This is a genomic window from Bacillus sp. P4_D3 (genome assembly GCF_056401855.1).
The window spans coordinates 1-57671 of the sequence record NZ_JBFUIN010000008.1; the positions used below are offsets into that span (position 1 = coordinate 1).

Genomic DNA, 57671 nt, shown 5'->3' on the forward strand with positions numbered 1-57671 from the left:
TACACGCTCTTCTTTATAAAGTGTTTCTAGCGCTCTCCATGTATCTTTATATTTTCCTTCTACAGGCCAGTGAACAAGGTATAAATCTAAATAATCTAGTTCTAATTTTTTTAAGCTCTCTTCATATGCAGCAAGTGTCGTTTCATATCCTTGATCTGCGTTCCATACTTTTGAAGTAATGAATAAATCTTCTCGAGAAATTCCTGCTTCTTTGATCCCAGCGCGAATTCCTTCTCCAACTGCTTTTTCATTCCCATAAATCGCAGCCGTATCAATACTGCGGTACCCTTCTTTAATCGCTACTTTTACAGCCTCTACAAGTTCCGGTCCATCTTCTACTTTAAATACACCTAAACCGAACCAAGGCATTTCTACACCGTTATGCAATGTTGTTTTACTTTGTAAATTTTTCATTATATTTTTCTCTCCTTTATTTTGCTTGATCTCTTTTTTCTAATGCCATACTCCACGCTGTTAAAATAACAGCACCTACTACCATAATGCCGCCTACCCAAGCTGTATGAATTAATCCTAACGAGTTCGTTACAATACCGCCTAAATAAGCCCCAAGAGCGATTCCTGCGTTAAATGCTGCAATATTCATTGCTGATGCGATATCAACGGCACTCGGCACGAAACGCTCAGCCAATATAACGACATACACTTGTAGCCCTGGAACATTCATAAACGCGAATAGCCCCATAAAAATAATTGTGATAAGCCCCGCTACTTGAAATGGCGCCGTAAATGTTAGTACGAATAATACAATTGCTTGAATAAAGAACATATAAAATAATGCACGAATTGGATTATGATTCGATAACTTCCCGCCAATCATATTTCCAATCGCAATTGCAACTCCGTACACTAACAAAATGATTGTAACGGTACTCGATTTAAATCCTGTTACTTCTTGTAATAGCGGTGATAAATACGTAAACGTTACAAACGTTCCACCATACCCTAATGCAGTAATGATGAAAACAAGTAATAATCTCCCATTCGTGATGAGTTTGAATTGATCGCGAAATGATACAGACGTACCTCTTTTTAAGTTAGACGGAATTAGCATGCTGTTTGCGACTAAGGCAACGATTCCAATGACCACAATCACCATAAATGACGCTCTCCAGCCAAATTGTTGACCAATAAATGTTCCAATTGGGACACCTGTAATAGTCGCAACGGTTAAACCAGTAAACATAAAAGCAATTGCGCTAGCACGTTTATTTTCTGGGACGAGTGCAGCTGCAATTGTCGAACCAATCGACATAAAAACACCATGTGCAAATGCAGAAACGACCCTCGCGATAAGTAAAACAGTAAAACTCGTTGCTACCGCCGCAATTCCATTACCAATAATGAAAACAATCATAATCCACATTAATAACGTCTTTCGCGACATACTAGCTGTTAACGACGTTAAAACTGGAGCGCCAAATGCTACCCCTAACGCGTATAAAGAAACGGTTAAGCCCGCTGTTGTAACAGAAACATGTAAATCCTCCGAAATAGATGGTAATAAACCGACGCTAATAAACTCGGTTGTACCAATTCCAAACGCACTAATTGCTAGCGCTAATAAAGCAAACATACTTCTTCGATTCGTCTGAACAGCCGAAGATGATACTGTATATGAATTCAATTGAACTCCTCCTTAATACGAGAAATCCAATCATAATAGTGTGATAAAAAGGCCTTTTTATCTTCTACAAAAATAACTTTACTGCTCATAAAGGCTATTATGAATGGCTTCACTCTTTTTTTGAAGAACGCACTTTAAAGTACGATAGGTACCAAAAAGTAACATAGGCACTTTTTAGTACCGTACTACTCATTTCCCTCTTACGTATGCTATTATGAAACATATTCAACATAATAAAAAGTACGTACTTTAAAGTGCTATAGGCACTAAAAAGTAACATTTAAGTTTCACTTTATTTAGCTTCTTTTGTTGAAGAACTGAAATCTACATTCATCAAAGGAGATTTTCATATGAAAAAATATAATATTCCTGTGGAGGCAACTTTAGAGGTTATCGGCGGAAAATGGAAAGTCGTTATTCTTTGCCACTTAACGAAAGGTACAAGGAGAACGAGTGAACTAAAACGTTTAATGCCTGGTATTACACAAAAGATGTTAACACAGCAACTACGTGAATTAGAAGAAGATGGAGTTATTCAAAGAAAGGTGTACAATCAAGTACCACCAAAAGTAGAATATTCCCTTACTGATTACGGGTGGTCTTTAGAATCGATTCTTGATTCTCTTTGTACTTGGGGCGAATGTCATCTTGAAAAAAGCGGTAACACATCGATGCTAATCGCAGAGAGTGAACAATAAGAAAAAAGGAAAAAACGAACGTAAATTTGTTTGTTTTTCCCTTTTTTTATTATTATATAGGTATACTTCTTATCGAAGTAAAATAATTTATGCGCTTTCATACCTTGTCATTACTAGGTTATGGGCTCAATATCAAATAATTAGGAATCATTTTTATGTTAACATACGTGTATATAGTATATAATATAGGATATATATTATATACACTTTCCGATAAGGGAACTTTCCATTATGCGGACAAGCCATGTATCGGACAGTTCATAAATAATAGGTAAGACGTTATGGTTTTAAATTTATGTTTTCAGCCTACTTGCTGTCATAAATTTAAAGGCATTTTATTGTGTTTTGTGAAACTTTGTATAAAGTTTCATAACCGTTTACTATCTTGCCTATCAAAAATAAGAGTATTGCTATCGTAAAGGAGAATTGGAGATGCCAGAAACTATGACTCAAACAAAGCCAGAACAAGAAACTGTACAAATTTCTGCTAGCCAAGGACAACTTGATGTACTTGATCAGTTGTTAAAACCTGAGGTACAAGAATCATTAACAACACTAGTAGAACAGCTTCCAAAATTAACTGAGCTTGTTAACATTTTAACTAAGTCTTATGACTTCGCTCAAACTGTTGCTACTGATGAAGTATTAAAAAACGACACTGTTAGTGCAATCCAAGAACTTGTAGAACCTGTAAAAGATACAGTGAAAAGCATGGCTGCAACTGCTATCGAAGCGAAAGATCGTGCTGACGAAAGCAACGAAGTTATCGGCCTGTTCGGTCTATTAAAATTACTAAAAGACCCACAAGCACAAAAAATGTTCCGCTTTGTGAACGCATACCTTCAAGTTAGTGCAGAACGTAATAATAAATAATTTAACTTATAACAACAATTAGTAAAGACGGGGGATAACATACTATGTCAAAACAAATTGTCATCTTAGGCGCTGGTTATGGCGGTCTTCTTGCCGCTTTAAACGTACGTAAATACTACAGCAAATCAGAAGCACAAGTTACAGTGATCAACCAATATCCAACACACCAAATCATCACTGAACTACACCGCCTTGCAGCTGGTAACGTTGCTGAGCAAGCAATTGCAATGCCACTTACAAAGCTTTTCAAAGGTAAAGACATCGATCTTAAAATTGCAACAGTTGAGTCATTCTCAGTTGATAGCAAAGAAATCAAACTAGCTGGTGGCACTACGCTATCTTACGATGCACTTGTAGTTGCTTTAGGAAGTAAAACTGCTTACTTCGGTATTCCAGGACTAGAAGAAAACAGCATGGTATTAAAATCTGCTGCTGATGCAAACAAAATCTACAAACACGTTGAAGACCGTATTCGTGAATACGCGAAAACGAAAAACGAAGCTGATGCTACAATCGTAATCGGTGGTGGCGGATTAACTGGCGTTGAGCTAGTTGGTGAGCTTGCTGACATTATGCCTAAACTTGCAAAAAGCCACGGCGTAAATCCAAAAGAAGTTAAACTTCTTCTTGTTGAAGCAGGTCCGAAAATCCTTCCAGTATTACCAGACCACTTAATCGAACGTGCAACTGCTAGCTTAGAAGCACGCGGTGTTACATTCTTAACAGGTCTTCCTGTAACAAACGTTGCTGGTAATGAAATCGACTTAAAAGACGGTCAAAAAATCGTTGCTAACACATTCGTTTGGACAGGCGGCGTACAAGGTAACCCATTAATTGGTGAATCAGGTCTTGAAGTAAACCGCGGTCGTGCAACAGTTGATGCGCACCTACAATCTACTTCTCACAAAGACGTATTCGTTGCTGGAGATAGCGCTGTTGTCTTCGCTGCAGACGGTCGTCCATACCCACCAACTGCACAAATCGCTTGGCAAATGGGTGAGTTAATTGGATACAACTTATACGCAGCACTAGAAGGCAAAGCATTCGAAGAGTTCGCACCTATCAACTCTGGAACACTTGCTAGTCTAGGACGTAAAGATGCTGTTGCTACAATCGGAGCAACCAATACTCCACTTAAAGGTTTACCAGCATCATTAATGAAAGAAGCAAGTAACGTTCGTTACTTATCACACATTAAAGGTCTATTCAGCTTAGCTTACTAATCTGAATATAAGCCCGAATCATGCCCTGCATGGTTCGGGCTATTTTTATCCGTAATTTTCTCTAACTTATTTATTCGGCAAAAGAATAATATAACCCTCTTTAATTATCAAAATATACTGACTTTTTTATGTCGAAATTGTGTATATGAAAAGAGCGGAAGTAGATATCTTCCCTACTTCCACTCTTTCACAAGAACTATTCTCCTAATTCCACTAAGCTGTAGTTCTTCTTCCCTTTGCGAATAATAATAAATCTTCCATCAAATGAATTTTCTACAGTAACATCAGTGCCTACATCCGTTACTTTTTCACCATTCATAGATATAGCCCCATTATTAATATCTTCACGCGCTTGACGTCTAGAAGGTTCAATTCCTAAATCAACTAACCACTCTACAATGTTTTTCGTCTCTTTTGAAGACTCAAATGTCGGCATCTCTTTAAATCCTTGTTCAATTTCATCAGCTGTTAACGATTTAATATCTCCGCTAAATAACGCAGCTGTAATTTTCACAGCCTGCAAAAATGCCTCTTCTCCATGAACGAATTTCGTCATTTCTTCTGCTAATACTTTTTGCGCTTCACGTTTATGAGGCTCTGTTTCTACCTTCGCTGCTAATTCATCAATTCTCTCTTTCGTTAAGAACGTAAAGTATTTCAAGTATTTAATTACATCACGGTCATCTGTATTCACCCAGAACTGGTAAAATTCAAACGCTGTTGTCTTTTCCGGATCAAGCCAAATAGCACCACCTGCTGATTTACCAAACTTCGTACCATCTGATTTTAATAATAATGGAATCGTTAATCCGAATACTTTCGCCTCATGACCTTCTAATTTACGAATTAAATCTAAACCGCTCGTAATATTTCCCCATTGATCACTACCACCGATTTGTAATTGAACATCTTCTTCTTTGTATAAATGATGGAAGTCCATTGCTTGCAAAATTTGGTACGTGAACTCTGTAAATGAAATTCCTGTATCTAAACGACTTGCGACAATATCTTTTGCTAACATGCTATTTATGCTAAAGTTTTTTCCGTAATCACGTAAAAACTCGATAATGTTTATTTTATGTGTCCAGTCATAGTTATTTACCATCTTCACTTCGCTATTCCCGCCGAAATCAAATAGCTTTTTCATTTGCGCTGTTAACGCATCTACATTATGCTGGACTACTTCTAACGTTTGCAATTGGCGCTCTGATTGACGACCACTCGGATCACCAATTGTTCCTGTTGCTCCGCCGATTAAAATAACAGGATGATGGCCAGCTAATTGGAATCTCTTCATCATCATAAAAGGAATCAAATGTCCGATATGCATACTATCGCCAGTCGGATCCACTCCGCAGTATAGTGAAATCTTTTTCTCTTCTACTAACTTACGTAAACCTTCTTCATCTGTCTGTTGATTCACAGCACCGCGCCATTCTAATTCAGCAATAATATTCATCTTTTGTCATCCCCTTTATTTTTTAAAAACAAAAAGTCCCTATGTCTACGATAGACATAGGGACGATTATTCACCGTGTTACCACCCAGTTTGCATAAATAGCATAGCTATTCATACCACTCTTAGCAATAATATCGATTGCTATTCCGCTTAGCATTACCTAAGATACTCCAGAGTGTAATTCACAAGTTTGTTTGTGCTAGGTTCCAGCAACCCCTAGCTCTCTTTGATAACAGTGACAAACTGCTACTGGGCTCTTTCAACGTATATTTTATTTGTTAAATTATTAGCCATTATATTGAATCGAAAACAAATTGTCAACAATATCCAAATATTATTTCGAAATAATTCATACTTTTATACGTTTTTTATTCAAAGGTTACTGTAGATCTTCTCCAATAATCCTTACTTCTCGCTCTAATTTCACACCGAATTTTTCTTCAACTGTCTTTTGTACGAAATGAATTAAATCAATATAATCTTGTGCAGTTCCGTTATCAACATTCACCATAAATCCAGCGTGTTTTAAAGAAACTTCCACTCCGCCAATTCGCTTACCTTGCAGTCCTGATTCTTGAATAAGTTTACCCGCAAAATTATTTGGTGGACGTTTAAATACACTACCACATGAAGGATACTCTAACGGTTGTTTTGATTCACGCTTAAACGTTAAATCATCCATTTTTTCTTTAATTTCTTCACGCACACCTTCTTCAAGTTCAAACTTCGCTTCAAGAATAATATAATGATTGTTCGCAAATACACTCTTACGATATCCAAATTCAAATGCATCTTTCGTTAAAGTRCATAGCTCTCCATCACCTGTCATTACAACTGCTTCTGTTAATACATAAGCTACTTCACCGCCATATGCACCAGCATTCATATATAACGCTCCACCAACTGAACCTGGAATACCACAAGCAAACTCAAGTCCTGTTAAATTGTGATCCAATGCAATTCGTGACACATCAATAATCGCTGCACCACACCCCGCAACAATCGTTGTCCCCGTTACAGTAACACCTGTAATATGAATTAAACTTACTGTAATCCCGCGAAGACCACCGTCTTTAATAATGACATTCGAACCGTTTCCTAAAAACGTAACTGGAATATTGTGTTGATTCGCATACTTGATAACTTCTTGAATTTCAACATAATTTGTAGGCGCAACGAACACATCTGCTTTTCCGCCAACTTTAATATGCGTATGATTCTTTAACATTTCATCTTGCTTCACATGACCTTCAGGCAATACTGTACTTAAATATTTATAAACCTCGTGCATATTCATTTTACGATTCCTCTATTTCTATAATCTTTTTATCCCGCTATCCACGGGCCCATAATATCCCCACATAACAATGCGCTACAAATAAAAAGCCCAAGTGGTGGATAAAGTGTACATAAAGCACACCTATAAACCTCTTAAATTATAAGAGGTTCCACTCATATTAAAATATATATCGCATAATAAAGCAACCCAAATAGGCTACTAAACTTGACATGTAACTATATAGACAACAAATTGTAAAATATATAACTTTTACAAAACACTATCCCTCATTATCTTACTATACCATACGAAAGAAAAATGGTATTATTTTGTAATCTTTACTTTACTCACATCCATAAAAAAAGAGCACATCCCACAGAATGTGCCCTTTCTATACTCATTAAATTATTTTTCGTTCTCTTCTTTTTCCTTATCAAACCATAATAGCTCATCGTCATCAACTTCACCATTATAATTGATTAGAATCTCTTCTCCCGCTTTTATATCTTTGTAAGCAAAGAAGTTAAACGTATGATTCTCAAAGACAATATCATACGTTGCATTCGGATTATATGCATGATTAAATAACATGCCATATCCTAAAAGGAATGCCGTATGATTTACCCCATACTCAAATGCGTAGTCAGCAAGTAACGTTTTCTCAATGTGTTCATGCTGTTCATTCGGATAAGAGATAACTGGTGCTGAGTGTATCAACTCACCCTTTTTAATATCACGAGTTGCAAATACACCTCTATTAAATTCTCCATCACTAAGTTCAGAAGTCTTAACTTCAATCATATGTGTCACCTATATATTTCTTTCTTCGAAGTATTTTTCTCCTTAAGCTTGGCAGAAAACGCGGAGAAAAGCAATTAAATTCCTACCAAGTATAAAAAGGGCACATTATTGTGCTCTTTTTAGGTGATATTCTATGAAGCCCCGCGCATCAATTATTTCAATTTAAATACCGCACTAACTGGGTTATGATCACTATTTTCAAACTTTAAGTCTGTCCCTTGTACATTTACAATTTCAACATTCGGTGAAACCATAAATCCATCAATAATAGTGACAAAGTTTTCATCTTCCACATATTTCTTCACATCATCCCTTACCGTCATAACAGATGGATCTACAGCCCATTGAAATCCTCCATCCGCAAAGTCCTTTGGTAACTCTACTAGCCATTCAGGACGCTCCTTTACAAACTTAGGATCGCTTAATTGGACATTAGAAAGTAACTGGTTCCAATCTCCGCCTAATATGACGTAATCACCATTTTGATACCACTTGTTCATATATTCTTTTAAATACTCTGCTTGTTGTTTTCTAATTTTCCCGCCCTTATCATAAGCAGATAAATGTACATTTACGAGCCTAACATACTTCCCATTATTAACAGGGATTTTATGTTCAACAATCGCTCGATCTAAATCGAATAAACGCTTCGGCCAAGGCTCCATTCCGGGTAGTTGGAACCGCGTTGCTGTTTGAACTGTATATTTAGAAAATGTACTTAATCCGCCCTCAGCATATCCCAGCGGTTTTGTGACTGGGACAGGAACCCACTTAGTATCGTAGTTCTTCCCAAATGAAGAAGCATAATCAGGTAATCCTTTTTTCAAAAGCTCATGTTCATTTACATCAAATGATCGGTGGGATTTTATATCAACTTCTTGCAATAACGTAAAATCGCTATTCTCATTTTGTAAAAATGAAAGCATATTTTTCAAGTTCACTTCAGTCTGTTCTTTACTACTCGAACCAGAACCCTTTCCTCCGTCCATAAAGAAGTCTTGATCCTTATCTAATCCAGCATACCCAATATTAAATGTTGTAACTTTAAATTCATTTCCTTGCTGCAGTACACGCTCTTTGTTATTTTCAACCTTTACGTCTAAAACATTCGCTGGCTGCTCTTTTGTAAGTGTCATATAAGCTAAAAATCCACCTAGAATACCAGCTACTATTAAAATAAATATTAATACTATTTTTAAAAATTTCTTCAAAACACATGACCCCTTTTTTGTAAAATAACATTTTATTTTTCTGTATTTTCAGTTAAATAAAGATAGATTAAAGACACAAGAAATATTTTACCATAAAGAAAACTTCATATCATTATATTTAGCTAACAAATAATCGTTGTACCCCTCACTGCAATTGTCTTGAAATTCAATCATAACATTTCAGAAGACAAGACTGTAAAGCAATTACAATCCACAACAGAGAAATTCCAAATTCAAAGAATATACCGATCCTACTTTTCGTTAACATATTTATTGGTAATCCAAAATAATATTTAGTACACTATAAATAGAACTTATAGGCGATGGAGTTCGCCGTAAATGCGAATTAGCTAATGACTCCTACCAGTATGACTACTGGTAGGAGTCTATTTTTTTTGAGTAAACTATTAGAGAGGTGAAGAAGTTGAAATATATTATTGTTGGCATAGCTGGTATATTCGGAGCTCTTTCCCGTTATTATTTAGGTTTTACTATCGATACGCTTTGGCATCATGTATTACCACTCGCTACATTAACGATTAACTTAATTGGTTGTTTCTTACTTGCTTTGCTAACCACCTATATCGCTCGGTTAAACATCTTACCCTCCGAAGTTATTACCGGGATTGGAACCGGATTTATCGGTTCATTTACGACGTTTTCAACATTCAGTGTAGAAACTGTACAGTTAATCAATCATTCACATTTTAGTATCGCATTTTTATATGTATCATGCAGTATGCTAGGTGGTCTAATTATGTCTGGGCTTGGCTATAAACTTGGAGATTTTTTACTACAAAAACACCTTGAGGAAGGTGAAATATCATGATTAACGCTTTATTAGTAGCAACAGGAGGATTCTTCGGTGCCATTACACGATTTGCAATTAGTAATTGGTTTAAAGAAAGAAACAAAACTTCATTTCCGATTGCTACATTCCTCATTAATATAACGGGAGCATTTTTACTCGGATATATAATTGGCAAAGGAATAACTACAAGTTGGCAATTATTATTAGGCACAGGGTTTATGGGCGCCTTCACTACATTTTCAACGTTTAAATTAGAATCCGTTCAGCTTTTCAACCGCAAAAAATTTGGCATACTATTTTTATATTTAAGCGCGACTTATATGATTGGTATCATCTTCGCATTCCTCGGGATGAAGTTAGGTGGCATATAAAAAAGCGACTCTTTTACCGGTCGCTTTCTTTCATAAAAAGTATGTCCCGCCATATGGAATTGAAAACAAACCAGCTGGATACACATCATAATGTATACTTTGCACAGGAAGCTGTGAATACGACATATACTGGCTCTGCATCATCTGCGCTACTTGTGCTTGTTGTTGCATTTGAATGGCCTGATGCACTGCCTGAATTGTCATCTGTGCCCCGGCCACTGTAATAGCTGGCCCTACTTGTCTTCCAAGGTGAAAATAATGGTTCATCATTATTCAGCTCACTTTTTATTTTTCTTCCATATCATATGTCTCTATTTCATAGTAAGTGTTTTATCGCTCTTGCTTTTTTCGAAACATCGAGAAAAGTGCTACAAATAAGATCGCAATAATCCCACTAAAGGCAAACAAATACGCTAATGGAATTAAGTAAAATGGTTCCACTAAAGTTCCATCTGGCTTCACTTCAGAACCAATTATATTAAACATAACACTCCTAGAAATATCGGCCTAGACGCCAATAAATATTTTTTCTTCATCATAATTCCTCCTTTTTATACTCTAAAATGTCACCTGGCTGACACTCTAAAGCTTCACATATCTTCTCTAAAGTTGAGAATTTAATTGCTTTTGCTTTTCCATTTTTTAATATCGAGACATTCGCCATTGTAATTCCTAATTTCTCGGATAACTCTGTCACACTCATTTTTCTTTTCGCTAACATTACATCGAGATTTACTACAATCGTCATAACAGAGCACCTCAAATCGTTAAGTCGTTATCATCTTTTATTTCACTTGCTTTTCTAATTAAATGAGAAAGTAAGGAAGTAAAAATAGATATAACGACTGAGAAGAATAAAATAAGTAATAGAATAACTAAAATGCTCGTATGATAACTTCCAGCTGTGAAAATATATAGTAATGCTCCGATATATAAAACACCTTCAGTCATAGATAAAATACTAATCCTCTTTAATTGATTCGCATTTTTTACAGTAAAGGCTTTGTGTGAGGCAATATCTGAACATATTTTCCATCCTAAAAATAAAGCGCTAAAAAATGGAATTCCTGTGATCCAAATGAACAGTACGAATGGCTTATATAGTCCCTTCAAATTTTCTGAAACTAACAATACCGCTCTTCCCGTTTCTGGCCCAATATATATGCAGAACAATAAACCAAAACATCCGCAAAGAATGATAATTAACTTTAACCATAATGACAATTCTTTTTGTTTCACAAAAATCCCCTCCTGAACTAACAGCATTTATCTATTGCTGTTTTTTCAACTTTGAAGTGATAAATCCAACTAGCAACACACCAATACCACTAAAGAACAATAGGTAGCTTACTGGTACTAGGAAAAAGAAAGGTTCTACAAGAAGCCCATTATCCGCCACTTTACTAGTTGTACCGTGCATTAATAAACAGGTAACTCCTAACGATATTAGTACGATAGCTAATAAAAATTTATTTTTCATAATATATTCTCCTTTAATTTCATAATTAATTTTTCCGCATTCCTTTTGCTATCCTCATAATAAGCCCCACCGCATTATAGGTCAATAATTATTTATCGTTTTACAATAAATAGTTGTTGTTTTAAATAACAAAAAAGACTATAGACAATCATTGTCTATAGTCTTTTTACTCTAAAATATTCTTTTTGGAACATACACATTCTTATCGCATTATGGTAGTTGCCATCAACGAAGAACTCATCTTGCAACTCACCTTCTACTATAAATCCGACCTTTTTATAAACGTGTACAGCTTTTTCATTCTCTTTATCGACAACTAAATATATTTTATGCATATTTAATACGGAAAAAGCGTAATCCATTGCTAAACGCGTTGCATCAGCTGCATAACCGTAACCTTGGTAACTCGGATCAATAATAATTTGGAATTCAGTTCTACGGTGAATATAATCGATTTCTACTAATTCGACCAATCCAACCATCTCATTATCTTTCTCAACGATAAATCGGCGCTCACTTTGATCATGTATATGTTTATCATATAAATCCTGCAGCTCCACAAATGCCTCATACGGTTCTTCAAACCAATACGACATAATATGTGCATTATTATTAAGTTCGTGTACAAACTTTAAATCTTCTCGTTCTAAAGGACGTAATTTCAATTCCTTACTCATTTCTATAACCTCCAAGTAAAATAACCTCTTCACTTAATTTCTCATTTTTTTTAGATTTCAAACGCCCTACTTACATTGTAAACTTTCAAGTAACTTGAAGGTCAAGATGTAAAAATAGTGCAAACAAAAGTCTGCACTACTACTCTTTCTTCAAATCCCTCATATTGGATATGTATAAAGCAATGACTAAAACAAGAATAGACCCTGCATATAACAACGTCTCCATCGGTTCATCGTGAGACACGATAATTAATCGAATTAAAGCCGTAATCCCGATATAAATAAAATACCGTAATGGAAAATGATAGTTCGATTTAAAATACTTAATAATTAATGCGATAAACTCGAAGTATAAGAAGTAGACAATGATGCTTTCAACTAATTTATACGGTGTGTATTTCTTCGCTGAAAATATGTATTGAATAAAAGTAATCGTCTCGTTAATTAAAAAGATAGATAAGACAATTGATAATATGATTAACGCTATATTCAATATCCACTGTAAAACGCTAGCTATATAATGATCGATATTAAATGATTTCATTTTCACTTTAGACTCCCTTTCGTGTAAGTACTTGTTCATTATAACAAACTTACAATTATAGGAGTGTTAAATCAAATATGATCGTCCTCTTTCACTAGCACTTCACCATTAGGATATCTTTGCTTAATATAGTCGCTTCCCCAATCGCAAAGTACTTTTAAAACTTCTTTTAATGATTGTCCCTGTTTCGTAAGAGAATACCCAACTTTCGGTGGTACTTGATTGTATACTTTTCTAGACACAAGCCCATCTTTTTCAAGCTCTTTCAATTGCTCAGTAAGCATTTTTTGCGTAATACCAGTGACCAATCGTTTTAACTCGCCCGTTAATGCGGGATAAAAATCAAACGACTTTATTATCTCTATACAAATAGGGATTAGCAAATAATGTTACTATAACCTCAAAAAAAGAAATCTTATTTTAACTTTCCTATCGATAGGTTAACACGATAATTCCCGTACTTTAATAGTCGCCCCAGAAAGTTATCCAATTCTTCATTAGAAGCAAAATGTGTTTTTAATAAATAACATCCCTCACCACTTATACGATGCACTTCAGAAATTCCTTCTTCTCCTTGAAAGAAATTCATAAACTCTTGATGATTAACTGTTGTTACAAACAAAGTAACAAATGCAGTCACTATTTGTCCTAATTTGATTCGGTTTATTGCAATTGTATATTGTTCAATAATCCCTAAATCCTCTAATCTCCGAATTCGATTTCCTACAGCCTGCCCCGTCATATGTATTTTCTGACCAAGTTCTTTCCATTGTATTCTTGAGTTTTCTCCTAATAATTTCAGTATCTCAAAATCTGTTTGATCAATGATATAAACCAATCCTTTCACCGTGAAAGTAGAAAGCCCGAAAGTGTTTCGCCAACTTATTCTGCTTATCGATACAATTCACTATACTTAGTTTATCCTCTTACATCACATTATTTATCAGTTATATTCACTTATAACATAGAGGACGTAACAAAAAAATACATCTAGATTTAAAGGAGGTTACAAATATGTTATTACAAGATATTCTATCGTTCAATGAACAATTTGTAGAAAATAAGGAATACGCTTCTCTTGAAGCGACAAAAATGCCTAAAAAAAGTATGGTTGTTGTTTCTTGCATGGATGCTCGCTTAATTGAGCTACTTCCAAAAGCTTTAGATATACACGATGGTGATGCAAAAGTTATCAGAAATGCAGGTGGTAAGATTGCTTCTCCTTTCGATAGTGTTATGCAAAGTGTTGTAGCATCAGTATATGATTTAAATGCAGATGAAATCTTCCTTATCGGACACCATAGATGTGGTGCGAGTCAAACTAATCCAAAAGGAACACTTCAAAAAATATTAGATCGTGGAGTAGCTTCACCAGAAATTTTATCAGCGATTGAATATGCTGGTGTTGACCTTGAAAAATGGTTATTTGGATTCGATGATGTCTGCGATTCAACTCAAGCTAATGTTGATTTAGTAAAAAATCATCCACTTATTCCAAAAGATGTTCCTGTACATGGTTTAGTTATTGATCCTCACACAGGTAAATTAGATTTAGTAGTTGATGGATATAAAGCATTAAATGGTATGAAAAATTAATTATTATTACTTAAATGGAAGGAAGTTATTAGATATGAATAGACAAGAAGCTACGCAAAAAATTATGGAAGCAAAAATTGCAAAAGGTTTAACATGGGAAGAAATTTCAAAGGTAAGTGAAAACTCTGAGACTTGGGTTGTAACAGCGTTATTAGGACAAGCTACAATGACACGTTCAGAAGCAGAAAAAATCGGTAAACTATTAGAATTAGATGAAGAAGTAGTTCAAGCATTAACAGTAGTTCCACTTAGAGGTCAAGTAATGCAAATGCCTCCTACTGACCCAATCTTATATCGATTATATGAAATGATGTTACAATACGCACCAACTCTTAGAGAATTAATCCTAGAAAAAGCTGGCGAAGGTGTAATGAGTGCAATTAACTTCAATCTAGGTGTGGACACACAAGAAGATCCAAAAGGTGGCGACCCTCGTATCGTGATTACACTTAACGGGAAATTCTTACCGTTCCGTACATGGTAATTAATTAAAAATCTATCTATATAATTAAAGTAATTTTATAGATTTACAAAATCCATCCTTTTTAATCTAGCTGTGTAGAAAGGATGGATTTTTACTATGAGATTCTTTTTATACAAGGGAGAATAATATGAATAAAAAATACGTCGATACGAGCTTTAGTATTCTACAGTGGTTTGTGTTTTTATTAGCAAATGCAATTGCATTGCCTATCATTATTGGTGGCATATTCCATTTGTCAATAGAAGATATCTCAACATTAATGCAACGAACTTTTTTAGTTGTAGGAGTAAGTTCATTTATACAAGCATGGTTTGGGCATCGCTATCCCATAGCGGATGGGCCAGCCGGTTCATGGGTAAGTATATTTGTCATATTGGGACAAGTCGCTATGCATCAGGGACAAAGTGCAAAGGATGTATTACAACTTTTAGAAGGCGGATTAATTATTGCAGGTATATTACTCTTCGTCCTTGGTATAACAGGGCTTGTTCATCGAATTCTACGTTTATTTACACCCTTGGTTACAGGAACTTTTCTTTTAATATTATCTCTTCAGCTTAGTGGTGTGTTACTAAAAGGAATGATGGGATTACAAGGAGCTGTAACTCATCCTGATTATACAACGGCTGCTATTGCGCTCTTTGTTTTTGCCCTTATTACTTTCTTATCAATTAAAGGGAAAGGGTGGATGAAAAGTTATGCTGTGTTACTTGGCATTTCATGTGGTTGGCTTTTGTATGCTGTATTAGGAAAATCATCTCATATGCCTTCACACACACCGTTAGTTAAGTTACCAGAGCTATTTTCTTGGGGCACACCTAGATTCGATATCGGAATGGCTCTAACTGCAACTTTATTTACATTTCTTTTAGTTGCAAATACGATTGCTGCTATTTCGGCTGTAAAACAAGTGGCTCCATTATCTAAAGAAAATGAAAAGCAAACACTGAACCGCAGCGTGTGGGCCGGAGGTATATCACATATTATCTCGTCGTTGTTCTCGACAATTGGAATTGTACCATTACCTGCATCAGCAGGATTTATTCAACTAACAGGACAAAGAAAAGTGAAGTCGTTCCTTATAGCAAGTCTCATATTAGCAGGAATTTCTTTTATTCCCTCAATTGTAAGCTTTATATCCTTACTTCCAGGCCCTATTGCTAATGCTGCACTTTTAGCAACATTTGTCCAAGTAATAGGCATTTCATTTCAATCCATTTTACGTGAAGAATTAAATCAACGCCGATTAACTATATTAGGAATTTCATTATTAATCAGTTTGGGAATAATGTTTCTTCCAGAAAGTGCGTTTAGCGGAATTCCTTCTTCCTTACAATATGTTTTAAGTAATGGATTACTTGTGGGTACCATGCTTGTCATTCTATTGGAACAGTTTTGGAAAGAGTAAAATTTGTGACTAAGTAAAAAAGCGCCCTGCTTACAGGGCGCCTTTTTATACCTAATGACTAATACTAGCAGTTGGGTATAATGTTGTTCCTCCAATTGAAACTTTTATTTCATTTGTTAATGGAACATTTTGTTCATTAATAATTGTTCTCCACCATTCCCATGCAAGACCAGTACATTCTCTTGCTACGATTTTTATATTTTTTGAATTTGGTGGAAGAGGGATAACTGTAGAGTAATGAGCCGTTTTGTCTTTGCCGCTACCATCCCATGTTTTATGTGTTAGTACTTCTTTACCATTTTGATCAAATGTGAATTCATCCCAAGATACATCAAATTGCGCAACGTAAGCACCGTAATGATCCAGTGTCATTTTAGCACTTGAATATTCTGTAGTTGTCGTCTCGATATAATCTGTATTGTTATGAACAGCAGCAGTTGCATTATCTTTTAAAAAAGTACTTGTATATGAAATTGGGTATGCTGGATTTTTAAGACTTAATTCAGCATTATCTTTAATGATATTTCGGATTTCATTGAAATCTTTAGTAACAACCTTGTTATGCTCTTTCGCATCTCCGCCTAATACTACAGCAGTAAAGGTACTTTCTTCAAAAATATCTTTGTACTGTCCATTCGTTTCGACGCTGTTATTCTTAAGTAAGGCTTTAAAAGCAGCTTGTACATCTTTGCTCTTAGATGTTGTTTCTAATTTTACATAAACAGTTCTACCATAAGCTACATTTGAGACCATAACAGGTGGAGCCGAATTACTTACACCTTTACGAGTTAACTCACCAAAAGTAACACTATTATCAAAAAGATCGGATGGATTGTTAGGTAGTTCAGCACTTACGGTATAAAATATTTGCTTATATGCCGCTACCATCACTTTTTTCTCTCCATTTGCAACCGCATTAAAATCAATGTTTAGACTGTTATCAAGATATTTGGCGTTAACGTTAAGGGCACTTGCGATTTGTGATTTACTATAAACCATAGATTCTGTATACTGCATTCTTGCGGGTAACGTATGTGTTTTAGAATACTTTTCATTCCAAGTAGATACTAAATCATCTACTGCTCCAGCCACATTACCATATGTCGGATTCTGGACAGTAATTGTATTTTCTTTTCTCATGCCAGGTAAGTCTATACTAATATTTAAAGGCTTTCTCTTAGCCACTAATAAACTAGGTTGATTGTCTGCAAAAGCTTTATTTGCAAGTTGTACCGCTCCTGGATACGTACGATTCGCCACAGAATCAATAATCGAAATATCGACTGGTGAAGTTGTAAGTGATTTTTTCTCGCGTTCCACTACTACAAATTTACCATTTGAATTGATACTTTCTTTCGGAACAAAACTCTCTACTTTATCACCATTTACAGCTAAAACCCCTTGATTATTATATTTAAGATTTGCTATACCAGTATCAATGCCACTAGCATTTTTGGTTACATCAGTTGTATTACCTGCTTGTGTTTCTGCGAAGGAAATAGATGAATAATTAATAGTGCATAGACTAACTAATAAACACGCAAGGAACTTTCTTCTTTTAGTGTTTTTCTTAATATTCAGAAAAATCATCCCGTTCTTTTTTTAGTAAGATATGATAATGATTGATAAATGATAGCTAACTAATAAACCTACATAAATGCTTTCAAAAGTTCTTGAATTAACGGGATTACGCCACCTACAAATTTCAAAACTGCCATTGCGATTTCCATATTATTTCCTCCTTTTTTATTGCTACGAAAATGTGATTTATCTTTATGCCCTCATTATAGTGACCCCTTACACTTTTATCAATACACTCTTATATGCAATATTACATACAAAAAAACAAGCTGAATTCTTATAAAAAGTTATAAAGAGATAAATTTTTCGTTTGGTAAATACTTGAAAATGCGAAGCGTTCCTTTGCATTTCATGAGTAATTTACAAGTTTATTGTTGGAAGCATCGCAGGACCGGAAGTAATGAAATACATGTAGGACTGCTACGAGCAGCCAGAAATATTAAGAGTTATCATGGGCAACCGCATTAAAAAAAGCTGCTGCCTATAAAATACAGACAGCAACTTCAACTAGAGTAGCAGGCATGATTTACACAAGCTACAGTATTTTTTGACATACTCATTTTTCACATTTTGTAACTAATAAACAGCGATTGGCCCATAAGGACCTTTGATAATTTCAATTTTCGTTTCAAAAATATCTGTTAAAATTGTTGGGTCCATAACCTCTTCTACTGTTCCAAAAGCAGCAATTTGTCCATCTTTCATAGCACAAATTTTATCAGAATATTTGGCTGCAAAATTTATGTCATGCATAACAGTCAAAATTGTTCTTCCAAATTCATTAGCCGCACGTCTCAAATGCTCCATCATTTGAACAGAACGAGCAACATCAAGGTTGTTCAGAGGCTCGTCCAAAAGTACATATTCAGTCTCTTGGCACAATACCATCGCTACATATGCCCTTTGTCTTTGACCACCAGAAAGCTCATCTAAATATCTATTCTCTAAATTAGTTAAATCTAGGAAATCGATATATTTAGAAATAATAACCTCATCTTCTTTAGTTAACCTTCCCTTTGAATAAGGAAAGCGCCCAAATCCAACTAGTTGTCTAACAGTAAGCCTAGTTACAAAATGATTTTCTTGTCGCAATATAGTCAAAACTTTTGCTAAGTCTTTTGATTTGGATTCAGAAACATCCATATTTGCTACCTGAATTTGACCTTCATCCATATCTAAGAGTCTTCCAATCATCAAAAGTGTCGTGGACTTTCCAGCGCCATTTGGTCCAATTAAAGAAGTAAAGCCTGCTTTTGGTATTTCAATATCCAAAGGTCCTATTTTCACCTTATCAGTATAGAACTTTTTAACGTTATCAATTTTTATCATAAAGCCCTCTTCCTTAAAACTATAGTTAAGAATATTATTCCACCAAATAATTCAATAATAACTGAAACTACACCTTGAGCATGGAATACATGATACATTAAAAAGTATGCACTCGTCATTATCAAAAATCCTATAGCAAAAGCCATTGGAAAAATATATCTATGATCATAAGTTGACGCCGCCTGATAACTCAAAGTTGCTACTAAAAAGCCGTAGAAAGTAAGTGGTCCAATTAGAGCTGTTGAGATGGACATTAAAATAGCTACTAATACAAGCGTATAAATTACACTAGGTTGATATTTAACCCCAAAAGAAGTAGCAACATCCTTTCCTAGTGACAAAACATTCAAATTCTTAGAATGTGCAAAAATTAATACTGCTACAATTATGATCATAGGAATTACAATAGGAAAATATGCAGGATCTGCATGATTAACAGAACCAAATAATCTCGCTTGTAAAATATCAAATTCTGAAGGCGCAAGTAGTTTCCTCATGAAAGTTGACACAGAATTTAGCCCGGTACCAATAATAATTCCAACTAAAAGCATAAGTTGTAAATTCCCGTATTTACCGGAAAGTAACCATCCATAAAGTATCAAACTCATAAAGACCATAACAACGACTTGAAATAAAAATGATCCAATTCCATTAAAATTTATCAATGCACTAGCACCAAAGAAGAATATTGTACTCGTTTGAATTGCTGAATAAAGTGATTCGAAACCTAAAAGCGAAGGAGTAATAATTTTATTATTCGTAATAGATTGGAAAGCAACTGTCGACAAGCTATGGCAAACTGCAGCAATAATCATTGCAACAATAGCTACTATCCTTCTCTTAACAACTGGGATAAAAGAAGGTGAATCTATCGGAACTGGATTGTTATAAACTAAAAGTCCATATGAAGAAAGAAGACCTAAAGCAATCAATGTTATCAGTAAAATCCAATAACGTCTTGCTTCCTTCTTAGAACGAAAAGCACTAGCTGATCTATTTTCATTATGAAGGCTAGAATCGATTTCGACATTTTCTTTATTTTTATATTCTAATGTGATCATCGTAGCCTCCTTGGTTTTCTTTGCCTCAATAAAATAGTAATAAACACGACTGCTCCCACTGTTGCAAGTATTAAAGAAACAGGTACTTCAAAAGGCTTTATAATTGTTCGAGAAATGATGTCACAGGCAGTTATTGTCCCCATTCCGATCACGCACACCCAAGGTAAATTACTCCTAAGATCATCACCTCTAAACATTGAAACAATATTTGGAACAATTAATCCCAAGAAAGGTAAGTGTCCAATAACAGCTGCAACAATTCCAACTGCAACAGAGATAAGACCAGTCCCAAAAAGAACAATTCTATTGTAATTAACTCCAAGGCTTGTTGCGACATCTTCTCCTAGTCCAGCTAAAGTCAATCTATTAGCATACATAAAAATAAGCAAAGTAATGATAACAATCAGCCATAAATATTCATATCTTCCAACCTGAACGTTAGCAAATGAACCTACAAACCAAGTTTCAATACTTTGCGTCATTTGAAAAAGGAGTCCCAAAAAAGTAGACACTGCAGAAATAACTGCTCCAAGCATCAATCCGATAATCGGGACAATTAAAGACGAACGAAGTTTAACTCTTCTTAAAAATAAAAAGAAAATCATAGTTCCTATAAAAGAAAAAATGATTGCACCAGTCATTCTTTGAACTAAAGTCGGGGCAGGAAATAATAAATATACAAAAAGCAGGCCTAAGCCTGACCATTCAATAGTCCCCGTTGTAGTAGGTTCAACAAAACGATTCTGTGTAATGAGTTGCATTACGAGTCCTGCCATCGCCATTGCAGCACCAGTAAGCATTAATGCAACTGTTCTCGGAACACGAGTTATGAAAAACATCTCCATTCCGTCCTCTTGTCCGCGTATATCATAAACTCCAGTAAACAGTGATATAATCCCTAAAATTATAACAACTATAATCGCTATTATAAAAGGTTTTGTCCATAATTTATTGTGATTATAAAACTGGGGTTGAGAAGTATTCTCAACCCTAGAAACTATATTTTTTGACACTGTTTCGTACTCCTTTACACTACTTAGCTAAAGTTTTTGCAATATTACCAAATAACTCTATGTAAGTCTGAATTGATTCATTTGTGTAAGTATCTTCTGGTGCATAAACAACCTGTTTTTTAGAAACAGCAGTTGTGTTTTGAAGAGCAGGTGATTTAGAAATAACATCTTTAGCAGGAGCTGAAGTAGCTGCATCAGATGTTGCAGCATCACGATCTAATACGAAAAGCCAATCAGGATTTGTTTGTGCAATAGCTTCAACAGAAACGTCATCACCTTTATGACCTGCAGTAGAATTTGAAACTTCTAGTGCTGGAACCCAACCGAAAATTTCATACATTGGTCCCCAAACACGACCAGAGTGAGGAGCAGCAAAACCAATATTCCCACCAGTAACAATAACACTCATAACTTTATCTTTTCCATTATAAGCAGATTTTGCAGTTTCAATAGATTTATCAAAATCAGCTACTAATTGTTTAGCTTCTTTATCTTTATCAAAGATTTTTCCTAAAGTAATTGTAGAACTTTTAAGTCCATCTACTAAATTTTTCCCAGGCGTAGTAGATTTCTCAGAAACATCAACATTAAGATCAATAACAGCTGCATTTGGCACTAATTTTTTGATTTCTTCGTAATGGCCAGCAAATCTTTGACCAACGATTACAAGTTCAGGGTTTGCAGCTGCTATAATTTCAAGATTTGGTTCGCGGTGATTTCCAATATTTTGAACTTTATTATCCTTTACATATGCTGAATCTGCAGGCATTACATCCTTTGGAGCTGCCGCTAATTTAATTCCCCAATCAGCTAAAGTTTCAAAAGTTCTATTATCTAAAGCAACTACATTCTTTGGATTTACAGGGACTTTAACAGTTCCATGAGCATCAGTGATTTCAACCGTCTTTGGCTTATCACTACTATTACCTTTATTAGCCTTTGAAGTTTCCTTACTTGAATCTGAGCAAGCTACTAACATTAAAGTGAAAACTGCTAGAATACTCACTAATTTTAAAAGCATAGATTTTTTCATAAATATACTCCTTATAATGTGATTTATTTCGAAAATGATGACGTCCATAGATTGAATTAGATAGTAACTTTTATTCACCTAAACCGCTATTGATAATCATTTTCATTTGAACATCCTGTTAATTAGTATAGTCATTAATTATGTGAAAATCTTGTGAATGATGTGAGTTAATAAAATTAAACATAAATTAGATACGGTCTCAACTAATGCGCACCAGAGTCATCCCCCACACGTACTAACCAATAGATTGGCACCTTATAAACCATGATTTCTACTGCAAAAAAAATGCCCATTAATAGCTAATTTTTTCATAATCCATTGCCTGATAGCAATCTTCTTTTTATAGTTTCCGTCTTTTAATATTTCACAGAAACTATTTGATTATCAGATTTCATAGAAAAAAACGAGTAAAACTGAATGAAATAGTTTACTCGTTTTTCTATTATGCTGGATATTGTTTATTATGACAAACTGTACTTTACCTATTATCTTATTTTTATCATTCAATCATTGAATAGCCCCTGCCATGTATCGTTTGAATATACCTGTCTTTCTTCTCGCACTTTAACTTTTTTCTTACATACCCAATATATAAGTCTACTACATTTGGATTTACTACTACGTTAAATCCCCAAACCTGATTCAAAAGCATTTCACGGCTCAATATTGTATTTTTATTCTTGATTAAAAATACAAGTAAATCATACTCGCGCTTAGTAAGCGAGAGATTTTTACCACCTTTTTTCACAATATTGCTAGATGCATCAACAAAGAGATCTTTAAACTGAAAAAAGTTTGTCTCATTTTGCTGGATACAGTCACTTCTCCTTAAAATAGCTTGAACCCTTGCTACTAATTCTTCTTTCACAAATGGTTTTCTTATATAATCATCTGCTCCTGCTTGTAACCCTGCTATGCAATCCTTACTAGAAATATTGCCGGTCACAATAATGATCGGTGTCGTTTTAACAAGTCGTATTTGTCTGCAAATTTCTGGTCCGGGTATACTTAATGAATCCCAATCCAATATGATAATATCCCAATCTTGTTCATATATTATATTTAAACCTTGGTTTTCATTGTGAAGTTTTAAAATGAAATAGCCTTCTTGCGTTAGACCGCTTACGATTTTCTTTGCAAAAGACCGTTCATTCTTAATTACCAACACCTGCTTCACCGATGGTTCACCTCTACTTCAATATAACTTAGTTAGATAAAAAATTATCCCAAAAAAATAATTTAAGATTTATAAATTTTAAATTCCTAAAAAATCCGTTATAACAGCTTATTAGGAGAACTCTATATAATCTTACAATAGATATGGATAAAAACACAAAATATATGAAGATTTAAATAAATATTATTTAATCATTAAGGGGCAGCTATAGTATCTACCTGCTTATCATCAATAACTATTTCTTCATTTTCTGTTTCAAGGGTACCGCCCCATCCCCATCAACTTAAGCATTTTATAAAACCACAAAACAAAAAGAACCATAACCCCGCCAATCTGGCAAAGTTATGGTTCATATCATACAAAATAAAAAACCACCAAATATGTATTGGTGGAGACGGTGGGAGTCGAACCCACGTCCAAAAATATCGGCACTTAAGCTTCTACGAGTGTAGTCGATATATTAGCATTTCGCGAACTCTTCGGCCTATCGACAGGCTTCCAAGTTGCTAGTCTGATTGTTCTCTTCCTTCGCCCTCAGACGGCGAACTCCGGCGTAGTCCACTTAGTTTGAGTCCCTTACCCTACCACATGGACGATGGAGGGAGGAACCTTTAGTGCAATTAAGCAGCTAAAGAAAGATTGTTTTGTTTGCCAATTATAGGCTTTGACGTTTTAACGAGGCCGATCCCCTCGACTCGCAACCTAAGCTCGAACTATCCCTGTCGAATCCGTAACGTCCCCATGATAAAAATGGAGCATACGAAGAAATATCGTGATAGCTACTAAGAGCTGTTTTTCAATGTGCAACAATCTTACATAAGTTATTATATCATACGCGCGCCGTTTTACAAATGTAAATATCTGTATTACATCTTTTGACGATCACGGAACACGCGTGCAATTTCACGTTTAGCTTCTTTCTCTTTTAAATCGTGACGCTTATCATATTGCTTCTTACCTTTTGCTAAACCAAGTGCCATTTTCGCAAATCCATTTTTCAAATAGATTCTAACTGGAACTAATGCATATCCTGTTTCTTTTGCATAACCTGCTAGCTTATCAATTTCTTTTTTATGAAGAAGTAACTTCCTTGTACGTAGCGGATCGTGATTGAAACGATTCCCTTGTTCATATGTATTAATATGCATATTATGAACCCATACTTCACCGTTATGTATACGTGCAAACGCATCTTTCAAGTTCACGCGTCCAGCGCGAATCGACTTAATTTCCGTTCCTTGAAGGACAAGCCCTACTTCGTATGTTTCTTCGATGAAATAATCATGAAATGCCTTTTTATTTTGCGCAATAACCTTACCTGTACCTTTTGGCATATAACGTCCCTCCTCTATTTTTACCATTGTAACAAATGTAAACAAAAAGCGAAAGTGGCTCGCTCAGAATGTGAGGCGAAGCCACTCTTTTCTTACTTGCGCTTTTTCTTTTTCTTCTTGAATCCTGGTACATTTTCAAAGAATCCTTTTTTCTTCTTGCCATTACTATTGCCATTACTATCTTTTTTCCCTGGCTGACTAGCGGATGTGGATGCTGATGCTTTTCCTTTTCCTTGGCCACCACGATCAAACTTTCTTCCTGTGCCGCGTTCGCCACCGCGCTCATTACTACGCTCGCTACGTCCACCGCGTTTCTTTCTGCCTGTTCTTGGCTGTTCAATCACAACTGGACGATCTTTGAACTTGCGACGAGGTGTGCCTTTCATGCCAACGATTTCAAAGTCGATTGCTCGCTCGTCTTTATTTACGTTAATAACACGAATTGTAATTTCGTCACCGATGCGGAATACGTTACCTGTACGTTCTCCAATCATCGCAAAATGTTTTTCGTCATAACGGTAGTAATCATCTGTTAAATAGCTAACGTGTACAAGACCTTCAATTGTATTTGGAAGCTCTACGAATAAACCGAAGTTTGTTACAGAGCTAATCATACCGTCATACTCTTCACCGATCTTATCAACCATATACTCTGCTTTTTTCATTTCGTCTGTTTCACGTTCTGCTTCAACAGCGCGGCGTTCCATATTAGAAGAGTGCTCTGCAATCTCAGGTAAGTTTTCACGCCATTTCGCTTGCGTTTCGTTGTCTACTTTACCATTAATGATGTATTCACGAATCAATCTATGAACAATCGTATCTGGGTAACGACGAATTGGCGATGTGAAATGCGTGTAGAACTCAGTTGATAAACCGAAATGTCCTAAGCTGTCCGAATCGTAACGTGCTTGCTTCATAGAACGAAGCATAACTGTTGAAATGACTACTTCTTCTGGCTGACCTTGAACCATTTCAAGAATTTGTTGCAGCGCACGAGGATGTATTTCGTTCGCACGTCCTTTTACTGCATATCCGAAGTTTGTTACAAACTCGAAGAAACGCTCAAGCTTATCTTCTTTCGGATCTTCATGGACACGGTACATAAACGGTACGTTCATCCAATGGAAGTGCTCTGCTACTGTTTCGTTCGCAACAAGCATAAACTCTTCAATTAACTTCTCTGATACAGAACGATCACGCATTACAACATCAGTCGGTTTTCCTTCTTCATCTACTAGTACTTTCGCTTCTTTAAAGTCAAAGTCAATCGCACCGCGGCGCATACGTTTTTCACGTAAAATTTGTGCTAACTGCCCCATTTCTTTAAACATTGGTACTAGCGGCTCGTAACGTTCAATTAGCGCTTCGTCTTCATCTTCTAAAATGCTTCTTACGTCAGCATACGTCATACGCTCTGTCGTTTTAATTACACTTTGGAAAATCTCATGCTTTACAACATCACCTAGATTGTTGATTTCCATTTCACAAGATAGTGTCAGACGGTCTACTTTCGGATTTAATGAACAAATACCGTTTGATAAACGATGCGGAATCATCGGAATTACACGGTCTACAAGATATACACTCGTTGCTCTCTCCGCTGCTTCAACATCAATTGGAGAACCTTCTTGAACGTAATGACTTACATCCGCAATATGAACGCCAAGCTTATGGTTACCGTTCTCAAGCTTCGTTACTGTAACAGCGTCATCTAAGTCTTTCGCATCCGCACCATCAATTGTAACAATCATTTGATCACGTAAATCACGGCGATCTTTTATATCTTCTTCTGAAATCGTTTCTGGTACACTGTTTGCATGTTCCATCACCTCTTCAGGAAATGCTAAAGGTAAATGATGTTTATGAATAACAGATAAAATATCTACTCCTGGGTCATTTTTATGACCTAGAATTTGAATAACTTCACCTTCTGCGCTTAAACGGTTCTCTGGGTAGCCTGTAATTTTCACAACTACTTTATGGCCTTCTACAGCGCCCATAGATGCACTTTTCAAGATGAAAATGTCACTTGTCCAGCGTTTATTATCAGGTATAACAAATCCAAAGTTCTTTGACTCTGTATATGTACCAACTAGTTCCTTCGTTCCACGCTCTAAAATACGAACAATCGCGCCTTCTTGGCGTGATCCACTTGATTGCGCGCTAACACGTGCTAATACTGTATCACCATGAAGTGCGCCATTTAATTCTGTAGGCGGGATGAAAAGATCATCATCTCCTGTYTTCTTCTCTTCTGGAACGACGAACGCAAAACCACGTGCGTGCCCAATTAATTTACCGCGTACTAAATTCATTTTTTCTGGAAGACCGTAGCGGTTACTACGTGTGCGGATAAMAAGCCCCTTCTCTTCCATCATTACAAGTGCCTTTACGAAATCTTTAAAGCCCTCAGAGCCTTCGATTCCAAATGCAGCTTCTAATTCTTGTATCGTTAACGGTTTATACGCTTCTTCCCTCATAAATAATAACAACTTATCAATATGTTCTTGCATGATTTCTTCCAAGCAGAAATACCTCCTTTAAACCCTTATATTATTTAGTGTATCCGAAAGATGGGGGATGTATAAAGTGAAACTTTAATCATCTCCCAATGATTTTTTACAGCTTTCATAAAGTGTAACTTTAATCAGTGGGGTTTTGTCCCTTCCCACTGATTATTAGCCCACACCAATTGGGATAATAAATTCCCTTATGAAAAAAAGAGGCAACTAGATCTTACCAATCTAGTTGCTCCAAGAAGTTATATACATCCTCATGTAGCACATCACGTTCTTTATCAAGTGTAATGACATGCGTAGAGTCTTCATACCATTTAATGTCTTTTAACGTAGATTCTACACCGTTATAAATAATGTTAGCACTATCTGTATTAATCATCTCATCATGACGTGCTTGTACAACGAATGTTGGAGCATAAATCATATCAACATTATTGCGTACGTCACGAATCAACTCCTGTAATGCTTTTAATGTATTCATTGGTGTCTGTTTAAATTCAAACATTTCCTGCTCAATTCGTTCTGGTGATTTTTGCTCACGCTTTTTATATTCGCGGGCATATGCCAATATACCTTGGTACATAATTTCTTCACTTTTAATGTACATCGGTGCACACATTGGTACAACACCTAAAATCGGTAATGTATAAGCAAGTTTTAATGAGAATACTCCGCCTAATGATAATCCAACCGCAGCTATTTTCTCGTAACCTTGATCTTTTAAATGCTGGTAGGCATTCATTACATCTTTCCACCAGTCTTCAGGGCCTGTATGAACAAGCTCTTGTGGTGGTACGCCGTGTCCTTTATAAATTGGCGCATGACAAGTATAGCCTTTCTTCTCTAAGAAACGCCCTAGCATGCGTACGTCAGCTGAGTTCCCTGTGAATCCATGTAATAATAAAACAGCGCGGTCTCCACCTTCAAATGTAAATGGTTTCGGAGATGCTAATTTCATCATGTACTTCTCCTCTTTCTCTTCTGTAATCTAGTCGTATTCTTTCTATATCTTAGTGTACCATATTTATAATTCTATAATCTAATTAGAAACTTTTTTTGAATAACAAATCAAAAAAAGAAGAACCATTAGCATAATCCGCTAACGCTTCTTCTTTTAATTTTATAAGTTTAAGTACGTAACAGCAATTGTTAGTACAAAGAACAACACAGCTAAAACAACTGTAACACGGTTTAATACCGCTTCAATTCCACGTGCTTTTTGCTTACCAAATAATTGCTCTGCACCGCCTGAAATTGCACCTGAAAGGCCTGAGCTATTACTAGACTGCATAAGTACCATAACAATCATTAAAATCGATACAATAATAAGTAAAACAGATAATAACGTATGCACTTGGCGTACCTCCTACAAAGATTCAGTTATTTTAAATGTAGCATAAATCCTATAGAAAAGCGAGAGCTATAGAATCGCTCTCGCTTTTCTTCTATTACATAAACACCATTGCGAATAACGGTCCAAGCAAACATGTCAAAATTGCTGTTAATGTCATTGTTACCGATCCAATAACACCTTCATGCTCATTATTTTTCATCGCTCTCATAACACCCATAATATGAGATGCACATCCAAAGCCAATCCCTTTACCAACTGAGTTTGTAACGCGGCTCCATTTTAATAAAATTGGTCCTGAAATCGTTCCAGTAATCCCTGCGATAACGACGAAGGCCGCTGTTAAGGACGGGACACCACCAACTTGTTCAGATACACTCATCGCAACTGGCATTGTCACTGATTTTGGTAAAGAAGATAAAATTAAGCTTTTATCTGTTCCCATAAGTGTGGCGATAGCCAAATCACTTGCAATAGCAACTGTTGTACCTACTAATACCCCACCAGCAATTGGTACAACATATTTTTGCAGAACATGACGTTGTTTATAGAGCGGGATTGCAAATGCTACAACACCTGGTCCGAGTAACTTCGCAATCCAGCCACCACCACTTTCCATATAATTTTGATATGGTATATCAAGCATTATAAATAAGAAAGCCATTAATCCCGTTGCAACAAGCATTGGAATGGTAAATGGTGTTGGAAATAATTTGTAGATTTTTTTAGATAATTGATATAATAGCACCGTAAAAAGAACCCAACCGATTCCGATTAATATTTGGCTCATTGTGTCTCTTTTTCCTTTCTATTCGCAAGATATTGTCCTGTATGCCCTGCGACAATAATAATTAAAAACGTACTCGCTACAACTGTAATGAAAAGAGAAATTCCTTTACTCATAAAAAAAGCACCGTAATTCATTAAGCCAAGCGTTGGCGGAATTAATAAAAACGGCATAATAGCAACGAGTGTTTCTGCTCCTAAATCAAACCATTTCACTGGAAGTACTTTTAGGCTAAGAAAAACAAGCAGGAGGAACATCCCAATCAAACTTCCTGGAATCGGAATATTCAACATTTCTTGCACCCAATTTCCAACCATATAAAATACATAAAGAGCAGAAATTTGGACAAGAATCTTTGTAAGTTTCATGTTCATCATCCCTCATGTTTATACGATCTTCTGTTAATATCCTTATCATAGTATAAATTGTAAAAACCTGCAATTTATCAAATCAACAACGAAAATCCACTATATTATACGCTTACACCCTTGATATGACTGCGTTTCTGCATATAATTTATGTCAAAAACCTTGACCTAATATACAAAGTTTATATATTCTGAATTTTGATGGGTATTATTTCAATAAAATAAAATCTTTCACTCCATTTTTCTTCTGCCTTCTCTCTAGCACACATATATATAGATAGGTGGTGAACATATGTCTAAAAAAGTTCTTATTTTTTTTGATCCTGGAATCGACGATACGATAGCCCTCCTCCTCGCATTCTTTATCGATGAAATTGAAATTGTTGGGATTGTCACCGATTACGGCAATGTTCCAAAAGAAATAGCCGTACAAAATGCTCATTTCCTTAAACAAAAATCAAGAAATAAAGATATGAAAATATTTGGTGGTTCAGACCGTCCTCTCAATGGAGGTCCTCCCGCTTTTTTTACCAATATTCACGGTAAAGAAGGGTTAGGGCCAATCATCCCAAATGAAAAGTTACAAAACGGAGAAATGGAGAATTTCTTTGAAGTTATCCCTCTTATCGAGCAGTATAAAGACGAACTAGTCATTGTAAGTTTAGGACGACTCACTTCCCTAGCTGTTTTATTTATTTTATGTAAAAACTTAATGCAGCAAATTGCTATCGATTTTGATTATAATCTCTTCTTTAAATATTTCATGTCACTTATGACGGACGAACAATTTTAGCATAAAAAAACAGACCGTGATTTCTCACGGTCTGTCGTTATTTCCTACAATTATCGTTTGATATTGTAGAAAGATTGTAAACCAGCGTAAACAGCGATTTCGCCTAGCTCGTCTTCGATACGTAATAATTGGTTGTACTTAGCAATACGGTCAGTACGGCTCATAGAACCAGTTTTGATTTGGCCAGCGTTAGTTGCAACTGCGATGTCAGCGATTGTAGCATCTTCAGTTTCACCAGAACGGTGAGATACAACTGCTGTGTAACCAGCACGTTTAGCCATTTCGATTGCTTCGAAAGTCTCAGTTAAAGTACCGATTTGGTTAACTTTAATTAAGATTGAGTTAGAGATACCTTTTTCGATACCTTCAGCAAGTTTTTGAGTGTTAGTTACGAATAAATCGTCACCAACTAATTGTACTTTATCACCGATACGCTCAGTTAATAATTTGTGACCATCCCAGTCGTTTTCGTCTAGACCATCTTCAATAGAGATGATTGGGAAGTCTTTGCAAAGCTCTTCGTAGAAATCAACCATTTCTGCAGAAGTTAAGCCAGTACGGCCTTCGCCTGCAAGGTCATATTTACCAGTTTCTTTGTTGTAGAACTCAGAAGAAGCAACGTCCATTCCTAAGAATACGTTCTCTCCAGCTTTGTAACCAGCTTTTTCGATAGCTTCGATGATTACTTCTAATGCTTCACGATTAGAACCAAGGTTTGGAGCGAATCCACCTTCGTCACCTACTGCAGTGTTAAGACCTTTGTCATGTAATACAGCTTTAAGTGCATGGAATACTTCAGCACCCATACGGATTGATTCTTTGAATGTTGGAGCACCAACTGGTAAGATCATGAACTCTTGGAAATCAACGTTGTTATCAGCGTGAGAACCACCGTTGATGATGTTCATCATTGGAGTTGGTAATTGTTTTGCATTGAATCCACCAAGGTAACGGTATAATGGAAGACCTACGAAGTCAGCTGCTGCGTGAGCTACTGCCATAGATACACCAAGGATAGCGTTAGCGCCTAGTTTACCTTTGTTTGGAGTGCCATCTAATTCGATCATAGCACGGTCGATACCAGCTTGGTCAGTTACGTCGAAACCAACGATTTCTGGAGCGATTGCTTCGTTAACGTTGTTTACTGCGTTCATAACACCTTTACCAAGGTAACGAGATTTGTCACCGTCACGTAATTCTACTGCTTCGTGCTCACCAGTAGATGCACCACTTGGTACGATAGCGCGTCCGAATGCGCCGCTTTCTGTGTAAACTTCTACTTCTACAGTTGGGTTACCACGAGAGTCAAGGACTTCGCGAGCATAAACATCAATAATTGTTGACATAATAAATTCTCTCCTTTTTATATAAGCAAATTATTTAATAATTGTTTTACCTGTCATTTCTTTCGGTTGTTCCACATTTAAAAGTGTAAGCATTGTTGGGGCGATATCTCCTAAAATACCACCTTCACGAAGCTCTACATCATTTTTTGTAACGATGAAAGGAACCGGGTTAGTTGTATGAGCTGTCATTGGTCCACCCTCAGCAGTTAACTCCTGATCGGCATTACCATGGTCAGCAGTAATAAGTGCTACACCATCTTTTGCAAGAATCGCTTCTACAACTTTTCCTAAACATTCGTCAGTTGCTTCTACTGCTTTAATTGTTGGTTCCATCATCCCAGAATGGCCAACCATATCACAGTTTGCAAAGTTAAGAATGATAACATCATGTTTATCATTTTCGATGTCATTTACTAAAGCGTCCGTTACTTCATAAATGCTCATTTCAGGTTTCAAGTCATACGTTGCAACCTTCGGTGAGTTAATTAAAATACGCTCTTCTCCTGGGAATTCAGCCTCACGACCACCGCTAAAGAAGAATGTAACGTGCGGATACTTTTCAGTTTCCGCGATGCGAAGTTGCTTTAATCCCGCTTGCGCAACAACTTCACCTAATGTGTTATCAAGGTTCATTGGCTTGAATGCCACGTAACCATCTACAGTTTCACTGAAATGTGTCATACAAACGAATTCAGGAATGTGAGGTACTTTTTCACCACGATCGAACTCACGGAAGTCTTCGTTTGTAAATACACGAGCAATTTGAATTGCACGGTCTGGACGGAAGTTATAGAAGATAACTGCATCATCATTATTGATTGTTGCAACTGGCGTGTCATCTTCGTTAACAATTACAGACGGCAATACGAATTCATCATGAATACCATTTGCATAAGAGTCTTCTACACACTCTTCTGCTGATTTATAAGTAGGGCCTTCACCATTCACCATAGCACGGTAACATTTTTCTACGCGATCCCAACGCTTGTCACGGTCCATGGAGTAATAACGACCAGAGATAGTCGCGAATTGTCCTACTCCTGTTTCTTTAATTACTTCATTTGTTGCATCGATATAACCTTTTGCTGTTTGTGGTCCAACATCGCGGCCATCTAAGAATGCATGGATATATACTTTCTCCACGCCTTCTTTTGCTGCTAAGCGAAGAAGAGCAAACATATGGTTCATGTGACTATGCACACCACCATCAGAAAGTAAACCGAATAAATGAAGAGCAGTACCTTTTTCTTTCACGCTTTTAATTGCATTTTGGAAAGTTTCGTTCTGATCGAACTCACCCTCACGAATTGCAACGTTTACGCGTGTTAAGCTTTGATATACGATGCGGCCTGCACCGATATTTAAGTGACCAACCTCAGAGTTACCCATTTGACCTGCTGGAAGACCTACTTCCTCACCACAAGCTGTAAGCGTTGTGTGAGGGAATTTGTTCCAGTAACCATCAAAATTAGGTTTCTTAGCTTGTGCTACAGCATTCCCGTAAGTTTCTTCACGTAGTCCGAAACCATCAAGAATGATTAAAGCTGTTGGCTTTCTCATTTTACCGCCCCCAGAAGACCTAAGAACGAAGCAGGCTCTAAGCTAGCACCGCCAACTAAAGCGCCGTCGATGTCAGATTGTGCCATATACTCTTTAATGTTTTCTGGTTTTACGCTACCGCCGTATTGAATACGAACAGCTTCTGCAGCTTCTGGAGAAACAGCTTCTGCAACAACTTTACGGATGTGCGCACATACTTCATTTGCATCTGCAGAAGAAGAAGATTTACCTGTACCGATAGCCCAGATTGGCTCATAAGCGATAACAGTTACTTTAACTTGCTCTTCTGTTAAACCTGCAAGTGCTTTTGTCACTTGACCTGCTACTAGATCAAATGTTTTTCCGCTTTCGCGCTCTTCTAAAGTCTCACCACAACAAACGATTGGTGTTAAACCATGTTCAAATGCTGCAAGAGTCTTTTTGTTTACTGACTCGTCTGTTTCAGCAAACATTTCACGACGCTCAGAGTGGCCAAGTACTACGTAGCCTACTTTTAAGTCGCTAAGTGCTACTGGGCTAATTTCGCCAGTGAATGCACCATTTTTTTCGAAGTGCATGTTTTGTGCACCTACTTGTAAGTCAGTTCCTTCAGCCTTTGCTACTAAGCGCTCTAAGAATAGAGCTGGCGAACAAACTACTGCATCAACAGCTGAAGCTGCTGGGATTTGACCTTTAACTTCCTCTACGAAGCTAACTGCTTCAGCTAGAGTTTTATTCATTTTCCAGTTACCTGCGATAATTGGTTTACGCATGCTTTGCACCGTCCTTTTTCTTTGGCTGCTACTTATTTGTCGTTAAGACAAACTACACCTGGAAGTTCTTTACCTTCCATGAATTCTAATGACGCACCGCCGCCAGTAGAAATGTGGCTCATTTTATCAGCCATACCGAATTTTTCAACAGCTGCTGCAGAGTCACCACCGCCGATAACAGAGTATGTACCTTCTGCATCTGCTAATGCTTGTCCTACTGCTTTTGTACCTTCTGCGAATGGAGTCATTTCGAATACACCCATTGGTCCATTCCATACAACAAGCTTAGAATTTTTAATTACATCTGCATAAATTTCACGTGTTTTAGGACCGATGTCCACGCCTTCCCAAGTAGAAGGAATAGAGTCGATACCAACAATTTGAGTTGTTGCAGTTTCAGAGAATTCCTCAGTGATTACAACATCAACTGGCATGTAGAAGTTTACGCCTTTTTCTTTTGCAAGTTGCATAAATTCTTTAGCTAGTTCAATTTTGTCGTTTTCACATAGAGATAGACCAATTTCATGACCTAAAGCTTTAACGAATGTATAAGCAAGTCCGCCACCGATGATTAAGTTATCTACTTTGTCTAATAGATGACGAATTACACCGATTTTATCTTTTACTTTCGCACCACCAATGATAGCTGTGAATGGACGTTCTGGGTTAGAAAGTGCTTTACCTAATACATCTAACTCTTTTTCCATTAATAATCCAGATACTGCTGGTAGGTAGTCTGCGATTCCTGCTGTAGAAGCGTGAGCACGGTGAGCTGCACCGAATGCATCGTTTACGAAAATATCAGCAAGAGCTGCAAATTCTTTCGCAAGTTCTGCATCGTTCTTTTCTTCGCCCGCATAGAAACGTACGTTTTCAAGAACTACTACGTCGCCTTCGTTCATTGCTGCAACCATTTCTTGTGCAACTGGTCCGAATGCTTCGTCCGCTTTTTTAACATCTTTACCAAGAAGCTCGCCTAAACGTGCTGCTACTGGAGTAAGACGTAATTCTTCTACTGCTTGACCTTTTGGACGTCCTAAATGACTTGCTAAAATTACTTTCGCACCTTGCTCTACTAAATATTGAATTGTAGGAAGAGCTGCACGGATACGAGTTTCATCTGTAATTTTGCCTTCTTTCATAGGTACGTTGAAATCAACGCGGCAAAATACACGCTTACCTTTTAAATCTACGTCACGAATTGATTTTTTGTTCATTGGATTTCCCTCCGACTACTAGTTAGGATTGACAAAACCCATTCAAAAGCTTATCACATTTGCTTCTAAAACGAAAGAAGAGAGAGAGGGAACAAACCCTCTCCCTCGTTTTGTCATTGATTGCTTATATACTTAAGAATTAAAGACCTTTAGAAGTCATGTATGCAGCTAGGTCTACTACGCGGTTAGAGTAACCAGTTTCGTTATCGTACCAAGAAAGTACTTTAACCATGTTACCTTCCATTACCATTGTAGATAATGCATCGATTGTAGAAGAATCTGTGCAACCGTTATAGTCGATAGATACTAATGGCTCTTCGCTGTATCCAAGGATACCTTTTAATTCGCCTTCAGAAGCTGCTTTGAATGCTGCATTTACTTCTTCAACTGTTACTTCTTTGTCAAGTTCAACAACTAAGTCAACTAGAGAAACGTTAGCAGTTGGAACACGTACAGCGCCACCGTTTAATTTACCTTTAAGTTCTGGTAATACTAATGCTACAGCTTTAGCAGCACCAGTAGATGTTGGGATCATGTTTTCAGCTGCTGCACGAGCACGACGTAAATCTTTGTGTGGTAAGTCTAAGATTTGTTGGTCGTTAGTGTAAGAGTGAATTGTTGTCATCATTCCGCGTTTTACGCCGAATTTTTCGTTTAATACTTTAGCGAATGGAGCTAGACAGTTTGTAGTACAAGAAGCATTAGATACTACGTTGTGGTTAGCTGCATCGTATTCTTCGTGGTTAACACCCATAACTACAGTGATATCTTCGTCAGAAGCTGGAGCTGAGATGATAACTTTCTTAACTGATCCACCTAAGTGTTTCTCAGCGTCTGATTTTTTAGTGAAACGGCCAGTAGATTCTACTACTACTTCTACTCCGTAGTCGTTCCATGGTAATTGAGCTGGGTCACGCTCAGCGATAACTTTAATTTCTTTACCGTTAACAATGATGCTGTTTTCGTTAGCAGATACTTCTGCATTTAAAGTTCCGTGAACTGTATCATATTTTAAAAGGTGAGCTAATGTTTTAGCATCTGTTAAGTCGTTGATTGCTACTACTTCTACCTCAGAGTTGTTAAGAGCTGCGCGGAATACGTTACGTCCGATACGTCCAAATCCATTAATACCAATTTTAGTCATTTAAATTTCCTCCTTGGGGGATTATATTAAAGGGTATTACCCTTTGTTAATTGTTTTGCTGCACCTTCATCTGTAATTAGAATTGAAGTGTGCCCTTGCTTTATTACAGCCTGTATTGCTTTTGCTTTTGAAGAACCTCCAGCGACTGCGACAACGTGAGATACATGTTGTAAATCTTCAAGTTGCATACCAACTGTTCTTACTTTATGAACAACATTTCCTTGTTCATTAAAGTAGTAACCGAAAGCTTCACCAACTGCTTCGCTTGCCTGAATCTTTAACCAATCTGCTTCTGAAGTATTTCTGCGACGTGCCATTGTTAACGCATCACCGATTCCATGAATGACGATATTGGAAGATCGAATCAACTCAAGAACTTCTTTCACGGAGGGCTCTGTTACAATAGATGCATATGCTTCGCTACTAACGTGATCTGGAACATACAATAAGCGATAATTACTCATCGTATTTTGTGCCATTTTGGCGCAAATGGTATTGGCTTCTAACTCAACACCTTCTCCAATTCCACCACGTGCTGGGACAAATAGCATATGTAAATCCTTGCAATCAAGTTGCATCATGTCCGCAGCAGCAGCTAGCGTACTTCCTCCAGCCACAGCAACGATATTATTCACTGTCAGACGGTCTTTTATACAAGTCACACAAGCACGGCCCATCTCCAGTTTGACCCAAGGTGATTCATCACTATCACCAGGGACAACGAAAACTTCATCCAAGTCTAATGTTTCCTTAAGTTGTTTTTCTAAAACCTTTAACCCGGAAATTTCTTTCATAAAGTCTTCCAAAGCAAGAACTAAAGCTGTTCCTTCTTCTGTCAAAGTCATTCCAGAAGAAGCGACGTGAACTAAGTTTTGTTCTTTCAAAACTTGAACTTCACTTCGCAATACTCGTTCTGTCATACCGAGACTTGCAGATAAGTTTCTTCTTCCAATCGGCTGCATAAGCCTAATGTACTGAAGCACTTGCATTCTCGTTTGCATAACAGGTAGCAGATCAGGTAATAATTTTTTTGTGTTCTGAATCCATGAGCGCATATCTTTTCTCCTCACTACATCGGTTCATTTTCCTTTGTGGTCACTTTATGTCCCGTAGTGACATTTTGCGTCCCACTTAGGTAAAAAAAATAATCCCTGCTACGTGTATTATTGTAACAGGAGACAGAAACTTATTCAACTCTTAACTGCATTGTTTATATAGTTTATTATGACACCTTTGTGAATGTTACCATATTCTACCTGCATTCCGCCTATTTCTACAACAGGAATCATTAGATGGTATTTCTCTAAAAGGTCATTATCTTCATATATATCTATTTCCTCAATTTGAAAAGAATATTCATATTGTACTTCCTTTAAAACTTGTTTCGCCTTTTCACAAAGACCACAATCTTTTTTTGTATATAGTACAACTTTCATCTTCTTCACCTATCCAATTGTTTTTCTTAGAGACGAAGCAGGAATATGCATTTGTTCTCTATATTTCGCAACCGTTCTGCGAGAAATAACGATCTCATGCTCTTCTTCTAATAATTTTGAAATCTTTTGATCCGAAAGTGGCTTTTTCTTATTTTCTGCTCCAACAAGCGTTTGAATGAATTGTTTCACACGCTTTGTAGAAACCGCCTCATCTTCCGTCGTAGAAATAGAATTACTAAAGAACGATTTCATCTCAAATAAACCATGCGGCGTTTGCACATATTTATTACGCGTTGCACGACTAATTGTAGACTCATGCACACCTAACTCTTCCGCCACCTCTTTTAAAGCAAGTGGTTTTAAATACTCTGGACCTTTCCAGAAGAAATCATGCTGTTTTTCCATAATAATATTCATCACTTGTAAGAGTGTTTGTTTTCTCTGTTTCAAACTGCGCATAATCCATTGCACATGTTGATACTTTTCAGATACATATGAAGCAACTTCACTCTCACTATTATTTAGTAACGCACTATACTCAGAGTGAATCTCAATTCTCGGCATATTCCGTTCGTTCATTTGTAAAACGAGACGATCGCCATCTTTTTTTACCGCCATATCAGGCACAATATAAAGTGGTTTATCAGAAGAAAATGCAAGACCTGGTTTCGGCTGTAATGATGTAATACAGTTCACCGCATCCTGTAATTCCTCGTTAGTACACTTCAACACTTGAACGAGCTTTCGCCAATCTTTCTTAACGAAATAATTAAAATAATCATCTATAATTTCTTCCGCTAAACCATTTCTTCTTTGTAAGCGCTTCAATTGGATTGATAGACATTCCTGAATATTACGCGCACCTACCCCTGCTGGCTCTAACGATTGAACAAGCTCCACAGAACGGTCCACTACATCAATTGGCGCAGAAAGAAGCTCTGATAACTCTTCATTTGTTTCTTGTAAATAGCCATTTCCATCCATGTTCATAATAATGAAAGAAGCTGCTTTTCGCTCTTCTTCATCTATTTTATAATACTGTAGTTGATTTAATAAATGTTGCTGAATCGTTGTAGAATCCACACTGTAGATTTCCATTTGATTCTCGACTTGTTTGCCGGTACTTTTACTTGTGTTAGAGCTCTTTTTCTTCTCCCTCTCGAAACCACCTAACTCAATAAGGGGATTCTCTAACGATTGCTCATATAAAAACTCCGATAATTCTTGTACATTATACTGGAGCATTGTAATCGCTTGCCTTAACTCTTGTGTCATTGCCAAACGTAAGCTTTGTTCTTGTAAAAGACTTGCCTTCAAACTAATCTCCCCCTTGTTTCTATTGTACAATAAGTTTGGTAAAAGGAGAATCCTATCGCAGACACCCATTCCAAAATATTATTAATTTATATGTATTAATGAGATTTACATCTTACAACCGAAAAATGAATAATATTGAAAGAAAATAATAACGCGTAAAAATTATTACCACATACTAATAGTAATTCTTATAACCAGATATAACAAGAGAGAAATAAAAAAGTCCTAACCTACAAAACGTAAGTTAGGACTTTTTGACGCGCCCAGAGGGATTCGAACCCCCGACAGACGTGGTACCGGAAACCACCGCTCTATCCGACTGAGCTATGGGCGCATGATAAAATTTTATAAACCGTTTATTATCAAGGTTTTAAGCCTTCTTCTATTCCGCTTTTCCACATTTAATTGCTTGCGAAAAACCTCTAATAGAAGTGAAATATAACAAGTAAAGACCTGCTTATTTTCTTCTCATAATAATAGCAATAAAATCCATCTAAATCAATAAAAATATCCCCTTAATCCTTTATATACCTTAGCTAGGAGCCTATAAAACATGTCCTCCCCCTAAATTTTCCAATCATAAATTCACCCCAATTCACAAATTATAATCTTTGAATTGATATTCCAAAGGGGGCTTCATTCAATGACTGTAATTACAAAACTAAAGCAAACTGTTTCTGGATTAAAAAGTGCACAAGCTAGCTTAGAGGGATTCGCTCTTGATACGGATAACCAACAAGCAAAGCAACTTTTCCAAACGGCTGCGCAGCAAACACAAACAATTATTGATTCTTTAAATCCACGTGTTGAAGAAGTCCAGCAAGAAGAACCACAATACACACAGCAATAACCAAAAGTGCCATTTCATCTAATGGTACACAATTTGAGAAAAAGGATGATATGCAATCATCCTTTTTCTCTCAAATTACATACTGCAATAGAAATGGAATGATTATAATGCGAAAACTCGGCCTCATAACCGCGTTATTTGTTCTTCTATTCGGTTCACTTACCGGATGCGATAATAGCCCGTTAGATAAAAAAGTAAAGAAAGAAGAAGCTAAGCGAACAGATGAAAAAAAGGGCCCAAAGTTAACAAAAATGAGTACAGAATCCTTTAATCAATCTATATCGCAAGACGCTAAGAAAAAAGCCCTAGCTATAGATGGCATTATAAAAGCTACCGCAGTTAATACCAATTTAGATCTTTACATAGCCGTCAAACCTGAACATCATGAAAGATTTGGTTTAAAGCCTTTACGAAGTAAATTAAAAAAGAAATTAAGTGATGAAAATCCTACTTTCGATATTCGTGTAAGTACAGACAAAAAGATTTTTATGCTCCTAGAAGAACTTGAAAACAAAATTAAGAACAAGAAAGTAAGTAAGGATGGCATTAAAGAACAATTGAAACTCATTCAATCAGAAATGGGATCTAATATTTAAGCTTTCTAAAAGAAAAGGAAGGATTGCCATGTCTAGTAAAGATAAAAACTTAACTCCTGTACAACAGGAATATAAAAAATTCGCGCAAGAACGAGAACCGAAGCGTCCTGTCTTAAAAAATTGTATAAAAGCTTTTTTCGTTGGTGGTTTCATTTGCTTCATCGGGCAACTTATTTCTACTTTTTACATCACGTATTTTGATTTCACTGAGCGCTCAGCAGGGAATCCGACAGTAGCAACTCTAATTTTCATTTCCATGTTACTAACTGGATTCGGTATATACGATCGTTTTGGACAATTTGCTGGGGCAGGCACAGCGGTACCAGTTACCGGTTTTGGTAATTCTGTTATCGCAGCATGCATTGAACACCGAACGGAAGGGTTCGTCCTAGGTGTTGGCGGTAACATGTTTAAATTGGCTGGCTCTGTTATTTTGTTTGGTGTATTTTCTGCTTTCGTCATCGCACTTATTAAAACGATTCTCGTTCAATGGGGAGGGCTATAAATGTTACAAGGACACCGAACATGGGTATTTGAAAACAAACCAGTCATTATCTCAACCGGGGTAGTCGGTGGACCATTTGAAGCGAAAGGTAATATCCCTGAAGACTTCGACACCCTCCATGAAGATTTATGGCTTGGACAAGATTCTTACGAAAAGGCTCACAAAATTTTATTTGAAGAAGCTTGTAGCCGTGCTACAGAGAAAGCAAAACTTCGAAAAGACGATATTCAATTCGTACTCGCAGGAGATTTAATTAATCAAATAACCCCAACGAGCTTTGCATGTCGTACACTCGGAACACCTTATCTTGGATTATTTGGAGCTTGCTCTACTTCTATGGAAGGATTAGCGCTCGGCGCAAGTATTGTAAATGCAAAAGGCGCAAAATATTTATTAACTGGAGCATCAAGCCATAACGCTGCCGTGGAAAAACAATTCCGTTACCCAACTGAATATGGTGGACAAAAGCCCCCTACTGCACAGTGGACAGTGACCGGTGCAGGTGCAGCAATTTTAAGTGATACAGGAAATGGTCCAAGAGTAACTTCCGCCACAATTGGGCGAGTTGTTGACATGGGTTTAACAGATCCGTTTAATATGGGCGGTGCGATGGCCCCAGCTGCTGTCGATACGATTGAAGCCCATTTACGCGAACGACAAATCGACGCCTCTTATTACGACTTAATCGTAACAGGTGACCTTGGACATGTAGGACGCGAAATCGCTTACGACCTACTACATAAACACGGTACAAAAGTAAAGAGCGAACAATTCCAAGATTGCGGAATCATCATTTATAGAGAAGGTCAACCTGTCATAGCTGGCGGAAGTGGTCCAGGATGTTCTGCAACAGTCGTGTACGGACATTTATTAAATAGAATGAAAAAGGGAGAATTCAAAAAAATGCTAGTTGTTGCAACAGGTGCTTTACTATCTCCACTTACATTCCAACAAGAAGAAACAATTCCATGTATCGCTCATGCTGTATCGATCGAATTTGGAGGTGCAACACAATGATTTTTTTCTGGGCTTTTGTTATTGGTGGACTTATATGTGTAATTGGTCAACTTATGTTTGATGTGGGTAAACTTACTCCTGCCCATACAATGGCAACACTCGTTGTTGTTGGGGCTATATTAGATGGATTCAATCTATATGAACCATTAATTGATTTTGCGGGTGCAGGAGCAACTGTACCAATTACAAGTTTCGGTAACGCCCTCGTTCACGGCGCTATGGAAGAAGCTGCAAAACATGGAATTGTCGGCGTTATTACCGGTATGTTTAAAGTAACAAGCGCTGGTATTTCTGCTGCTATCATTTTTGGATTCATCGGAGCATTGCTATTTAAACCGAAAGGATAAGAGGTGTTTTCATGACTGTTATCGCTAGTGTAAAAACATGCCTCGCTAGTTTAAGGGGGGCTCAAGCAAGCTTAAGTTCCCTTTCGTTAAATTCAGAAGACGAAGAAACAAAACGCGTCTTTCACGAATGTATGTTAGAAATGGACAGCGTCATCGCTGATTTAAAGGATAGAGTTTCATTATTAGAACGTGAAGAACCTCAATATAAAGGGTTTTAAGTAGACTGGAGGAAATGACTATGTCTCACCTGCCCGAATGGACACTCGTTATTCTTCGCTCTGTATTCATATTAATCATTTTATTCGCTATTACGAAATGGTTAGGGAAAAGACAAATCTCTCAGCTCTCCTTTTTTGAATACATAGCCGGAATGACAATCGGTGACATCGCTGCCCAAGTATCTACAGGGCTCGATTCAAAATTTTTCCACGGCGTCTTTGCGATACTCATTTTCGCTGTAGTACCTTTTTTCACAGGTATTCTTTCCTTAAAGAACAAAACAGCTAGAGATTTTTTTGAAGGGAAGTCTACCGTTTTAATAAAGGATGGTAAAGTACTTGAGGATAATTTAAAGAAAGAAAAGTATACAAGCGACGAGTTACTCGAGCTTCTCAGAGGAAAAAGTGCATTCAACATAGCTGATGTAGAATTTGCTGTGCTAGAACCGAGCGGGGAATTAAATGTATTATTGAAGAAAGATCGTCAACCACTTACAGCAAAAGATATCAGCTTAAAAGTGCCAAACGAAAAAGAATCACAAACTGTAATTATGGATGGAAATGTATTAGATGAACCTCTTTCAGCAAGTGGACATAACCGCGCTTGGTTACATTCTGAATTAGAAAAACTCGGCGTTGTCATTGAAAATGTATTTCTCGGTCAAGTTGACTCATACGGACAACTTACTATCGACATTTATAATGACAAACTTCAAATGCCTTCTCCTCAAAACAAACCTTTACTATTGGCATCTTTAAAAAAATGCCATGCTGACCTTGAACTATTTTCTTTAGAAACAAAATCGAAATCAGCAAGTGAAATGTATAGTAAAAACGCGAAACAAGTCGAAACAATTTTAAATAAAGTAACCTATCTTTTAAAAGAATAAATACCGAAAGAACGCTTCAGTAAAAAGGCGTTCTTTTGCCTTTTCCACACCTTTAATCACGTTTAAATTTATGTAATTCGGTTATGATGTTGAAGATACATAAGCAGGGAATTTTAAAAACATAGCGAATAAATCATGATACAACTACATATTTTTTTGATTTAAAGTGGTTTCGTTTGACCTTTATTGACCATAATTGTATTATAAACTAATAAAGCTTTCAAAGGAGGAAATAACAGATGAATTTAATTCCTACAGTAATTGAACAAACAAATCGTGGAGAACGCGCTTACGATATTTACTCTCGACTATTAAAGGACCGCATCATTATGCTTGGTAGCGCAATTGATGACAACGTAGCAAACTCAATCGTTTCCCAGCTTTTATTCTTGGAATCTCAAGATCCAGAAAAAGATATTCACATCTATATCAACAGCCCTGGTGGTTCTATCACAGCTGGTATGGCAATTTACGATACAATGCAGTTTATTAAACCACAAGTATCAACAATCTGTATCGGTATGGCTGCATCTATGGGTGCATTCTTACTTGCAGCAGGTGAAAAAGGAAAACGTTTCGCTCTTCCTAACAGTGAAGTAATGATTCACCAACCACTTGGCGGTGCACAAGGTCAAGCGACTGAAATCGAAATCGCTGCAAAACGCATCCTATTCTTACGCGAAAAATTAAACCAAATTCTTGCTGACCGCACAGGTCAACCACTTGAAGTTCTACAACGCGACACAGACCGCGACAACTTCATGACAGCAGAAAGAGCTCTAGAATACGGCTTAATCGATAAGATCTTTACAAGTCGTTAATACTTAAAAGCGGAAGCGGCTCGTTCAGAATGAGAGGGGGATGGAGCTTCTGACAAAGAGGTGCTTTTTACCTCGACGGAAGAAGCGAAGCCACCGATCATTCTAGCCGCTGGAGCTGGATATAACTAAAAGCGGAAGCGGCTCGTTTAGAATCGCAGGGCGCCTAAGCCCCTGATTCCGAGGCGCTTTTTGCCTCGAATGAAGGGGCGAAACGACCGGAGATTCTAGCCACTGGAGCTGGATATAACTAAAAGCGGAAGCGCCCTGTCAACAGGGCGCTTTTTTTATTATGTACAAGGGCAGCGCATAACCCACTCAGTATCCAATCAAATATATCCGCGATTTTTTAATTTTATCGGCGTTTCGACACAACTTGTCGACTTACCGACAATTTCCGACAAGCGCGAACTAGCTACATACCCCACCGATCATTCATTACCCCACACCAGCCAAGCTGCTCACAAATAGCAGAATAAAAAAAGCTATCGCACATTCGCGATAGCCTTTTATTGTACATATGCAGCTAATGCTTCCAAAGCCTCTTCTGCATCTGAACCTTCTGTTGTGATTGTAATCATGCTACCAGTTCCGATTGCTAAGCTCATAATCCCCATTATGCTCTTTGCATTAACTGTCTTTCCATCTTTCTCAATGAAAATATCAGAATGAAAGCGATTTGCCTCTTGTACAAACAACGCAGCCGGACGTGCTTGTAAGCCGTTTTTTAATGCAACTTTAACCACTTTTTGAACCACAGCTCCATTTCCCCTTTAACCTCTTATTTTTTTGCTACCGTTTCCCCCGCGCGTAATTTCTCTGCAATTCCATCGATTTTACGCAAACGATGATTAATACCCGATTTACTAATTTTCCCCCCGGATACCATCTCACCTAACTCTTTCAATGTTACATCTTGATAATCTCTTCGTAACTGTGCAATTTCTCTTAATTTATCTGGCAAAATATCAAGCCCAACGGTCTCATCAATATAGCGGATATTCTCAATTTGCCTTAGCGCTGCACCAATTGTTTTATTTAAATTAGCTGTTTCGCAGTTAACTAAACGATTTACCGAATTACGCATATCGCGAACAATTCGAATATCTTCAAATCTTAAAAGTGCATTATGAGCACCTATAATATTTAAAAATTCTGTAATTTTCTCAGCTTCTTTCAAATACGTAATGTACCCTTTTCTTCTTTYCAACGTCTTACTATTTAAATCAAATCCGTTCATCAGTTCACATATAGAATCATTATGTTCCTTATATAACGAAAAGATCTCTAAATGATAAGATGATGTTTCTGGGTTATTTACCGAACCACCTGCTAAAAATGCACCGCGTAAATACGATCGTTTACAACATTTCTTCTCGATTAATTCCTGCGATATATTTCGAATAAACGAAAAGTCATCTCGAACAATGTGAAGATCTGCTAATATTTCGCGAGACTTCTCAACAAGCCGCACGATATATACATTATTTTTCTTCAATCGCATTTTTTTACGAACAAGTAATTCTACCGTCACATCATATCCTTTTTTCAAGAGCGTATAAATCCTTCTTGCAATTGCTGCATTTTCCGTTTGAATATCGATAGATAGGCGACGGTTTGAAAAAGAAAGCGATCCGTTCATTCGAAGCAACGCCGATAATTCTGATTTCTCACAGCATTCCTTCATTTCAAGGTTGGTCAACTCTTTCTTTGTTTCTGATGCAAATGACACAGTCAACACCTCCTTATACTATTACTTGGGAACAAAAATCTTGTCCTATATGAATGAGGAGCGTTACCTCAAACGAGGCAACGCACATTTATAACAATGAATATAAAATAGAAGCTAATTTTAATGTATCATGTCTTACAACACGCTCATCATATTTCGCTAATCGCTCTTGAATGATTTCGATATTATGTTCAGCAAAACGATCTGTATCCAGTGCAACTGGTTCCGACATTTCTTCCTCATATAACTTACGTAATTCACGAGGAATATCACGATTATTTACAATCGCAGTGTCGATAAATGGTTTACCTAAATGATCATGTAACGCCTGCACATGATCAAACGCAGTATAACCCTTCGTTTCGCCCGCTTGCGTCATAACATTACATACATATACCTTCTTCGCTTTTGCAGCAAGAACAGCATCTCCAATTTTGTTAACAACTAAATTCGGTAATATACTTGTGTACAGACTTCCTGGACCGAAAACAAGCAAATCAGCTCGTTTAATTTCCGTCAACGTTTCACATAAAGGTTCTACATCTTCTGGAGTTAAAAAGACACGATTAATCTTCTTCCCGTAATAAGGAATCTTTGATTCACCTGTTACAATTTCTCCATCTTCTAATTCTGCATGAAGTACCGCACTTTGATTCGCTGCTGGTAATACACGTCCTCTGACATTTAATACTTTACTCGTTTCCGTAATCGCGTGGTAAAAGTCTCCTGTAATCGAAGTCATACCTGCCAATAGTAAATTTCCTAAAGCATGCCCTTTCAGTCCGTCTCCAGTTGTAAAACGGTGCTGAAATAAAGCTTCCACTAATGGTTCTACATCCGATAACGCAACAAGTACGTTACGAATATCACCTGGAGGTGGAATTGCTAGCTCATCACGTAGTCTACCTGAACTGCCTCCATCGTCGGCTACTGTTACAACCGCTGTAATATCAACAGGGTATTGTTTTAAACCTCTTAATAAAACAGAAAGTCCAGTTCCACCTCCCATGATAACAATTTTAGGTTTTCTCTCTTTTTTCATCCCTTAATGGCCCTTTCTCTTCTCCACATCACGATGAGATACATGAACGCTATACTCTGGTTTCAAATGTTTCCCAAGGTACTCTGTAAGCGTAACAGAACGATGTTGCCCACCTGTACATCCAATCGCAATTACAAGTTGACTCTTACCTTCTCTTTTATAATGAGGCAGCATGAAAGTGATAAGATCCGTCAATTTCTCTAAAAACTTATGTGTTTCATTAAATTTCAACACATACGACGAAACTTCTTCATCCAGTCCTGTTAATGGCTTCATATGTGGAATATAATATGGATTTGGTAAAAAACGAACATCAAATACTAAATCAGCATCAATTGGAATTCCGTACTTAAATCCAAATGACATAACATTTACACGAAATGCTTGCTCAGTTTCTGTTGAGAATAAGTGAACAATTTTCTCTCGTAATTCTTTCGGTTTCAAATCAGATGTATCAAGCACAATATTCGCTCGCGCCTTCATATCAGTTAATAGACCACGCTCAGCTTCAATTCCCTTTAACGGCAAGCCAGTTGGCGCAAGTGGATGTGAACGTCTCGTTTCTTTATAACGAGTTACAAGTGTGCTATCTTTCGCATCTAAAAATAAAATATGAGGAATAATCCATGTACGTTCTGATAAATCATCAAGTGCTCCCCATAAATATTCAAAAAACTCTCGGCCACGTAAATCAATACCGAGTGCTACTTTATTCATTTTACCTTTTGAATCTGCCATAAGTTCAATAAACTTCGGCAATAACATCGGTGGTAAATTATCTACACAAAAATATCCTAAATCTTCAAAACTTTGTAACGCTACCGTTTTTCCAGCTCCAGACATCCCTGTAATAATTACCATTTTTATATCATTATTCTCTGTCATCGTATCCTCTCCTTGCAGGTTTAACTCGGATCTAATCGATATGAAAGCAACTCAAAATCTGGGGTATATACAAATGTACCGTAGATTATACCATTCCCTTTAATTAAATAATCAATAATGTGATAATCTCCTGGTGCCATTGCTAAATCATCAATTTTATCAAATGTATGCCAACCAATGATGCCTTCTTCGCTCTCTAATTTGTTTTCTCCTGCAAAATCTGTTGCTAAAAAGGAGAACATCATCCATTCAGAAACAACTTTATCACCTTCTTGGATGACAAAAGTGAAGACCCCTTTTAATGCTGGATTCTTTAAATAAATACCTGTTTCTTCACGATACTCGCGAACAACGGTATCTCTTACTGTCTCACCACGCTCCATTTTCCCGCCCGGTGCAACCCACCAATTTCGGCGAGGTTTTTGGAGTAAGAGTACTTCATTATCTCTAATTAACACACAGTTTGTCACTCTTTGCATGTTTCTTCACCTCAGCTACTTGCAGCAAAATTTCTCACTGCATACTCATTTCATTATACTATCAAAAACAGTTTGCTACAACGAAGGTGCCAGTCCCCTTTCGCTAAGCAATTGTAAAAATTTTTTCTATAACAAGCAATCAAAATGCCTTACTTCCCATGAAAAATACATAAAAATCCCCTTAACGATAAAAATCGTTAAGGGGATTAAAACACTTATTTCTTACCGAAATAAGTAACAACCGCAAATCCTAAAATAAAAGTAATAATTGAACTTACAATTGAAATGCCACCAGTCGGAATGCCAGGGAACACAATGACAATCGACCCGATAACGAGCCCAATAATTGCCGCAAATGTCATACTTTTATAACGATCTAACAAATAACTAATTCCTTTACTACTTACAACAAATCCGGCCATCACGCCGGCACCGATAACCAGGATTAACGGTAAATTGAGTGTAGTTAAAGCGTTAATTGCTGTTGGATACACACCAATAATTAATAAAATAAACGATCCACTAATTCCAGGAAGAAGCATAGCCATACTAGCCATCCATCCTGCGAAAAATAAACCAATTGCATTTAAAATTGTTAACGTCGTAATCGGATCAGCTGCCTTATCTGGTTTAAAGAATGCTGTTATTGCAACAAGAATTGCTGCAATTATTAATAAGGCAATATGACTACCTTTAAACGTTGCCTTTGCATCAGCTTCTCTCATTAACATCGGTAATATACTAATAATTAAACCGAGGAAGAAAAATTGAGTCGGTTCATAATGATTTGCTAATAAATATTTAATAACGTGACTTAACGTTAGAAAAGCTGCCGCTACACCAGCTGCAAGTGGGATTAAAAACGCTAAATGTTTTTTCCATTCACGGCTAAAGAATCCGCTAATTGCTGCGAGCAATTGTTCATAAATCCCTAACACAACAGCGATTGTTCCGCCGCTCACACCAGGAATTAAATCACTAACGCCCATACAAAATCCACGATATATATTACGCCATTCCATACTGAATAAATTCCTCATTTCTTATAGTGATTTTTTCCGTAAAGTCCAGTATATCAATAAGAAATCTTATAATCCTAATTGTTTTTGACAAAACTTTGACATTTCCACAAAAAAAAGAAAGCTCCTATCGGTAGCTTTCTTCTCAAAAGGTATATTACCCCTTATTTTTCTGTTACAGTTTTTAATTCTTCTACTAACTCTTCTATATAATGCTGTGCACTTTGTGCTGCAATACTACCATCACCTGTTGCAGTTACAATTTGACGAAGCATTTTTTCACGAACATCACCAGCTGCGAAAATACCAGGAACTTTCGTTTCCATACGCTCGTTCGTTTCAACATAACCATTTTCGTTTGTAATACCTAACTCAACAAACGGTTTTGATAGTGGTAGCATACCGATGTATATGAAAACGCCGTCAGTTTTAACTTCTTGTTCTTCTCCGCTGTTTACATCTACAAGTGTTACGCTTCCTACTTTACCATTTGCATCGTTAATTTCTTTTATAGTGTGATTCCAAATGAAATCTACTTTCTCATTTTGGAAAGCACGATCTTGTAAAATTTTCTGTGCACGAAGAGTGTCACGACGGTGAACGATTGTTACTTTTGATGCGAAGCGTGTTAAGAACACACCCTCTTCAACAGCAGAATCTCCGCCGCCAATAACAACAAGTTCTTTCCCTTTAAAGAATGCACCATCACATACTGCACAATACGATACACCGCGGCCGCCAAGTTCTGTTTCACCTGGCACACCAATTTTTTTATACTCTGCACCGCTTGCAACGATAATTGCACGTGCTTTATATTCTTTTTTACCAGCAATAATTGTTTTGTACTCTTTACCATCGATGATTGCTTTCACATCACCGTATGCATATTCAGCACCAAATTTCTTCGCATGCTCAAACATTTTATTTGATAAGTCTGGTCCTAAAATAGACTCATAACCTGGATAGTTCTCTACATCTTCTGTATTTGCCATTTGTCCACCTGGAATACCACGCTCAAGCATCAGTGTGCTTAAATTCGCACGAGATGTATATACCGCAGCTGTCATACCAGCTGGTCCTGCACCAATAATAATGACATCATAAATTTTTTCTTCTGACACACTATTCACTCCCATTCATTCATACACATTAAGTTACCCTCATTATACTGTTAGCATCATTTTTTTCCCAATGATTTGCCTACCCTACGTGTGCGTGCGCTTAACAGCTTGCACATACTTTCGTACAGTCGCTACAGATACATTATATACATCACCAAGCTCTGCCTGTGTCATCTTATTTCTTTGTTCGCCGCGCACAATATATTCAATTGCCGCTGACCAACCGTACACATTTGTAAAAGTCGCTCCAGATGTATATAAACGTATGAACGTACAAAACCAAAAATTTAAACACTCTTCGATTAATTCATCGTCTTTTTTCGTATAATTGTATAATGCATCCGCGATTCGTACGCACTGTTCAAATTGCTGTAAATCAGCTGGGATGCTTTTATGACTATTAAGTAAAAAGAAATATTTTGCAAGTTGCGATACGATTGGAACACCATTTTTCGCTTGCGTTACATTAAAGAAGAACCCAACCTTCTCTGGTGTTGACAATTCATTCATTAAATATAAAGCTAGCATTTTCTCTTCTAGCGTCGTACTTTTCTGAAATGATTTTCGTAACTCTTCAAATAAAAGATTTTGTCCTTCATCTGCTAAATTCAGTGCATTCCACGGTTCTTTTCCTTTTTTATCAGGATGCAATTCTACAACATGTTGCCACATTTTTTCAGCTACTTGCTGTTCCTTCACCATATACGCAGAGTATGCAAACCAGTAATAAAAACTAACGTCTCCCTCGTATCCTTGACGCTTTAATACTTTGAACCATTTATATGCAGGTTCAAAATGACCAATTGTTGCAAGCGTTGTTCCAAGTTTCAAACGATGCTCAAATGAAATTGGATATACCGAAACTAACTGCCCTGCTAATGACTCTACTTGCTTATGCTCTCCAATTGAATATAGAAAAATAAGCGTATTACAAAGCGCATGCATATTACCAGGACTTTTCTCTAAAATCATTTCTGTTAACTTAAGCGCTTGATCTACATTACCTGATTGAAAATGTGCAATCGCTAAATTATTATGGCCCGACCAAAATTCTGGATATTCTTTCGTAACAACTTCTAGTGTAGCAATCGCCTCTTCTAATTGTCCGTTACGAATGTAGCGGTTCGCTTCTTCTTGCATAACAATTAGCTCATCTTCATCCTCAATCTCTTCCGCACCCATTGCTTCTTCTTCCATAATCTCAAGCAATTCTAATGTATCTTCTACGAATTCCTTCTCTTCCGCAACTTCTAAATATCGCTCTGCATACTTCTTCGCCTGTTGAAACAAGCCCATATATGCATAATTATTTGAAATAAAATAATAGCATTGCTCAAGTTCAGGATTGGATTTAACAAGCTTTAGAAATATCTGATTCGACTCTTGATATTCACCAGATTCAGATAATGCTATTGCTAGTTGGCATAAAATAAATGGCTCCTTCTCGCTTTGTGACGCTCTTCGAAAATATTTAATTGCATCTTGCAATTTTTGCCCTTTATAAGCCCTCATCCCTTTTTTATAAAAGAATTCCGCTAATTGATTAAAAGAGATAACTTGTCCGCTCTCCTTATATATTCTTTGATTTTTCCCCATATATCCTCCAGTTTTTTGTTTTCTTCGCTCACACATTCTTCTATCTATAAGTATAAACGATTCCGTAAAAAACAAAACAGTATATTATAATCAAATATTTCCTTTTTATTCATAAAAAGAGAAGAGAAATGTTACATTTTTAACATCAACCTTCTCTAGTAGGCATTTCCTCTTTCGTATAAATAATACGCATCGGATTTCCGCCTACGAAAGCGCCGCCTGGTACATCTTTATGGACAAGTGTGCCTGCAGAAACGATAGCACCATCTCCAATCGTCACACCTGGTAAAACTGTCGTATTCGCTCCGATCATAACTTCATTCCCTATGACGATTTCTCCGAGTCGATACTCACGAATTAAATATTCATGCGCTAAAAGCGTTGTATTATAGCCGATAATTGAATTGTCTCCCACAGTAATCTTTTCTGGAAACATAATATCTGGCATTACCATAAGTGCAAACGACGTTTTCTTTCCTACTTCCATCCGTAAAAACGTGCGATATAACCAATTCTTCACGGATAAAAATGGCGTGTAACGTGCGATTTGGATGATAATAAAGTTTTTCATTACCTTCCAAAAAGAAACTGTTTTATACACATTCCACAATGAATTTTCTCCTGAAACAGGATAGCGCGTTGTCCGTCGCACTGAACTCTCTCCTCTACTTATATAAAGTGACACTTTAACCGGTAGGAACCCTTTTCCCCACTGATTACTAACTCTCATCAATCAAGCATTTACAGGCAGGAATCTTACTACCCATTAATACGGGACAAAATCGGTAGTAAATCACTCATTTTATCTAGCACATAATCTGGTTTATACGCTTCTAAATATGCTCTACCTTTCAATGTCCATGAAACCGCTACTGTTTTCGTACCTGCATTTTGTCCACCGACGATATCATGATGATTATCACCAACCATCAATGTTTCTTCTGGCTTTGCATCTAATAATTTCAATGCTTTTTGAAGTGGTTCTGGATGTGGTTTCACATGTTCCACATCATCAATCGTCACGACAACATCAAAAAACTGATCAAGTTTCGAAAGCTTTAATCCCATTTCAACCGTCTGTCTCGCTTTCGTTGTAACGATGCCGATCTTATAACCTTGCTTCTTCAATTCTTGAACCGTTTCATATACAGTTTCATATTCTTCCACTAATTCATCATGATGCTCATGATTAAATTGACGATAACATGTAATCATCTCTTCAACCTTGCTTGCATCAATCTTACTAAAAGTGTCGTGCAAAGATGGACCGATAAATCCTAATACATCTTCACGCTTATACTGATTAGAATAATAGTGATTTAACGTATGTAAAAAAGAAGAGATAATAAGTTCATTTGTATTAATTAACGTTCCATCTAAATCAAATAACACTGTATTTATTTTCATCGTCCTTAATCCTTTCATTACCTGAATATGAAAGAAGCAGCATCTTATATAAGATGCTACTTTTCTCTAATTTTCTAAATATCTTTTATCAGCTTGCCCCATTTTTCGTCTCACAATAATGAAAATGATAGAAATAACAACAATTCCAATAGACATTACTTGTGCAATACGAAGTGGTCCTAACATTAAACTATCTGTACGCAAGCCTTCTACGAAGAAGCGTCCCACTGAATACCAAATTAAATATGTGAAGAATAATTCACCACGGCGTAAATTCACTTTTCGTAACGCGAGTAGTAAAATAACACCTGCAAAATTCCATAATGATTCATATAAAAACGTTGGGTGATAATACACACCATCAATGTACATTTGATTAATAATGAAATCTGGTAAATGAAGACCTTCTAAAAACTGTCTCGTTACTTCATCACCATGCGCCTCTTGGTTCATAAAGTTTCCCCATCGGCCGATTGCTTGTCCTAGTAAAATACTCGGCGCAGCAATATCCGCTAACTTCCAGAATGAAAGCCCGCGTCTTTTCGCAAAAAGGATTCCTGTAATAACAGCCCCGATTAAACCACCATGAATCGCCAAACCACCTTGACGAATATTAATAATTTGACTCGGATTTTGCGAATAATATTCCCATTCAAAAATGACATAATACATTCTCGCAAAAAGAATCGCAATTGGTACTGCAATTAATACAAGATCGATAAATGTATCTTTATGAATACCAAGCCTTTCTCCCTCGCGAGTTGCTAGCCAAAGACCTAATAGCACACCTGTACCGATAATAACCCCATACCAATAAACAGGGAACGGTCCAAGTTGGACTGCTATACGGTCAAGCTGTGGTACAGAACCTAACAGCATATATATGACCTCCCTCTCCAGAGTCTACTCTTGATTTCCTAACTCAATCGCACTCATTAATCGTTCAGAGAACTGCTGTGCCGCATTGACTCCCATACGTTTTAATCTGAAGTTCATCGCTGCTACTTCAATAATAACAGCCAAGTTTCGACCAGGACGAACTGGAAGTGTAATCTTCGTAAGTTCTGTATCAATAATCTTCATCTTCTCTTCATCAAGACCTAAGCGATCATAATTTTTCTTTTGATCCCAAATTTCAAGATTAATAACAAGCGTAATACGTTTATAATTTCGTACTGCCCCTGCACCGAATAACGTCATTACGTTAATGATACCTAGACCACGAATTTCTAATAAATGCTCAATTAAATCTGGTGAGCTTCCTACTAATGTGTCTTCATCTTCTTGACGAATTTCTACGCTATCATCCGCAACAAGGCGGTGACCACGCTTTACAAGTTCAAGCGCTGTCTCACTTTTCCCGACACCACTTTGACCTGTAATTAAAACACCCACGCCATAAATATCTACTAACACACCATGAACAGCTGTTGTTGGCGCTAACTTACCTTCTAAATAGTTTGTTAAACGACTTGATAATCTCGTCGTCGTTTGAGCTGAACGTAATAAAGGCACGCCTGATTCACGTGATGCTTGTAATAACTCATCCGGTACATCTTGATTACGAGTTACAATAATACAAGGCGTCTCTTCAGTACAAAGCGCTTTCATTCTCTCTTGCTTTTGCTCTGTCGTTAACGTATCAAAGAACGTAAGCTCCGTTTTTCCAAGAAGCTGCACACGATCAGCTGGATAATATGTAAAAAATCCTGCCATTTCAATTCCAGGTCGTGATAAATCACTCGTATCAATCGGACGATGAATCCCTTCTTCACCACTTACTAACTCCAATTGAAATTGTTCAATTAAATCTTTTGTCCTTACTTTCGGCATATGTATAAACCTCCACTCCGCTGCGGGTTCAGTCTCATTTGATGTAAAATTCCATTCTATCGGATATTGTACCATTTTTTTCTGGAAACAAGAAACATGGTTTCTAGTAAATAGAAAAAAACATTTCATATGAATCATGAAATGTTTTTCTTTTTGTCATTTTCTCTTTTTTTCATGTAATGGTTCAACAATTACTTTTTCAATTATCATATTAAAAATCGAAATACAAATCGCCGCAACAATCGCTACACCAAATCCAGATATATTAAAGGCGTCCCCTAATAATGAATCCGTCATCTTTAACGTAATCGCATTAATAACGATTAAGAAGAAACCGAAAGTTACAAGAGTAATTGGTAGCGTAATTAAAATTAAAAGTGGCTTTACAAATACGTTTAAAATCGCCAATATAATACTCGCAATAATTGCAGTTTGTATATTTGCTATGTAAAATGCGTCTGGTGCAAGCCCCTTTAAAAGTCCGGATACAGCGATTAACACAACGCTATTTACAAGAAGTGATACAATCCATCTCATTTCCTTACACATCCTTTTAACATATATATTTCATCATACGCTAATAGCTAATAAACGCAAGCAACATGCAAACTCTTATACCAATTTATTCTATTCTTTATACTTGTATACCTACTAACAATCTTACCAGTTTTCCTTAGTGAAATAAAAACCGAGCGTCATTCCCACTCGGTTTTCATGAATAAACTTATTGCGATAACTCTACTTCTTTTATTTTCTCTTTCATTCTTGCTTTATCACGATCTAAAATCTCTTTTAAATACTTACCTGTATATGAGCGCTCTTCTTTCACTACTTGTTCTGGCGTTCCGGAAGCAACGATTTGTCCGCCTTTGTCTCCGCCTTCTGGTCCAAGGTCAATGATATAATCAGCTGTTTTAATAACATCTAAATTATGCTCAATTACAAGTACCGTCTCGCCACTCTCAACAAGACGCTGCAACACTTCTAGAAGACGTGCAATATCATGTGCATGTAAGCCAGTCGTTGGCTCATCTAAAATGTATAACGTACGCCCTGTAGAACGACGGTGCAATTCAGAAGCTAATTTCACACGTTGCGCTTCACCACCTGATAACGTCGTAGCTGGTTGCCCTAATTTCATATAGCCAAGCCCTACATCTACAAGCGTTTGAAGTTTACGCTTAATTTTCGGGATATTAGCAAAGAACTCTACCCCATCTTCAATTGTCATCCCTAACACTTCAGAAATATTCTTATCTTTATATTTCACTTCTAACGTTTCACGGTTGTAACGTTTACCGTGACAAACTTCACACGGAACATACACGTCTGGTAAGAAATGCATTTCGATTTTAATAATTCCATCACCACGACACGCTTCACAACGGCCACCTTTTACGTTAAAGCTGAAGCGCCCTTTTTGATACCCACGTACTTTCGCTTCATTCGTTTGTGCAAATACATCACGAATATCATCGAATACACCTGTATATGTTGCTGGGTTGGAACGTGGTGTACGCCCGATTGGTGATTGATCAATATCAATAACTTTATCTAACTGCTCAAGACCTTTAATTTCTTTATGAGCCCCTGGCTTCGCTTTCGCTTTATATAGCTTTTGAGCTAATGATTTGTATAG

Annotated in this window: 64 protein-coding genes, 1 tRNA gene, 1 other RNA gene, 2 pseudogenes, 1 riboswitch and 1 other annotated feature (1 of these 70 running past the window's edge); of the genes and pseudogenes, 17 read left to right on the forward strand and 51 right to left on the reverse strand. The window is 36.8% G+C overall.

Going from position 1 to position 57671, the window contains the following annotated elements; all coding sequences use genetic code 11:
• A partial coding sequence (locus AC1DTM_RS02845) for an aldo/keto reductase (protein WP_477000036.1) occupies positions 1-414 on the reverse strand: 414 nt, incomplete at its 3' end.
• Positions 415-430: 16 nt separating this feature from the next.
• Positions 431-1594, reverse strand: a complete 1164-nt coding sequence (locus tag AC1DTM_RS02850; protein ID WP_165762455.1) for an MFS transporter — start codon at positions 1592-1594, stop codon at positions 431-433.
• A 401-nt stretch (positions 1595-1995) separates the two neighbouring features.
• Between AC1DTM_RS02850 and AC1DTM_RS02855 the strand changes: the two genes are divergently transcribed.
• The 3 genes from AC1DTM_RS02855 (at position 1996) to AC1DTM_RS02865 (ending at position 4439) form a co-directional block, all read left to right on the forward strand.
• Complete coding sequence (locus tag AC1DTM_RS02855; RefSeq protein WP_002159942.1) at positions 1996-2343, forward strand: winged helix-turn-helix transcriptional regulator; 348 nt, start codon at positions 1996-1998, stop codon at positions 2341-2343.
• A 432-nt stretch (positions 2344-2775) separates the two neighbouring features.
• On the forward strand, positions 2776-3216 hold the full coding sequence (locus AC1DTM_RS02860; RefSeq protein ID WP_002159941.1) for a DUF1641 domain-containing protein: 441 nt from the start codon (positions 2776-2778) through the stop codon (positions 3214-3216).
• A gap of 44 nt (positions 3217-3260) precedes the next feature.
• Complete coding sequence (locus AC1DTM_RS02865; RefSeq protein ID WP_016106580.1) at positions 3261-4439, forward strand: NAD(P)/FAD-dependent oxidoreductase; 1179 nt, start codon at positions 3261-3263, stop codon at positions 4437-4439.
• 196 nt (positions 4440-4635) lie between these two features.
• On the opposite strand, the gene tyrS is transcribed toward AC1DTM_RS02865, so the two are convergent.
• The 4 genes from tyrS to AC1DTM_RS02885 all read right to left on the reverse strand — a co-directional run bounded on the left by tyrS (position 4636) and on the right by AC1DTM_RS02885 (position 9189).
• The gene (tyrS, locus tag AC1DTM_RS02870) at positions 4636-5898 is read right to left on the reverse strand and encodes a tyrosine--tRNA ligase (protein WP_477000037.1); all 1263 of its coding nucleotides are present in this window, start codon (positions 5896-5898) and stop codon (positions 4636-4638) included.
• Between the two features lie 55 nt (positions 5899-5953).
• Positions 5954-6170: a binding site (T-box leader), on the reverse strand.
• A gap of 107 nt (positions 6171-6277) precedes the next feature.
• The gene (gene murB / locus AC1DTM_RS02875; RefSeq protein ID WP_016106581.1) at positions 6278-7195 is read right to left on the reverse strand and encodes a UDP-N-acetylmuramate dehydrogenase; all 918 of its coding nucleotides are present in this window, start codon (positions 7193-7195) and stop codon (positions 6278-6280) included.
• Between the two features lie 387 nt (positions 7196-7582).
• Complete coding sequence (locus AC1DTM_RS02880; RefSeq protein ID WP_000573650.1) at positions 7583-7978, reverse strand: SET domain-containing protein; 396 nt, start codon at positions 7976-7978, stop codon at positions 7583-7585.
• A 152-nt stretch (positions 7979-8130) separates the two neighbouring features.
• The gene (locus AC1DTM_RS02885) at positions 8131-9189 is read right to left on the reverse strand and encodes an endonuclease/exonuclease/phosphatase family protein (protein WP_016106582.1); all 1059 of its coding nucleotides are present in this window, start codon (positions 9187-9189) and stop codon (positions 8131-8133) included.
• A gap of 310 nt (positions 9190-9499) precedes the next feature.
• Positions 9500-9559, forward strand: a riboswitch (Fluoride riboswitch).
• A 54-nt stretch (positions 9560-9613) separates the two neighbouring features.
• Here AC1DTM_RS02885 and crcB (AC1DTM_RS02890) point away from each other — a divergent pair.
• Positions 9614-10018 carry a fluoride efflux transporter CrcB gene (crcB, locus tag AC1DTM_RS02890; RefSeq protein ID WP_133059541.1) on the forward strand — a complete coding sequence of 135 codons (405 nt, stop codon included), beginning with the start codon at positions 9614-9616 and terminating at the stop codon, positions 10016-10018.
• Positions 10015-10371 carry a fluoride efflux transporter CrcB gene (crcB, locus tag AC1DTM_RS02895; RefSeq protein ID WP_016106584.1) on the forward strand — a complete coding sequence of 119 codons (357 nt, stop codon included), beginning with the start codon at positions 10015-10017 and terminating at the stop codon, positions 10369-10371. Before crcB (AC1DTM_RS02890) ends, crcB (AC1DTM_RS02895) begins: the two co-directional genes overlap by 4 nt.
• 30 nt (positions 10372-10401) lie before the next feature.
• Here crcB (AC1DTM_RS02895) and AC1DTM_RS02900 read toward each other — a convergent pair whose 3' ends face one another.
• The 9 genes and pseudogenes from AC1DTM_RS02900 to AC1DTM_RS02940 form a co-directional block, all read right to left on the reverse strand.
• Positions 10402-10641, reverse strand: coding sequence for a DUF3947 family protein (locus AC1DTM_RS02900; RefSeq protein WP_016106585.1), 240 nt, complete (start codon positions 10639-10641; stop codon positions 10402-10404).
• Positions 10642-10701: 60 nt separating this feature from the next.
• Positions 10702-10907: pseudogene (locus AC1DTM_RS02905) on the reverse strand (DUF3955 domain-containing protein).
• Positions 10907-11119, reverse strand: a complete 213-nt coding sequence (locus AC1DTM_RS02910) for a helix-turn-helix domain-containing protein (protein ID WP_002112778.1) — start codon at positions 11117-11119, stop codon at positions 10907-10909. The pseudogene AC1DTM_RS02905 and the gene AC1DTM_RS02910 overlap by 1 nt, the downstream one beginning before the upstream one ends.
• A gap of 11 nt (positions 11120-11130) precedes the next feature.
• Positions 11131-11610 carry a DUF2975 domain-containing protein gene (locus AC1DTM_RS02915; protein WP_016106587.1) on the reverse strand — a complete coding sequence of 160 codons (480 nt, stop codon included), beginning with the start codon at positions 11608-11610 and terminating at the stop codon, positions 11131-11133.
• Between the two features lie 31 nt (positions 11611-11641).
• Positions 11642-11851 (reverse strand): DUF3955 domain-containing protein, encoded by a 210-nt coding sequence (locus AC1DTM_RS02920; RefSeq protein ID WP_002129860.1) that lies wholly within the window; start codon positions 11849-11851, stop codon positions 11642-11644.
• A gap of 155 nt (positions 11852-12006) precedes the next feature.
• The gene (speG, locus tag AC1DTM_RS02925; RefSeq protein WP_002159930.1) at positions 12007-12528 is read right to left on the reverse strand and encodes a spermidine N1-acetyltransferase; all 522 of its coding nucleotides are present in this window, start codon (positions 12526-12528) and stop codon (positions 12007-12009) included.
• 139 nt (positions 12529-12667) lie between these two features.
• Positions 12668-13072 (reverse strand): phosphate-starvation-inducible protein PsiE, encoded by a 405-nt coding sequence (gene psiE / locus AC1DTM_RS02930; RefSeq protein WP_002159929.1) that lies wholly within the window; start codon positions 13070-13072, stop codon positions 12668-12670.
• 71 nt (positions 13073-13143) lie between these two features.
• Positions 13144-13455 (reverse strand): winged helix-turn-helix transcriptional regulator, encoded by a 312-nt coding sequence (locus AC1DTM_RS02935; RefSeq protein WP_033714903.1) that lies wholly within the window; start codon positions 13453-13455, stop codon positions 13144-13146.
• 32 nt (positions 13456-13487) lie between these two features.
• Positions 13488-13919, reverse strand: coding sequence for an Lrp/AsnC family transcriptional regulator (locus tag AC1DTM_RS02940; protein WP_002159927.1), 432 nt, complete (start codon positions 13917-13919; stop codon positions 13488-13490).
• A 167-nt stretch (positions 13920-14086) separates the two neighbouring features.
• On the opposite strand from AC1DTM_RS02940, the gene AC1DTM_RS02945 reads away from it, so the two are divergent.
• The 3 genes from AC1DTM_RS02945 (at position 14087) to AC1DTM_RS02955 (ending at position 16560) form a co-directional block, all read left to right on the forward strand.
• Positions 14087-14668 (forward strand): beta-class carbonic anhydrase, encoded by a 582-nt coding sequence (locus AC1DTM_RS02945; protein WP_002159926.1) that lies wholly within the window; start codon positions 14087-14089, stop codon positions 14666-14668.
• Between the two features lie 34 nt (positions 14669-14702).
• Positions 14703-15152, forward strand: a complete 450-nt coding sequence (gene cynS / locus AC1DTM_RS02950; protein WP_002159925.1) for a cyanase — start codon at positions 14703-14705, stop codon at positions 15150-15152.
• 127 nt (positions 15153-15279) lie between these two features.
• Positions 15280-16560, forward strand: coding sequence for a purine/pyrimidine permease (locus AC1DTM_RS02955; RefSeq protein ID WP_016106589.1), 1281 nt, complete (start codon positions 15280-15282; stop codon positions 16558-16560).
• A 51-nt stretch (positions 16561-16611) separates the two neighbouring features.
• Here the strand turns inward: AC1DTM_RS02955 and alo are convergent, their stop codons facing one another.
• The 13 genes from alo to AC1DTM_RS03020 all read right to left on the reverse strand — a co-directional run bounded on the left by alo (position 16612) and on the right by AC1DTM_RS03020 (position 30122).
• Entirely contained in the window at positions 16612-18150 is a 1539-nt protein-coding gene (alo, locus tag AC1DTM_RS02960) for an anthrolysin O/cereolysin O family cholesterol-dependent cytolysin Alo (protein ID WP_016106590.1), read from the reverse strand.
• A 567-nt stretch (positions 18151-18717) separates the two neighbouring features.
• Positions 18718-19470: an iron ABC transporter ATP-binding protein gene (locus AC1DTM_RS02965; RefSeq protein ID WP_289404945.1), complete on the reverse strand. Its 753-nt coding sequence runs from the start codon at positions 19468-19470 to the stop codon at positions 18718-18720.
• Positions 19467-20531 (reverse strand): iron chelate uptake ABC transporter family permease subunit, encoded by a 1065-nt coding sequence (locus AC1DTM_RS02970; protein WP_002198888.1) that lies wholly within the window; start codon positions 20529-20531, stop codon positions 19467-19469. The genes AC1DTM_RS02965 and AC1DTM_RS02970 overlap by 4 nt, the downstream gene beginning before the upstream one ends.
• Positions 20528-21544 carry an ABC transporter permease gene (locus AC1DTM_RS02975; RefSeq protein ID WP_477000038.1) on the reverse strand — a complete coding sequence of 339 codons (1017 nt, stop codon included), beginning with the start codon at positions 21542-21544 and terminating at the stop codon, positions 20528-20530. Before AC1DTM_RS02975 ends, AC1DTM_RS02970 begins: the two co-directional genes overlap by 4 nt.
• A 19-nt stretch (positions 21545-21563) precedes the next feature.
• Positions 21564-22577 (reverse strand): siderophore ABC transporter substrate-binding protein, encoded by a 1014-nt coding sequence (locus AC1DTM_RS02980; RefSeq protein WP_016106593.1) that lies wholly within the window; start codon positions 22575-22577, stop codon positions 21564-21566.
• Between the two features lie 499 nt (positions 22578-23076).
• The gene (locus AC1DTM_RS02985; protein WP_016106594.1) at positions 23077-23754 is read right to left on the reverse strand and encodes a response regulator transcription factor; all 678 of its coding nucleotides are present in this window, start codon (positions 23752-23754) and stop codon (positions 23077-23079) included.
• Between the two features lie 386 nt (positions 23755-24140).
• Positions 24141-24495: a transfer-messenger RNA gene (ssrA, locus tag AC1DTM_RS02990) on the reverse strand.
• A 125-nt stretch (positions 24496-24620) separates the two neighbouring features.
• Complete coding sequence (gene smpB / locus AC1DTM_RS02995) at positions 24621-25088, reverse strand: SsrA-binding protein (RefSeq protein WP_002034685.1); 468 nt, start codon at positions 25086-25088, stop codon at positions 24621-24623.
• Positions 25089-25180: 92 nt separating this feature from the next.
• Positions 25181-27601 (reverse strand): ribonuclease R, encoded by a 2421-nt coding sequence (gene rnr, locus AC1DTM_RS03000; RefSeq protein WP_477000043.1) that lies wholly within the window; start codon positions 27599-27601, stop codon positions 25181-25183.
• Positions 27602-27824: 223 nt separating this feature from the next.
• Entirely contained in the window at positions 27825-28565 is a 741-nt protein-coding gene (locus AC1DTM_RS03005) for an alpha/beta hydrolase (RefSeq protein ID WP_165497462.1), read from the reverse strand.
• A 162-nt stretch (positions 28566-28727) separates the two neighbouring features.
• Positions 28728-28961, reverse strand: coding sequence for a preprotein translocase subunit SecG (gene secG, locus AC1DTM_RS03010; protein ID WP_002112793.1), 234 nt, complete (start codon positions 28959-28961; stop codon positions 28728-28730).
• A 94-nt stretch (positions 28962-29055) separates the two neighbouring features.
• Positions 29056-29748, reverse strand: coding sequence for an LrgB family protein (locus AC1DTM_RS03015; RefSeq protein WP_002159917.1), 693 nt, complete (start codon positions 29746-29748; stop codon positions 29056-29058).
• Positions 29745-30122: a CidA/LrgA family holin-like protein gene (locus AC1DTM_RS03020; protein ID WP_171902574.1), complete on the reverse strand. Its 378-nt coding sequence runs from the start codon at positions 30120-30122 to the stop codon at positions 29745-29747. The genes AC1DTM_RS03015 and AC1DTM_RS03020 overlap by 4 nt, the downstream gene beginning before the upstream one ends.
• A 282-nt stretch (positions 30123-30404) precedes the next feature.
• Here AC1DTM_RS03020 and AC1DTM_RS03025 point away from each other — a divergent pair.
• Positions 30405-30836 (forward strand): annotated as a pseudogene (locus AC1DTM_RS03025) (nucleoside hydrolase); the annotation flags it as partial.
• Positions 30837-30955: 119 nt separating this feature from the next.
• On the opposite strand, the gene eno reads toward AC1DTM_RS03025, so the two are convergent.
• From eno to AC1DTM_RS03070, 9 genes are all read right to left on the reverse strand, one after another.
• Entirely contained in the window at positions 30956-32251 is a 1296-nt protein-coding gene (gene eno / locus AC1DTM_RS03030) for a phosphopyruvate hydratase (RefSeq protein WP_002112796.1), read from the reverse strand.
• 30 nt (positions 32252-32281) lie between these two features.
• Positions 32282-33811, reverse strand: coding sequence for a 2,3-bisphosphoglycerate-independent phosphoglycerate mutase (gene gpmI, locus AC1DTM_RS03035; RefSeq protein ID WP_002089542.1), 1530 nt, complete (start codon positions 33809-33811; stop codon positions 32282-32284).
• Positions 33808-34563: a triose-phosphate isomerase gene (gene tpiA, locus AC1DTM_RS03040; protein WP_002159914.1), complete on the reverse strand. Its 756-nt coding sequence runs from the start codon at positions 34561-34563 to the stop codon at positions 33808-33810. The genes gpmI and tpiA overlap by 4 nt, the downstream gene beginning before the upstream one ends.
• A gap of 32 nt (positions 34564-34595) precedes the next feature.
• Complete coding sequence (locus tag AC1DTM_RS03045; protein ID WP_002159913.1) at positions 34596-35780, reverse strand: phosphoglycerate kinase; 1185 nt, start codon at positions 35778-35780, stop codon at positions 34596-34598.
• A 139-nt stretch (positions 35781-35919) separates the two neighbouring features.
• Positions 35920-36924 carry a type I glyceraldehyde-3-phosphate dehydrogenase gene (gap, locus tag AC1DTM_RS03050; protein WP_002112805.1) on the reverse strand — a complete coding sequence of 335 codons (1005 nt, stop codon included), beginning with the start codon at positions 36922-36924 and terminating at the stop codon, positions 35920-35922.
• Between the two features lie 26 nt (positions 36925-36950).
• Positions 36951-37979 (reverse strand): gapA transcriptional regulator CggR, encoded by a 1029-nt coding sequence (gene cggR / locus AC1DTM_RS03055; protein ID WP_002159912.1) that lies wholly within the window; start codon positions 37977-37979, stop codon positions 36951-36953.
• A 135-nt stretch (positions 37980-38114) separates the two neighbouring features.
• Positions 38115-38360, reverse strand: a complete 246-nt coding sequence (locus tag AC1DTM_RS03060) for a glutaredoxin family protein (RefSeq protein ID WP_088099669.1) — start codon at positions 38358-38360, stop codon at positions 38115-38117.
• 9 nt (positions 38361-38369) lie between these two features.
• Complete coding sequence (gene rpoN, locus AC1DTM_RS03065) at positions 38370-39677, reverse strand: RNA polymerase factor sigma-54 (protein WP_078173400.1); 1308 nt, start codon at positions 39675-39677, stop codon at positions 38370-38372.
• 258 nt (positions 39678-39935) lie between these two features.
• Positions 39936-40011: transfer RNA gene (locus AC1DTM_RS03070), tRNA-Arg, on the reverse strand.
• Between the two features lie 309 nt (positions 40012-40320).
• On the opposite strand from AC1DTM_RS03070, the gene AC1DTM_RS03075 reads away from it, so the two are divergent.
• The 8 genes from AC1DTM_RS03075 to clpP all read left to right on the forward strand — a co-directional run bounded on the left by AC1DTM_RS03075 (position 40321) and on the right by clpP (position 44921).
• Positions 40321-40527: a DUF1657 domain-containing protein gene (locus AC1DTM_RS03075; protein ID WP_000216167.1), complete on the forward strand. Its 207-nt coding sequence runs from the start codon at positions 40321-40323 to the stop codon at positions 40525-40527.
• 107 nt (positions 40528-40634) lie between these two features.
• Positions 40635-41123: a YhcN/YlaJ family sporulation lipoprotein gene (locus tag AC1DTM_RS03080; protein WP_002159909.1), complete on the forward strand. Its 489-nt coding sequence runs from the start codon at positions 40635-40637 to the stop codon at positions 41121-41123.
• 28 nt (positions 41124-41151) lie between these two features.
• On the forward strand, positions 41152-41628 hold the full coding sequence (gene spoVAC, locus AC1DTM_RS03085) for a stage V sporulation protein AC (RefSeq protein ID WP_002112810.1): 477 nt from the start codon (positions 41152-41154) through the stop codon (positions 41626-41628).
• Positions 41629-42645 (forward strand): stage V sporulation protein AD, encoded by a 1017-nt coding sequence (gene spoVAD, locus AC1DTM_RS03090; protein ID WP_002159908.1) that lies wholly within the window; start codon positions 41629-41631, stop codon positions 42643-42645.
• Complete coding sequence (spoVAE, locus tag AC1DTM_RS03095; protein ID WP_002112813.1) at positions 42642-42992, forward strand: stage V sporulation protein AE; 351 nt, start codon at positions 42642-42644, stop codon at positions 42990-42992. Before spoVAD ends, spoVAE begins: the two co-directional genes overlap by 4 nt.
• A gap of 11 nt (positions 42993-43003) precedes the next feature.
• Complete coding sequence (locus AC1DTM_RS03100; protein WP_016106600.1) at positions 43004-43210, forward strand: DUF1657 domain-containing protein; 207 nt, start codon at positions 43004-43006, stop codon at positions 43208-43210.
• A 20-nt stretch (positions 43211-43230) separates the two neighbouring features.
• Positions 43231-44100, forward strand: a complete 870-nt coding sequence (locus tag AC1DTM_RS03105; RefSeq protein ID WP_016106601.1) for a DUF421 domain-containing protein — start codon at positions 43231-43233, stop codon at positions 44098-44100.
• A gap of 239 nt (positions 44101-44339) precedes the next feature.
• A complete protein-coding gene (clpP, locus tag AC1DTM_RS03110; protein WP_002159906.1) occupies positions 44340-44921 on the forward strand; it encodes an ATP-dependent Clp endopeptidase proteolytic subunit ClpP in 582 nt (193 codons plus the stop codon).
• A gap of 506 nt (positions 44922-45427) precedes the next feature.
• Here the strand turns inward: clpP and AC1DTM_RS03115 are convergent.
• The 14 genes from AC1DTM_RS03115 to uvrA form a co-directional block, all read right to left on the reverse strand.
• Positions 45428-45676 carry an HPr family phosphocarrier protein gene (locus AC1DTM_RS03115; RefSeq protein WP_002144903.1) on the reverse strand — a complete coding sequence of 83 codons (249 nt, stop codon included), beginning with the start codon at positions 45674-45676 and terminating at the stop codon, positions 45428-45430.
• A 23-nt stretch (positions 45677-45699) separates the two neighbouring features.
• Positions 45700-46650 carry a DNA-binding protein WhiA gene (gene whiA, locus AC1DTM_RS03120; protein ID WP_477000039.1) on the reverse strand — a complete coding sequence of 317 codons (951 nt, stop codon included), beginning with the start codon at positions 46648-46650 and terminating at the stop codon, positions 45700-45702.
• Between the two features lie 88 nt (positions 46651-46738).
• The gene (locus AC1DTM_RS03125; protein ID WP_016106602.1) at positions 46739-47692 is read right to left on the reverse strand and encodes a gluconeogenesis factor YvcK family protein; all 954 of its coding nucleotides are present in this window, start codon (positions 47690-47692) and stop codon (positions 46739-46741) included.
• A 3-nt stretch (positions 47693-47695) separates the two neighbouring features.
• Entirely contained in the window at positions 47696-48577 is an 882-nt protein-coding gene (gene rapZ, locus AC1DTM_RS03130; RefSeq protein ID WP_002016084.1) for an RNase adapter RapZ, read from the reverse strand.
• A gap of 20 nt (positions 48578-48597) precedes the next feature.
• The gene (locus tag AC1DTM_RS03135) at positions 48598-49056 is read right to left on the reverse strand and encodes an NUDIX hydrolase (protein WP_002124062.1); all 459 of its coding nucleotides are present in this window, start codon (positions 49054-49056) and stop codon (positions 48598-48600) included.
• Between the two features lie 215 nt (positions 49057-49271).
• The gene (locus AC1DTM_RS03140) at positions 49272-50078 is read right to left on the reverse strand and encodes a DUF368 domain-containing protein (RefSeq protein ID WP_002068336.1); all 807 of its coding nucleotides are present in this window, start codon (positions 50076-50078) and stop codon (positions 49272-49274) included.
• Positions 50079-50239: 161 nt separating this feature from the next.
• Positions 50240-51196 carry a thioredoxin-disulfide reductase gene (gene trxB, locus AC1DTM_RS03145; protein ID WP_002089563.1) on the reverse strand — a complete coding sequence of 319 codons (957 nt, stop codon included), beginning with the start codon at positions 51194-51196 and terminating at the stop codon, positions 50240-50242.
• 84 nt (positions 51197-51280) lie between these two features.
• Positions 51281-52792 carry a tetratricopeptide repeat protein gene (locus tag AC1DTM_RS03150; RefSeq protein WP_016106604.1) on the reverse strand — a complete coding sequence of 504 codons (1512 nt, stop codon included), beginning with the start codon at positions 52790-52792 and terminating at the stop codon, positions 51281-51283.
• A gap of 145 nt (positions 52793-52937) precedes the next feature.
• Complete coding sequence (locus AC1DTM_RS03155) at positions 52938-53444, reverse strand: acyltransferase (protein ID WP_002159900.1); 507 nt, start codon at positions 53442-53444, stop codon at positions 52938-52940.
• A gap of 107 nt (positions 53445-53551) precedes the next feature.
• A complete protein-coding gene (gene ppaX / locus AC1DTM_RS03160) occupies positions 53552-54199 on the reverse strand; it encodes a pyrophosphatase PpaX (protein ID WP_016106605.1) in 648 nt (215 codons plus the stop codon).
• 66 nt (positions 54200-54265) lie between these two features.
• On the reverse strand, positions 54266-55078 hold the full coding sequence (gene lgt / locus AC1DTM_RS03165) for a prolipoprotein diacylglyceryl transferase (protein ID WP_002034719.1): 813 nt from the start codon (positions 55076-55078) through the stop codon (positions 54266-54268).
• Between the two features lie 24 nt (positions 55079-55102).
• Positions 55103-56032 (reverse strand): HPr(Ser) kinase/phosphatase, encoded by a 930-nt coding sequence (hprK, locus tag AC1DTM_RS03170; RefSeq protein ID WP_002016091.1) that lies wholly within the window; start codon positions 56030-56032, stop codon positions 55103-55105.
• Positions 56033-56188: 156 nt separating this feature from the next.
• Entirely contained in the window at positions 56189-56569 is a 381-nt protein-coding gene (locus tag AC1DTM_RS03175; RefSeq protein ID WP_002112828.1) for a phage holin family protein, read from the reverse strand.
• A 187-nt stretch (positions 56570-56756) separates the two neighbouring features.
• Positions 56757-57671: the 3' portion of an excinuclease ABC subunit UvrA gene (gene uvrA, locus AC1DTM_RS03180; protein ID WP_201040380.1), read on the reverse strand. The gene runs 1956 nt beyond the window's last position; only the last 915 of its 2871 coding nucleotides appear in the window; the start codon falls outside the window, past its right edge — the gene reads right to left on this strand; it ends in the stop codon at positions 56757-56759.

Bases quoted from the DNA above. Each gene is read 5' to 3' on its own strand.
- tyrS (WP_477000037.1), bottom strand. From the start codon at position 5,898: ATGAATATTATTGCTGAATTAGAATGGCGCGGTGCTGTGAATCAACAG.
- AC1DTM_RS02900 (WP_016106585.1), bottom strand. From the start codon at position 10,641: ATGATGAACCATTATTTTCACCTTGGAAGACAAGTAGGGCCAGCTATT.
- gap (WP_002112805.1), bottom strand. From the start codon at position 36,924: ATGACTAAAATTGGTATTAATGGATTTGGACGTATCGGACGTAACGTA.
- AC1DTM_RS03125 (WP_016106602.1), bottom strand. From the start codon at position 47,692: ATGAAAAAAGAGAGAAAACCTAAAATTGTTATCATGGGAGGTGGAACT.
- AC1DTM_RS03075 (WP_000216167.1), top strand. From the start codon at position 40,321: ATGACTGTAATTACAAAACTAAAGCAAACTGTTTCTGGATTAAAAAGT.
- AC1DTM_RS02910 (WP_002112778.1), bottom strand. From the start codon at position 11,119: ATGACGATTGTAGTAAATCTCGATGTAATGTTAGCGAAAAGAAAAATG.
- AC1DTM_RS02970 (WP_002198888.1), bottom strand. From the start codon at position 20,531: ATGATCACATTAGAATATAAAAATAAAGAAAATGTCGAAATCGATTCT.
- spoVAE (WP_002112813.1), top strand. From the start codon at position 42,642: ATGATTTTTTTCTGGGCTTTTGTTATTGGTGGACTTATATGTGTAATT.
- smpB (WP_002034685.1), bottom strand. From the start codon at position 25,088: ATGCCAAAAGGTACAGGTAAGGTTATTGCGCAAAATAAAAAGGCATTT.
- AC1DTM_RS02920 (WP_002129860.1), bottom strand. From the start codon at position 11,851: ATGAAAAATAAATTTTTATTAGCTATCGTACTAATATCGTTAGGAGTT.
- AC1DTM_RS02880 (WP_000573650.1), bottom strand. From the start codon at position 7,978: ATGATTGAAGTTAAGACTTCTGAACTTAGTGATGGAGAATTTAATAGA.
- AC1DTM_RS03135 (WP_002124062.1), bottom strand. From the start codon at position 49,056: ATGCAAAGAGTGACAAACTGTGTGTTAATTAGAGATAATGAAGTACTC.
- AC1DTM_RS02860 (WP_002159941.1), top strand. From the start codon at position 2,776: ATGCCAGAAACTATGACTCAAACAAAGCCAGAACAAGAAACTGTACAA.
- AC1DTM_RS03150 (WP_016106604.1), bottom strand. From the start codon at position 52,792: ATGGGGAAAAATCAAAGAATATATAAGGAGAGCGGACAAGTTATCTCT.
- AC1DTM_RS02945 (WP_002159926.1), top strand. From the start codon at position 14,087: ATGTTATTACAAGATATTCTATCGTTCAATGAACAATTTGTAGAAAAT.
- cynS (WP_002159925.1), top strand. From the start codon at position 14,703: ATGAATAGACAAGAAGCTACGCAAAAAATTATGGAAGCAAAAATTGCA.
- alo (WP_016106590.1), bottom strand. From the start codon at position 18,150: ATGATTTTTCTGAATATTAAGAAAAACACTAAAAGAAGAAAGTTCCTT.
- tpiA (WP_002159914.1), bottom strand. From the start codon at position 34,563: ATGCGTAAACCAATTATCGCAGGTAACTGGAAAATGAATAAAACTCTA.
- psiE (WP_002159929.1), bottom strand. From the start codon at position 13,072: ATGAAATCATTTAATATCGATCATTATATAGCTAGCGTTTTACAGTGG.
- AC1DTM_RS03140 (WP_002068336.1), bottom strand. From the start codon at position 50,078: ATGGAATGGCGTAATATATATCGTGGATTTTGTATGGGCGTTAGTGAT.
- speG (WP_002159930.1), bottom strand. From the start codon at position 12,528: ATGAGTAAGGAATTGAAATTACGTCCTTTAGAACGAGAAGATTTAAAG.
- AC1DTM_RS02955 (WP_016106589.1), top strand. From the start codon at position 15,280: ATGAATAAAAAATACGTCGATACGAGCTTTAGTATTCTACAGTGGTTT.
- AC1DTM_RS03020 (WP_171902574.1), bottom strand. From the start codon at position 30,122: ATGATGAACATGAAACTTACAAAGATTCTTGTCCAAATTTCTGCTCTT.
- AC1DTM_RS03015 (WP_002159917.1), bottom strand. From the start codon at position 29,748: ATGAGCCAAATATTAATCGGAATCGGTTGGGTTCTTTTTACGGTGCTA.
- AC1DTM_RS03060 (WP_088099669.1), bottom strand. From the start codon at position 38,360: ATGAAAGTTGTACTATATACAAAAAAAGATTGTGGTCTTTGTGAAAAG.
- gpmI (WP_002089542.1), bottom strand. From the start codon at position 33,811: ATGAGAAAGCCAACAGCTTTAATCATTCTTGATGGTTTCGGACTACGT.
- crcB (WP_016106584.1), top strand. From the start codon at position 10,015: ATGATTAACGCTTTATTAGTAGCAACAGGAGGATTCTTCGGTGCCATT.
- AC1DTM_RS02980 (WP_016106593.1), bottom strand. From the start codon at position 22,577: ATGAAAAAATCTATGCTTTTAAAATTAGTGAGTATTCTAGCAGTTTTC.
- AC1DTM_RS02965 (WP_289404945.1), bottom strand. From the start codon at position 19,470: ATGATAAAAATTGATAACGTTAAAAAGTTCTATACTGATAAGGTGAAA.
- AC1DTM_RS02865 (WP_016106580.1), top strand. From the start codon at position 3,261: ATGTCAAAACAAATTGTCATCTTAGGCGCTGGTTATGGCGGTCTTCTT.
- AC1DTM_RS02850 (WP_165762455.1), bottom strand. From the start codon at position 1,594: ATGTTTGCTTTATTAGCGCTAGCAATTAGTGCGTTTGGAATTGGTACA.
- spoVAC (WP_002112810.1), top strand. From the start codon at position 41,152: ATGTCTAGTAAAGATAAAAACTTAACTCCTGTACAACAGGAATATAAA.
- AC1DTM_RS02855 (WP_002159942.1), top strand. From the start codon at position 1,996: ATGAAAAAATATAATATTCCTGTGGAGGCAACTTTAGAGGTTATCGGC.
- AC1DTM_RS03045 (WP_002159913.1), bottom strand. From the start codon at position 35,780: ATGAACAAAAAATCAATTCGTGACGTAGATTTAAAAGGTAAGCGTGTA.
- AC1DTM_RS03100 (WP_016106600.1), top strand. From the start codon at position 43,004: ATGACTGTTATCGCTAGTGTAAAAACATGCCTCGCTAGTTTAAGGGGG.
- eno (WP_002112796.1), bottom strand. From the start codon at position 32,251: ATGTCAACAATTATTGATGTTTATGCTCGCGAAGTCCTTGACTCTCGT.
- rapZ (WP_002016084.1), bottom strand. From the start codon at position 48,577: ATGACAGAGAATAATGATATAAAAATGGTAATTATTACAGGGATGTCT.
- hprK (WP_002016091.1), bottom strand. From the start codon at position 56,032: ATGCCGAAAGTAAGGACAAAAGATTTAATTGAACAATTTCAATTGGAG.
- clpP (WP_002159906.1), top strand. From the start codon at position 44,340: ATGAATTTAATTCCTACAGTAATTGAACAAACAAATCGTGGAGAACGC.
- spoVAD (WP_002159908.1), top strand. From the start codon at position 41,629: ATGTTACAAGGACACCGAACATGGGTATTTGAAAACAAACCAGTCATT.
- cggR (WP_002159912.1), bottom strand. From the start codon at position 37,979: ATGCGCTCATGGATTCAGAACACAAAAAAATTATTACCTGATCTGCTA.
- AC1DTM_RS03080 (WP_002159909.1), top strand. From the start codon at position 40,635: ATGCGAAAACTCGGCCTCATAACCGCGTTATTTGTTCTTCTATTCGGT.
- AC1DTM_RS03005 (WP_165497462.1), bottom strand. From the start codon at position 28,565: ATGAAATTAGCATCTCCGAAACCATTTACATTTGAAGGTGGAGACCGC.
- ppaX (WP_016106605.1), bottom strand. From the start codon at position 54,199: ATGAAAATAAATACAGTGTTATTTGATTTAGATGGAACGTTAATTAAT.
- AC1DTM_RS03105 (WP_016106601.1), top strand. From the start codon at position 43,231: ATGTCTCACCTGCCCGAATGGACACTCGTTATTCTTCGCTCTGTATTC.
- lgt (WP_002034719.1), bottom strand. From the start codon at position 55,078: ATGCTGTTAGGTTCTGTACCACAGCTTGACCGTATAGCAGTCCAACTT.
- AC1DTM_RS03175 (WP_002112828.1), bottom strand. From the start codon at position 56,569: ATGAGATGGATTGTATCACTTCTTGTAAATAGCGTTGTGTTAATCGCT.